This is a genomic window from Rhizobium sp. LCM 4573, from assembly GCF_001854865.1.
GTDB lineage: Bacteria > Pseudomonadota > Alphaproteobacteria > Rhizobiales > Rhizobiaceae > Neorhizobium.
In genome coordinates this window covers 163199-215625 of the sequence record NZ_MDDW01000005.1, presented here as the reverse complement: position 1 = coordinate 215625, position 52427 = coordinate 163199, and the positions used below count along the sequence as shown (strand labels likewise).

General features: G+C 59.9%; 71 protein-coding genes, 5 tRNA genes and 3 pseudogenes (2 of these 79 running past the window's edge). 52 read left to right on the top strand and 27 right to left on the bottom strand.

The window, feature by feature from the left end; all coding sequences use genetic code 11:
• Together LCM4573_RS12100 and recJ are read left to right on the top strand one after the other, a co-directional pair.
• On the top strand, positions 1-621 hold the end of the coding sequence (locus LCM4573_RS12100; RefSeq protein WP_071006526.1) for a homoserine dehydrogenase. The gene continues 702 nt to the left of window position 1, outside the view; 621 of the gene's 1323 nt are visible here — the last part of the coding sequence; its start codon lies off the left edge, out of view; its stop codon occupies positions 619-621.
• Positions 622-724: 103 nt separating this feature from the next.
• Complete coding sequence (gene recJ, locus LCM4573_RS12095; RefSeq protein ID WP_071006525.1) at positions 725-2548, top strand: single-stranded-DNA-specific exonuclease RecJ; 1824 nt, start codon at positions 725-727, stop codon at positions 2546-2548.
• Between the two features lie 38 nt (positions 2549-2586).
• Here recJ and LCM4573_RS12090 read toward each other — a convergent pair.
• The 6 genes and pseudogenes from LCM4573_RS12090 to LCM4573_RS12065 form a co-directional block, all read right to left on the bottom strand.
• Positions 2587-2661 (bottom strand) — tRNA-Glu (locus LCM4573_RS12090).
• A gap of 186 nt (positions 2662-2847) precedes the next feature.
• Positions 2848-3273 carry a PACE efflux transporter gene (locus LCM4573_RS12085; protein ID WP_071006524.1) on the bottom strand — a complete coding sequence of 142 codons (426 nt, stop codon included), beginning with the start codon at positions 3271-3273 and terminating at the stop codon, positions 2848-2850.
• A gap of 161 nt (positions 3274-3434) precedes the next feature.
• Positions 3435-3509, bottom strand: a tRNA-Glu gene (locus LCM4573_RS12080).
• Positions 3510-3567: 58 nt separating this feature from the next.
• Positions 3568-3642, bottom strand: a tRNA-Glu gene (locus tag LCM4573_RS12075).
• A 124-nt stretch (positions 3643-3766) separates the two neighbouring features.
• Entirely contained in the window at positions 3767-4312 is a 546-nt protein-coding gene (locus tag LCM4573_RS12070) for a hypothetical protein (RefSeq protein WP_131818959.1), read from the bottom strand.
• Positions 4313-4446: 134 nt separating this feature from the next.
• Positions 4447-4884 (bottom strand): annotated as a pseudogene (locus tag LCM4573_RS12065) (VOC family protein); the annotation flags it as partial.
• 193 nt (positions 4885-5077) lie between these two features.
• Here LCM4573_RS12065 and LCM4573_RS12060 point away from each other — a divergent pair.
• The 5 genes from LCM4573_RS12060 (at position 5078) to LCM4573_RS12040 (ending at position 6760) form a co-directional block, all read left to right on the top strand.
• Positions 5078-5656, top strand: coding sequence for a cold-shock protein (locus LCM4573_RS12060; RefSeq protein WP_071006522.1), 579 nt, complete (start codon positions 5078-5080; stop codon positions 5654-5656).
• Positions 5656-6126 (top strand): DUF192 domain-containing protein, encoded by a 471-nt coding sequence (locus LCM4573_RS12055; protein ID WP_071006521.1) that lies wholly within the window; start codon positions 5656-5658, stop codon positions 6124-6126. The genes LCM4573_RS12060 and LCM4573_RS12055 overlap by 1 nt, the downstream gene beginning before the upstream one ends.
• 81 nt (positions 6127-6207) lie before the next feature.
• Positions 6208-6284 (top strand) — tRNA-Pro (locus LCM4573_RS12050).
• Positions 6285-6334: 50 nt separating this feature from the next.
• Positions 6335-6640 (top strand): ETC complex I subunit, encoded by a 306-nt coding sequence (locus LCM4573_RS12045; protein WP_071006520.1) that lies wholly within the window; start codon positions 6335-6337, stop codon positions 6638-6640.
• Positions 6641-6683: 43 nt separating this feature from the next.
• Positions 6684-6760, top strand: a tRNA-Arg gene (locus tag LCM4573_RS12040).
• Between the two features lie 8 nt (positions 6761-6768).
• Here LCM4573_RS12040 and LCM4573_RS12035 read toward each other — a convergent pair.
• Positions 6769-7860, bottom strand: coding sequence for a tyrosine-type recombinase/integrase (locus tag LCM4573_RS12035; RefSeq protein WP_071006519.1), 1092 nt, complete (start codon positions 7858-7860; stop codon positions 6769-6771).
• Positions 7860-8045 (bottom strand): hypothetical protein, encoded by a 186-nt coding sequence (locus LCM4573_RS12030; protein WP_157895502.1) that lies wholly within the window; start codon positions 8043-8045, stop codon positions 7860-7862. The genes LCM4573_RS12035 and LCM4573_RS12030 overlap by 1 nt, the downstream gene beginning before the upstream one ends.
• 113 nt (positions 8046-8158) lie before the next feature.
• On the opposite strand from LCM4573_RS12030, the gene LCM4573_RS27235 reads away from it, so the two are divergent.
• Positions 8159-8395 (top strand): DUF6894 family protein, encoded by a 237-nt coding sequence (locus tag LCM4573_RS27235; protein WP_083347410.1) that lies wholly within the window; start codon positions 8159-8161, stop codon positions 8393-8395.
• 58 nt (positions 8396-8453) lie between these two features.
• Here the strand turns inward: LCM4573_RS27235 and LCM4573_RS12020 are convergent, their stop codons facing one another.
• Genes LCM4573_RS12020 through LCM4573_RS11955 form a run of 15 tightly spaced genes read right to left on the bottom strand, consistent with a single transcriptional unit; the run spans position 8454 to position 15923 of the window.
• The gene (locus tag LCM4573_RS12020) at positions 8454-9437 is read right to left on the bottom strand and encodes a phosphoadenosine phosphosulfate reductase family protein (protein ID WP_071006516.1); all 984 of its coding nucleotides are present in this window, start codon (positions 9435-9437) and stop codon (positions 8454-8456) included.
• Positions 9438-9486: 49 nt separating this feature from the next.
• Positions 9487-9900 carry a hypothetical protein gene (locus LCM4573_RS12015; protein WP_071006515.1) on the bottom strand — a complete coding sequence of 138 codons (414 nt, stop codon included), beginning with the start codon at positions 9898-9900 and terminating at the stop codon, positions 9487-9489.
• Complete coding sequence (locus LCM4573_RS28075; RefSeq protein ID WP_157895501.1) at positions 9897-10064, bottom strand: hypothetical protein; 168 nt, start codon at positions 10062-10064, stop codon at positions 9897-9899. Before LCM4573_RS28075 ends, LCM4573_RS12015 begins: the two co-directional genes overlap by 4 nt.
• Positions 10061-10708 carry a hypothetical protein gene (locus LCM4573_RS12010; protein ID WP_071006514.1) on the bottom strand — a complete coding sequence of 216 codons (648 nt, stop codon included), beginning with the start codon at positions 10706-10708 and terminating at the stop codon, positions 10061-10063. Before LCM4573_RS12010 ends, LCM4573_RS28075 begins: the two co-directional genes overlap by 4 nt.
• Complete coding sequence (locus tag LCM4573_RS12005) at positions 10705-10977, bottom strand: hypothetical protein (protein ID WP_071006513.1); 273 nt, start codon at positions 10975-10977, stop codon at positions 10705-10707. The genes LCM4573_RS12010 and LCM4573_RS12005 overlap by 4 nt, the downstream gene beginning before the upstream one ends.
• Positions 10974-11390, bottom strand: coding sequence for a hypothetical protein (locus LCM4573_RS12000; protein ID WP_071006512.1), 417 nt, complete (start codon positions 11388-11390; stop codon positions 10974-10976). The genes LCM4573_RS12005 and LCM4573_RS12000 overlap by 4 nt, the downstream gene beginning before the upstream one ends.
• The gene (locus LCM4573_RS11995) at positions 11387-11743 is read right to left on the bottom strand and encodes a hypothetical protein (RefSeq protein WP_071006511.1); all 357 of its coding nucleotides are present in this window, start codon (positions 11741-11743) and stop codon (positions 11387-11389) included. Before LCM4573_RS11995 ends, LCM4573_RS12000 begins: the two co-directional genes overlap by 4 nt.
• Complete coding sequence (locus tag LCM4573_RS11990; RefSeq protein ID WP_071006510.1) at positions 11740-12180, bottom strand: hypothetical protein; 441 nt, start codon at positions 12178-12180, stop codon at positions 11740-11742. The genes LCM4573_RS11995 and LCM4573_RS11990 overlap by 4 nt, the downstream gene beginning before the upstream one ends.
• A gap of 2 nt (positions 12181-12182) precedes the next feature.
• Positions 12183-12857, bottom strand: a complete 675-nt coding sequence (locus tag LCM4573_RS11985) for a lambda exonuclease family protein (protein ID WP_071006509.1) — start codon at positions 12855-12857, stop codon at positions 12183-12185.
• Positions 12854-13648 (bottom strand): ERF family protein, encoded by a 795-nt coding sequence (locus LCM4573_RS11980; RefSeq protein WP_071006508.1) that lies wholly within the window; start codon positions 13646-13648, stop codon positions 12854-12856. The genes LCM4573_RS11985 and LCM4573_RS11980 overlap by 4 nt, the downstream gene beginning before the upstream one ends.
• 2 nt (positions 13649-13650) lie before the next feature.
• Positions 13651-14712 carry a hypothetical protein gene (locus tag LCM4573_RS11975; protein WP_071006507.1) on the bottom strand — a complete coding sequence of 354 codons (1062 nt, stop codon included), beginning with the start codon at positions 14710-14712 and terminating at the stop codon, positions 13651-13653.
• Entirely contained in the window at positions 14712-14954 is a 243-nt protein-coding gene (locus LCM4573_RS11970; RefSeq protein ID WP_071006506.1) for a hypothetical protein, read from the bottom strand. Before LCM4573_RS11970 ends, LCM4573_RS11975 begins: the two co-directional genes overlap by 1 nt.
• Before the next feature lie 7 nt (positions 14955-14961).
• Positions 14962-15390 carry a hypothetical protein gene (locus tag LCM4573_RS11965; RefSeq protein ID WP_071006505.1) on the bottom strand — a complete coding sequence of 143 codons (429 nt, stop codon included), beginning with the start codon at positions 15388-15390 and terminating at the stop codon, positions 14962-14964.
• Positions 15387-15578, bottom strand: coding sequence for a hypothetical protein (locus tag LCM4573_RS11960; RefSeq protein WP_071006504.1), 192 nt, complete (start codon positions 15576-15578; stop codon positions 15387-15389). The genes LCM4573_RS11965 and LCM4573_RS11960 overlap by 4 nt, the downstream gene beginning before the upstream one ends.
• A 6-nt stretch (positions 15579-15584) precedes the next feature.
• The gene (locus tag LCM4573_RS11955; RefSeq protein ID WP_071006503.1) at positions 15585-15923 is read right to left on the bottom strand and encodes a hypothetical protein; all 339 of its coding nucleotides are present in this window, start codon (positions 15921-15923) and stop codon (positions 15585-15587) included.
• A 445-nt stretch (positions 15924-16368) separates the two neighbouring features.
• Here LCM4573_RS11955 and LCM4573_RS11945 point away from each other — a divergent pair, with 445 nt between their 5' ends.
• Positions 16369-16671 (top strand): hypothetical protein, encoded by a 303-nt coding sequence (locus LCM4573_RS11945; RefSeq protein WP_071006502.1) that lies wholly within the window; start codon positions 16369-16371, stop codon positions 16669-16671.
• Positions 16672-16673: 2 nt separating this feature from the next.
• Here the strand turns inward: LCM4573_RS11945 and LCM4573_RS11940 are convergent, their stop codons facing one another.
• The gene (locus LCM4573_RS11940) at positions 16674-18545 is read right to left on the bottom strand and encodes an ATP-binding protein (protein WP_071006501.1); all 1872 of its coding nucleotides are present in this window, start codon (positions 18543-18545) and stop codon (positions 16674-16676) included.
• Positions 18545-19240, bottom strand: a complete 696-nt coding sequence (locus LCM4573_RS11935) for a helix-turn-helix domain-containing protein (RefSeq protein WP_071006500.1) — start codon at positions 19238-19240, stop codon at positions 18545-18547. Before LCM4573_RS11935 ends, LCM4573_RS11940 begins: the two co-directional genes overlap by 1 nt.
• 138 nt (positions 19241-19378) lie before the next feature.
• Here LCM4573_RS11935 and LCM4573_RS11930 point away from each other — a divergent pair, with 138 nt between their 5' ends.
• The 9 genes and pseudogenes from LCM4573_RS11930 to LCM4573_RS11885 all read left to right on the top strand — a co-directional run bounded on the left by LCM4573_RS11930 (position 19379) and on the right by LCM4573_RS11885 (position 24077).
• Positions 19379-19570 carry a hypothetical protein gene (locus LCM4573_RS11930; RefSeq protein ID WP_131818958.1) on the top strand — a complete coding sequence of 64 codons (192 nt, stop codon included), beginning with the start codon at positions 19379-19381 and terminating at the stop codon, positions 19568-19570.
• Positions 19567-19812, top strand: a pseudogene (locus tag LCM4573_RS11925) (DUF2312 domain-containing protein); the annotation flags it as partial. The gene LCM4573_RS11930 and the pseudogene LCM4573_RS11925, both read left to right, overlap by 4 nt.
• 818 nt (positions 19813-20630) lie before the next feature.
• Positions 20631-20963: a hypothetical protein gene (locus tag LCM4573_RS11920; protein WP_071006498.1), complete on the top strand. Its 333-nt coding sequence runs from the start codon at positions 20631-20633 to the stop codon at positions 20961-20963.
• A gap of 103 nt (positions 20964-21066) precedes the next feature.
• Positions 21067-21261, top strand: a complete 195-nt coding sequence (locus LCM4573_RS11915) for a hypothetical protein (RefSeq protein WP_071006497.1) — start codon at positions 21067-21069, stop codon at positions 21259-21261.
• Between the two features lie 361 nt (positions 21262-21622).
• Positions 21623-22000, top strand: a complete 378-nt coding sequence (locus LCM4573_RS11910; protein WP_071006496.1) for a hypothetical protein — start codon at positions 21623-21625, stop codon at positions 21998-22000.
• Between the two features lie 15 nt (positions 22001-22015).
• A pseudogene (locus LCM4573_RS28920) lies at positions 22016-22492 on the top strand (DNA cytosine methyltransferase); the annotation flags it as partial.
• 67 nt (positions 22493-22559) lie between these two features.
• Complete coding sequence (locus LCM4573_RS28525) at positions 22560-23219, top strand: hypothetical protein (RefSeq protein WP_244505299.1); 660 nt, start codon at positions 22560-22562, stop codon at positions 23217-23219.
• A 13-nt stretch (positions 23220-23232) separates the two neighbouring features.
• Positions 23233-23442 carry a hypothetical protein gene (locus LCM4573_RS11890; protein ID WP_071006492.1) on the top strand — a complete coding sequence of 70 codons (210 nt, stop codon included), beginning with the start codon at positions 23233-23235 and terminating at the stop codon, positions 23440-23442.
• Positions 23439-24077, top strand: a complete 639-nt coding sequence (locus LCM4573_RS11885; RefSeq protein ID WP_071006491.1) for a methyltransferase — start codon at positions 23439-23441, stop codon at positions 24075-24077. The genes LCM4573_RS11890 and LCM4573_RS11885 overlap by 4 nt, the downstream gene beginning before the upstream one ends.
• Positions 24078-24151: 74 nt before the next feature.
• On the opposite strand, the gene LCM4573_RS11880 is transcribed toward LCM4573_RS11885, so the two are convergent.
• Positions 24152-24454, bottom strand: a complete 303-nt coding sequence (locus LCM4573_RS11880; RefSeq protein WP_071006490.1) for a DUF982 domain-containing protein — start codon at positions 24452-24454, stop codon at positions 24152-24154.
• Positions 24455-24594: 140 nt separating this feature from the next.
• Between LCM4573_RS11880 and LCM4573_RS11875 the strand changes: the two genes are divergently transcribed.
• Genes LCM4573_RS11875 through LCM4573_RS11840 form a run of 8 tightly spaced genes read left to right on the top strand, consistent with a single transcriptional unit; the run spans position 24595 to position 28129 of the window.
• A complete protein-coding gene (locus tag LCM4573_RS11875) occupies positions 24595-24858 on the top strand; it encodes a hypothetical protein (protein ID WP_071006489.1) in 264 nt (87 codons plus the stop codon).
• Positions 24855-25175, top strand: coding sequence for a VRR-NUC domain-containing protein (locus LCM4573_RS11870; RefSeq protein WP_071006488.1), 321 nt, complete (start codon positions 24855-24857; stop codon positions 25173-25175). The genes LCM4573_RS11875 and LCM4573_RS11870 overlap by 4 nt, the downstream gene beginning before the upstream one ends.
• Positions 25172-25642: a hypothetical protein gene (locus LCM4573_RS11865; RefSeq protein ID WP_071006487.1), complete on the top strand. Its 471-nt coding sequence runs from the start codon at positions 25172-25174 to the stop codon at positions 25640-25642. Before LCM4573_RS11870 ends, LCM4573_RS11865 begins: the two co-directional genes overlap by 4 nt.
• On the top strand, positions 25639-26397 hold the full coding sequence (locus LCM4573_RS11860) for a DUF1376 domain-containing protein (RefSeq protein ID WP_071006486.1): 759 nt from the start codon (positions 25639-25641) through the stop codon (positions 26395-26397). The genes LCM4573_RS11865 and LCM4573_RS11860 overlap by 4 nt, the downstream gene beginning before the upstream one ends.
• A complete protein-coding gene (locus LCM4573_RS11855) occupies positions 26394-26618 on the top strand; it encodes a LuxR C-terminal-related transcriptional regulator (protein WP_071006485.1) in 225 nt (74 codons plus the stop codon). The genes LCM4573_RS11860 and LCM4573_RS11855 overlap by 4 nt, the downstream gene beginning before the upstream one ends.
• Positions 26615-27082: a hypothetical protein gene (locus LCM4573_RS11850; RefSeq protein WP_071006484.1), complete on the top strand. Its 468-nt coding sequence runs from the start codon at positions 26615-26617 to the stop codon at positions 27080-27082. Before LCM4573_RS11855 ends, LCM4573_RS11850 begins: the two co-directional genes overlap by 4 nt.
• On the top strand, positions 27079-27429 hold the full coding sequence (locus tag LCM4573_RS11845) for a hypothetical protein (RefSeq protein WP_244505298.1): 351 nt from the start codon (positions 27079-27081) through the stop codon (positions 27427-27429). The genes LCM4573_RS11850 and LCM4573_RS11845 overlap by 4 nt, the downstream gene beginning before the upstream one ends.
• 34 nt (positions 27430-27463) lie before the next feature.
• On the top strand, positions 27464-28129 hold the full coding sequence (locus LCM4573_RS11840) for a transcription termination/antitermination NusG family protein (RefSeq protein ID WP_071006608.1): 666 nt from the start codon (positions 27464-27466) through the stop codon (positions 28127-28129).
• Positions 28130-28255: 126 nt separating this feature from the next.
• Here the strand turns inward: LCM4573_RS11840 and LCM4573_RS11835 are convergent, their stop codons facing one another.
• On the bottom strand, positions 28256-28627 hold the full coding sequence (locus tag LCM4573_RS11835; protein WP_131818957.1) for a hypothetical protein: 372 nt from the start codon (positions 28625-28627) through the stop codon (positions 28256-28258).
• 889 nt (positions 28628-29516) lie between these two features.
• Here LCM4573_RS11835 and LCM4573_RS11825 point away from each other — a divergent pair.
• The 26 genes from LCM4573_RS11825 to LCM4573_RS11680 all read left to right on the top strand — a co-directional run.
• Positions 29517-30143, top strand: coding sequence for a putative metallopeptidase (locus LCM4573_RS11825; protein ID WP_071006481.1), 627 nt, complete (start codon positions 29517-29519; stop codon positions 30141-30143).
• A gap of 494 nt (positions 30144-30637) precedes the next feature.
• The gene (locus tag LCM4573_RS11815; RefSeq protein ID WP_071006479.1) at positions 30638-31099 is read left to right on the top strand and encodes a DUF2280 domain-containing protein; all 462 of its coding nucleotides are present in this window, start codon (positions 30638-30640) and stop codon (positions 31097-31099) included.
• Positions 31063-32502 carry a PBSX family phage terminase large subunit gene (locus tag LCM4573_RS11810; RefSeq protein ID WP_083347406.1) on the top strand — a complete coding sequence of 480 codons (1440 nt, stop codon included), beginning with the start codon at positions 31063-31065 and terminating at the stop codon, positions 32500-32502. The genes LCM4573_RS11815 and LCM4573_RS11810 overlap by 37 nt, the downstream gene beginning before the upstream one ends.
• Entirely contained in the window at positions 32502-34355 is a 1854-nt protein-coding gene (locus LCM4573_RS11805; RefSeq protein ID WP_071006478.1) for an anti-CBASS protein Acb1 family protein, read from the top strand. The genes LCM4573_RS11810 and LCM4573_RS11805 overlap by 1 nt, the downstream gene beginning before the upstream one ends.
• A 2-nt stretch (positions 34356-34357) precedes the next feature.
• On the top strand, positions 34358-35485 hold the full coding sequence (locus LCM4573_RS11800) for a DUF2213 domain-containing protein (RefSeq protein ID WP_071006477.1): 1128 nt from the start codon (positions 34358-34360) through the stop codon (positions 35483-35485).
• Between the two features lie 13 nt (positions 35486-35498).
• Positions 35499-35984 carry a hypothetical protein gene (locus LCM4573_RS11795; RefSeq protein ID WP_071006476.1) on the top strand — a complete coding sequence of 162 codons (486 nt, stop codon included), beginning with the start codon at positions 35499-35501 and terminating at the stop codon, positions 35982-35984.
• A 24-nt stretch (positions 35985-36008) separates the two neighbouring features.
• Positions 36009-36980, top strand: coding sequence for a DUF2184 domain-containing protein (locus LCM4573_RS11790; RefSeq protein ID WP_071006475.1), 972 nt, complete (start codon positions 36009-36011; stop codon positions 36978-36980).
• Between the two features lie 15 nt (positions 36981-36995).
• The gene (locus LCM4573_RS11785; protein ID WP_071006474.1) at positions 36996-37340 is read left to right on the top strand and encodes a hypothetical protein; all 345 of its coding nucleotides are present in this window, start codon (positions 36996-36998) and stop codon (positions 37338-37340) included.
• Between the two features lie 52 nt (positions 37341-37392).
• A complete protein-coding gene (locus tag LCM4573_RS11780) occupies positions 37393-37887 on the top strand; it encodes a DnaT-like ssDNA-binding protein (protein WP_071006473.1) in 495 nt (164 codons plus the stop codon).
• A 1007-nt stretch (positions 37888-38894) separates the two neighbouring features.
• A complete protein-coding gene (locus LCM4573_RS11770; protein ID WP_071006471.1) occupies positions 38895-39257 on the top strand; it encodes a hypothetical protein in 363 nt (120 codons plus the stop codon).
• Positions 39254-40288, top strand: a complete 1035-nt coding sequence (locus LCM4573_RS11765) for a phage minor head protein (protein WP_071006470.1) — start codon at positions 39254-39256, stop codon at positions 40286-40288. Before LCM4573_RS11770 ends, LCM4573_RS11765 begins: the two co-directional genes overlap by 4 nt.
• Positions 40289-40493: 205 nt before the next feature.
• Positions 40494-40940: a hypothetical protein gene (locus tag LCM4573_RS11755; protein WP_071006468.1), complete on the top strand. Its 447-nt coding sequence runs from the start codon at positions 40494-40496 to the stop codon at positions 40938-40940.
• Between the two features lie 188 nt (positions 40941-41128).
• Positions 41129-41383, top strand: a complete 255-nt coding sequence (locus LCM4573_RS11750) for a hypothetical protein (RefSeq protein WP_071006467.1) — start codon at positions 41129-41131, stop codon at positions 41381-41383.
• Entirely contained in the window at positions 41383-41808 is a 426-nt protein-coding gene (locus LCM4573_RS11745; protein WP_071006466.1) for a phage tail terminator-like protein, read from the top strand. Before LCM4573_RS11750 ends, LCM4573_RS11745 begins: the two co-directional genes overlap by 1 nt.
• Position 41809: 1 nt before the next feature.
• On the top strand, positions 41810-42298 hold the full coding sequence (locus tag LCM4573_RS11740; protein ID WP_071006465.1) for a hypothetical protein: 489 nt from the start codon (positions 41810-41812) through the stop codon (positions 42296-42298).
• A gap of 8 nt (positions 42299-42306) precedes the next feature.
• Complete coding sequence (locus LCM4573_RS11735) at positions 42307-42693, top strand: hypothetical protein (RefSeq protein ID WP_071006464.1); 387 nt, start codon at positions 42307-42309, stop codon at positions 42691-42693.
• A 92-nt stretch (positions 42694-42785) separates the two neighbouring features.
• Positions 42786-43076, top strand: a complete 291-nt coding sequence (locus LCM4573_RS11730; protein ID WP_071006463.1) for a hypothetical protein — start codon at positions 42786-42788, stop codon at positions 43074-43076.
• 815 nt (positions 43077-43891) lie between these two features.
• Positions 43892-45985, top strand: a complete 2094-nt coding sequence (locus LCM4573_RS11720; RefSeq protein WP_071006461.1) for a phage tail length tape measure family protein — start codon at positions 43892-43894, stop codon at positions 45983-45985.
• On the top strand, positions 45978-46637 hold the full coding sequence (locus tag LCM4573_RS11715; protein ID WP_071006460.1) for a hypothetical protein: 660 nt from the start codon (positions 45978-45980) through the stop codon (positions 46635-46637). The genes LCM4573_RS11720 and LCM4573_RS11715 overlap by 8 nt, the downstream gene beginning before the upstream one ends.
• Positions 46627-47214 carry a DUF2163 domain-containing protein gene (locus LCM4573_RS11710; protein WP_071006459.1) on the top strand — a complete coding sequence of 196 codons (588 nt, stop codon included), beginning with the start codon at positions 46627-46629 and terminating at the stop codon, positions 47212-47214. The genes LCM4573_RS11715 and LCM4573_RS11710 overlap by 11 nt, the downstream gene beginning before the upstream one ends.
• A 4-nt stretch (positions 47215-47218) precedes the next feature.
• Positions 47219-47623: a DUF6950 family protein gene (locus LCM4573_RS11705; protein WP_071006458.1), complete on the top strand. Its 405-nt coding sequence runs from the start codon at positions 47219-47221 to the stop codon at positions 47621-47623.
• Positions 47624-47630: 7 nt separating this feature from the next.
• Positions 47631-50654 carry a DUF1983 domain-containing protein gene (locus LCM4573_RS11700; protein ID WP_071006457.1) on the top strand — a complete coding sequence of 1008 codons (3024 nt, stop codon included), beginning with the start codon at positions 47631-47633 and terminating at the stop codon, positions 50652-50654.
• A gap of 8 nt (positions 50655-50662) precedes the next feature.
• Positions 50663-50878, top strand: coding sequence for a hypothetical protein (locus tag LCM4573_RS11695; protein ID WP_071006456.1), 216 nt, complete (start codon positions 50663-50665; stop codon positions 50876-50878).
• Complete coding sequence (locus LCM4573_RS11690) at positions 50862-51812, top strand: hypothetical protein (protein WP_071006455.1); 951 nt, start codon at positions 50862-50864, stop codon at positions 51810-51812. Before LCM4573_RS11695 ends, LCM4573_RS11690 begins: the two co-directional genes overlap by 17 nt.
• Complete coding sequence (locus LCM4573_RS11685) at positions 51812-52135, top strand: hypothetical protein (RefSeq protein ID WP_071006454.1); 324 nt, start codon at positions 51812-51814, stop codon at positions 52133-52135. Before LCM4573_RS11690 ends, LCM4573_RS11685 begins: the two co-directional genes overlap by 1 nt.
• Positions 52122-52427 carry the 5' portion of a hypothetical protein gene (locus tag LCM4573_RS11680; protein WP_071006453.1) on the top strand. 24 nt of this gene lie beyond the right edge of the window, so the window shows 306 of its 330 coding nt (coding positions 1-306); the start codon lies at positions 52122-52124; its stop codon lies beyond the right edge, outside the window. The genes LCM4573_RS11685 and LCM4573_RS11680 overlap by 14 nt, the downstream gene beginning before the upstream one ends.

Genomic DNA, 52427 nt, shown 5'->3' with positions numbered 1-52427 from the left:
ATCGAGGATATCCATGCGGCCGCCGATCTCGGCTACCGCATCAAGCTTCTCGGGGTAGCCCAGAAGACCGAGGGCGGGATCGAGCAGCGCGTGCATCCGACCATGGTGCCGCATGACAGCGTCATCGCGCAGGTGGATGGCGTCACCAATGCGGTGGCGATCGAATCCGATATCCTCGGCGAACTTCTGATGGTGGGGCCGGGAGCAGGGGGCAGCGCCACCGCCTCCGCGGTGCTCGGCGACATCGCCGATATCGCCAAAAGCCGTCCGGGCGCCCAGCGCGTGCCCGTTCTCGGTACGCCGGCAGCGGCGCTCGCGCCCTACAAGCGTGCACGGATGCGCAGCCACGAGGGGGGCTATTTTATCCGGTTGACCGTGGCCGACCGCACCGGCGTCTTCGCCAGCATCGCGGCGCGCATGGCCGAGAACGGCATTTCGCTGGAATCGATCGTGCAGCGCGCGCGGCCGGATGCCGGGACCTCGGAGTTCAAGACGATCATCCTCGTGACCCACGCGACGACCGAGGATTCCGTGCGCAAGGCGGTGGCTGCCGTCAAGGCGGAAAGCTATCTGATCGGCGAGCCGCAGGTGATCCGCATCGAGCGGCCGAAGGCATTCTAGAGCTCTCTTTCGATCGGGTTATCAACACCTCTATCCACCGCCCGGTGACATGCCGGGCGTTCCGCTTTTACAGGCGATGCGCTACAAGCGGTTGATGACCAGAATGATTAGCGGACTCCAATCGGCGGCCGAGGCGATCGATCCCGTGCCGCGGGCATTCCTCAACGTCGAGCGCTCCATAAGCGATCAGCGATGGGTGTCGCGCCTCGACCAGGCGGCGCAGAACCGCGCGCTTGGGATCGCGCAGGTGCACGGCATTCCCGAACTCGTTGCCCGCGTTCTGGCAGGCCGCGGTGTGGGAATGGACGAGGCGCCGGCCTTTCTCGACCCCACCATACGCTCGCTGATGCCGGAACCTTTCACGCTGACCGATTGCGAGAAGGCGGCTGGAAGGCTGGCGGCGGCGGTGAAGGCCGGGGAACGGGTTGCGATCTTCGGGGACTATGATGTCGACGGCGCGGCTTCCTCGGCGATCCTCTACCGTTTCCTTCGCCATTTCGGCATTCAGGCCGAGATCTACATTCCCGACCGCATATTCGAGGGTTACGGCCCCAATCCGGCAGCGATCCGCCAGCTTATCGCCAATGGCGCGAGCCTGATCGTCACCGTCGATTGCGGCTCTACGAGCCATGATGCACTCGGTGCAGCCCGGGACGAAGGCTGTGACGTCGTGGTGATCGACCACCACCAGCTTGGCCAGGAGCTGCCGCCCTGCCTCGCGCTCGTCAATCCGAACCGGGAAGACGATCTTTCTGGGCAGGGGCATCTCTGTGCGGCGGGCGTCGTCTTCATGGTGCTGGTGGCGACCGCGCGGCTGCTCCGCGAGCGGGGCGACGAGCGGGCGCGTACGCTCGATCTGCTTGTCTGGCTCGATCTGGTGGCTCTGGCGACGGTTTGCGATGTCGTGCCGCTCAAGGGGCTCAACCGGGCCTATGTGGTGAAGGGGCTGATCGCAGCTCGGCATATGGGAAATGCAGGGCTTGCGGCGCTCTTCCGCAAGGCAGGACTCGGCGGGCCCGTGACGCCCTATCATTTCGGATTTCTGATCGGGCCGCGCATCAATGCAGGCGGGCGGATCGGCGACGCGGCGCTCGGGAGCCGGCTGCTGACCATGGACGATACGACCGAGGCGGAGGTGATCGCCGGGCGGCTGGACGAGCTGAACCGGGAGCGCCAGGCCATGGAAGCCGCGATGCTGGCGGAGGCGGAAGCCGAGGTGCTGGCGGAATACGGCAATGGCGAGGGCGCCTCGGTGCTGGTGACGGCACGCGAGAGCTGGCATCCAGGCATAGTCGGCCTGATCGCCGCGCGGCTCAAGGAGAAGTTCAAGCGGCCCGCCTTCGCGATCGCATTCGATCCCTCGGGCAAGGGCACAGGTTCCGGCCGTTCGATCAATGGGTTCGACATGGGCCGCATGGTTCGGGCGGCCGTGGAGGCGGGGCTTCTCGTGAAGGGCGGCGGCCACGCAATGGCAGCGGGCCTGACGGTGGAGCGGGGCAATCTCGGACGTCTGCGCGCCTTCTTCGAGGAAACGGCGGCGGAAAAGGTGCCGGTGCTGGTCGCCAACCATGTGTTGAAGATAGACGGCGCTCTTTCGGCCTCAGGCGCGACGCTCGACCTCTTCGACCAGATCGAGCAGGCGGGACCCTTCGGCTCGGGCCATGCCCAGCCGGTCTTCGCGATCCCGGCGCATAGGGTGAAGGACGTCCGCATGGTGGGCACCGCGCATGTGAAGGTCACGCTGGAATCGGCCGATGGGACGCGGCTTGATGGCATCGCCTTCCGGGCCGCGGACACACCGCTCGGCAACCTGCTCCTCAACTCGCGCGGCAATCAGATCCACGTGGCCGGCTGCCTCAGCGCGGACCAGTGGCAGGGCAATCGCCGCATGCAGCTGCGCATTCTCGACGCTTCACCTGCTTTGTGAGCAGAAAGCTGAAACCAACTGAAAAATCAGGGAAGAAGTGGCACGCCCTAGGGGAATCGAACCCCTCTTTCCAGAATGAAAATCTGGCGTCCTAACCGATAGACGAAGGGCGCGTGCGGTGAGCGCCCTTATAGAGAGGGCATGGGATTCCCGCAAGCGCAAAAATGCGTTTTTCCCTTCGGGCGTGCAAAAAAATATTGGTGGAAAGCGCTTGCCTTTTCAGGTCGAAAGAAAAGCGGAAACAGCCGGTTAGGCCGATCGCGCCGCCGTGCAGGTCGGGCAGCGTGATCGTGCGGCAACTATGATTCCTGCGCGAGCTGCAGCGGAAAGATCCGGTCGTAGGCCCAATTGAAGACGAAAGCATAGACGACATAGAAGAGGGCGAAGGACACGTCCATCACCAGCGCATGGAGCAGGCTTACGCCGAGATACCAGGCGATGAACGGCATCAGCACGATCAGCAGGCCGACTTCGAAGAGAAGCGCATGCAGGACGCGCGTGGCGAGGCTCTTCTCCAGGCTTTTGCCGAGTTTCAGCAGGGCGTGATCGAAGAGCAGGTTGTAAAGATAGTTCCAACCCGTGGCGAGCGTCGCGCTGACGACGCCGACGATGCCGATATCGTGCGCCGGCATGCTGAATGCCCAGGCGCCGAGCGGCACGACGGTCAGAAGACCGATGATTTCGAAGCTGAGAGCGTGGCGGATGCGATCGCCGGTCGTACGCATTTTTCCCATCCAGTGTACCGGGCCGTCCCGAATGATTTCCCAGATGGGGGAGGTCGTCCTCGCTTGAACCGCCATATAGTGGCTTGCGGCATGCCTCGCAAGGCGAGGCCGAAAGGCGCGGGGGCCATCTTACATGAAGGTGCTGCCGAGACCATGAGATCTGGTACGCCCAACGGGACTCGAACCCGTGTTGCCGCCGTGAGAGGGCGGCGTCCTGACCGCTAGACGATGGGCGCCTGCTGTCCGAAGATCAGCACCATACTACGAAAAAGGATGTATAGAAACGGGGAAGAGTGGCACGCCCTAGGGGAATCGAACCCCTCTTTCCAGAATGAAAATCTGGCGTCCTAACCGATAGACGAAGGGCGCGTGCGCTGCGGTGAGCGCTCTTATAGTGGGGTGATTTCTTTCCCGCAAGCGCCAAAACAGACTTTTTTGCAAAAAAATGACAGCTCCGAAAAACCGTGGATATCTTGAGAGTAGGCTTGTGAAATCAGCAGCTTAGGGGCTGGCCCTGGGTGTCCGTTCCGCATGCCGGCGCATCTGCGGCAGATGAATTCTGCGGTGCGGCGCTGAAGACGCTGCCGGTTGTCGCGCTGATGCGCTGGGTCGGCTGGCCAGCCGGTATGGAGGCTGTGTCGGTAGGCTCCGCATAGGCCGCGGGCGCCTGGCCGGAAAAGATGCTGACGCTGCCGGCACGGATTCCCGTCGGGTGCGTCACGAGTTCGGCAAGCGATGCGGGTTGGGTAGCGGCGGCGGGATTTTCAGGCACCGGCGATTCCGTCGCTACGTTTGCGGCTTGCTGACTCAGCGAGGCGGCGGAGCGGACATAAGGGTCGACATAGCCGTTCGCGGTGGTTTCGCCGCCTTTGGCGAGTATGCCGCGGGCGCCTTGCTGTTTCGTCGCTGCGGCTGCGGAAGAATCGGCGTCGCTTGCGACTTCCGCAGGCTTCTTTGCCGTCATGCAGCCGGAAAGCATGATTGCGGCCAGGCAGAAGGCGCCAATCCTCAGGAGATCGTTGCGAGGAAATGACGGCATTTTCGACAAGACCTGGCCCACCGAGGTTCTTTTCGCAGCGCTGATGCCGCGAATCATCGCTTCCAGCATTTCGCGATGAAGCGGGAAGGACAAGGCCGGTGCGGAAGGAAACTCCCGCGCCGGGCGGGATTYCACCAGCTTCCGGTGTTCTGCATGGAAGCCCAGGGTTCGGCGGATGCCAATGCTGCGCCCTTCTGCAGGATTTCGATCGAAATGCCGTCCGGTGAGCGGACGAAGGCCATGCGGCCATCGCGCGGCGGGCGATTGATGGTGATGCCGTTGTCCATCAGCTTCTGGCAGAAACCATAGATATCGTCGACCTCATAGGCGAGATGGCCGAAGTTGCGGCCGCCGGTGTAATCTTCCGTATCCCAGTTGTAGGTGAGTTCGACGCAGGGGGCACCGCCGGCGCGGGCGGCCTCCACATCTTCGTCGGCAGCCAGGAAGACGAGCGTAAAGCGGCCCTTCTCGTTCTCCGAGCGGCGCACTTCCTTGAGGCCGAAAATCGTCGTGTAGAAATGAAGCGAGGCATCGAGGTCTTTGACGCGGACCATGGTATGAAGATAGCGCATGCCGTTCCTCCTTAAGCATTAAGTAGCAGGGCGATATTGCGCAGCCGCCAGCCTGGAGCAAGCCACCATAGATAGAAGGAGGTGGATAAAGCCAAGACGGGTACTTGCGCTGGATGGTTAGCGAGATGTTAAACTATCCTTCGAGAATCAGCGTACCGTCACATCGTAACGCGTAGTCGAGGGGCCGACAGATATGGCAGACAGGATGTCATCGAAAGGCGTTGCCAATTTCGAGGAGCTCTCCGGCGAGCCGGTCGAACTGCTTGAAATCACCGGCGTAGTGAAGTGGTTCGATGTGGCCAAGGGATTCGGCTTCATCGTTCCCGACAACGGCATGCAGGATGTCCTGCTGCACGTGACCTGCCTGCGCCGTGACGGTTACCAAACCATTCTGGAAGGAACGCGGATCGTCGCTATGATCCAGAAGCGGGAGCGCGGCTACCAGGTTTTCCGCATCCTCTCCATGGATCAATCGACGGCCGTGCATCCCTCGCAGATGCCGCCGGTGCGCACCCATGTACAGGTCGTGCCCACCAGCGGGCTGGAGCGGGCGCTGGTCAAATGGTTCAACCGGACCAAGGGGTTCGGCTTCCTGACGCGCGGGGAGGGCACCGAGGATATCTTCGTGCACATGGAAACGCTTCGCCGTTTCGGTCTGACCGAGCTTAGGCCGGGGCAGGTGGTGCTGGTACGCTTCGGCAATGGCGACAAGGGATTGATGGCGGCGGAAATCCATCCGGACAATCCCAATCCCGCAGGTCGGTCGCACTGATGAACGGATCTTTCATAGTGACGAAAGGCGCCCTCGTGGCGCTTTTTATGTTCATGGCGGGGCTTGCCTTCGCGCAGGTAAGCTTTGACCGGGAGGAATTGACGATCGAAACCGCGAGCGGTCGTCACGTTTTTTCCGTGGAGCTTGCACTGACGCCGGACCAGCGGTCCCAGGGGCTGATGAATCGCGAGAAGATGCCGGTGGATGCGGGCATGCTGTTCGATTTCGGCGCGGCCCGGCCGGTAGCCATGTGGATGAAGAACACGATCCTGCCGCTCGACATGCTTTTCATCCGCAGCGATGGGCGAATCTCGCATATCCACGAGAATGCCGAACCGTTTTCGGAAAACATCATCGATTCGCACGGGGCGGTGAAATTCGTGCTGGAACTCAATGCCGGGCGTGTGAAAGCACTCGGAATCCGGGTTGGCGACCGTGTCACCAGCGGCCGCATCGGCAATCGACGCTGAACCTGTTGGCCACTGGCAGGCAACTCCATTTTGAAGTTGCGGCACGGAGCCGAACGTTGTATTCGGCACACAGCGTCGGAACGGAGTGTAGCGCAGTCTGGTAGCGCATCTGGTTTGGGACCAGAGGGTCGGGAGTTCGAATCTCTCCACTCCGACCACGCTTTAAGAGGATGCCGATTGGCCAATCCCTTGATGGAGCGTGTTAAGAATGTCTGCGAAGATTTATCGTCCCGCCAAGACCGCCATGCAGTCAGGCAAGGCCAAGACCCATCTATGGGTTCTGGAATTTGACCAGGAGCAGGCACGCCGCATCGATCCCATCCTTGGCTATACTTCTTCCGGTGACATGAAGCAGCAGGTGAAGCTGACATTCGAAACGCGCGAGCAGGCAGAAGCCTATGCCAAGCGCGAGGGCATCGAATATCGGGTCATCCTGCCGAAGGAGGCCGCCCGTCAGGTGGTATCCTATACCGACAATTTCCGCTTTAACCGCTTCCAGCCCTGGACGCACTAGCATCCCGCTGCCGGGCAGAATGCCGAACAGCGGCAGAAGGTTAGGCCCCTTAGCTCAACTGGATAGAGCAGCTGCCTTCTAAGCAGCAGGTCGTAGGTTCGAGTCCTACAGGGGTCGCCAGCACTTTTCTAAGTACCTGCTTTCCCTTCGTTATTTCCACTCAACCCCTCACCGTCATTGGGGTGAGGGGATAGGCTGTTCGCCTTTAGTTTCTCTGCCGCCGCCTGGGCAAGCTTCCGCTTGTCGGCGTTTCTCGTGTAGAGTGCAGCCATCGCATCCGAGTTCCAGCCAAATAGGGCCTTCAGCTCGGCATTGCTTCCCCCGGCTTCGGCAAGCCTTTGCGCAACCTGTTTTCTGATGCCGTGCGCTCGTCCGCTCACTCCCGCATCTGCGCACGCTTTCCCGAACCAATTCCCGAACGACGCTTCACTCTTGAATGGCCGCCCGTGTTTGGGCGTCACGAGATAGGCGAGATGGCCCGTCTGAACCTTTTCCAAAGACGATGCCAAGATCGGGTCGAGTGGGATGAATAGCTCTTCTCCGTTCTTTTGGGCGCGGATCTCGATTACCCCGTTTTTGATATGCTGCGGGCCGAGCCTATAAGCATCGCTTCGCCTGAGACCGGTGAATAGCATGATCTCCAGCGCCAGACGTTCTTGCGTCCCGGCGCCGTGCTTTTTGTAGAATGCGATGACATCTTCTGCTGTCCATGGCTTGAAGCCGCTGGACTTCACCTTCGGGCGCTTGACCTCGCGAACTGGATTGATCTTCGCATAGCCTGCATCGACAGCCCACTCGAAGAGATATCCCATTACCTTCATGAAATTGATGGCGGCGTGGGGAGTTTCTGCCCGCCTGTCACGGCCGGCGGCGATTGTAGTTCGATTGATCTGGGAGACGAGGAGTTTTCCGCCGGTCTCACATACCTTTTTCAGGATGTTGCGGCGGTTAGCCTGGGTCGACGCTTTCAGGCCCTTGAAGGCGGCGCTTTGCTGGTACTTGTCCACCAACCATTGGAGGGTGTGTTTGCCAGCGGGCTGCTTTTCGATCGATTGCCCTGACATGAGAGCCTTCCAGGCCTCGACAAACTCCTTCGAACCATATTCATCCGGCAGGCGCGTCCGCGGTCCATCACCCACGCGGAAATACCAGACAACCGAACCGTGTCTGGTAATTTGGCGCTGAACATACTGGTAGCGGCGGCGTGGCATGTCCTCCATCAGAGATAGCCACCCGCACTTTCTTCAATCTGCCTTTCGGTGATTTCCCCGTTATCCCCGTTGATCACAACGGAACCATTCGGCTCGATGCGAATGGTCTTGACCTCGACGCCCGCCTTCTTTACGGCGCGGATCGCGCGGGACACTGAATCTTCGGTAAAGGCTACGGCGCGGCGTCCCATCAATCCCCGCTTTCCCCGTTTTCCACAGGCTGGTTGTCCACAGGCCGAGAGGAGCTTTCGCCATGGAACGAAGAGTGACCGCATAGGTTCGGGCCTGAAAAAACAGTGGTTTCCGCATGCCAAAGTTCTATTTCCACGTCCGACGCGACGGCGAGTTGGATGAAGACTGGATTGGCGCCGAACTCCCCTCGGTAGAGATTGCCTACGAGGAAGCCGTCGATGCCGCGCGGGAGATCCTGGCGGAGAAGGTCCGATTGGGTGRGGCGATCGACGGAGAATGCTTCGTCATCAGCAACGAGCAGGGGACGGTGGTGGGCGAACTGCCTTTCAGGTCCGTTTTGCGGTTCGATTGAGGCCAGGAAGATCATCGGCCTTCCTCCCTCGTTGCGGGCGATGGGGTTCGGTCATTGGTCATTCGCAGGCTCCCCATTGATTGCAGACGGTGTTGAAGTCGCGAGCGAGCAGGGAATATTGCCGACCGCCGCGATCAGTTTTTGCCCACTCGACCATGCGGCGGATGCCGAACTGTTCGAGCGAAAATCTCTCTATCGCCAAGCCGGTGCGTTCCAATTCAAGCCACTCAGCCTGCATCACGGGATCATTGACGAGATTGAAAAAAGTCGAATAGCCGCGCTTGCAGGCGTCGCTTACGATCGCTTCCCACTCTTCCAGCCGGTCGATCTGTTCGGGGAAATGTTGATCGACAAGCGCGAGCTCGGCTTTGGCGCAGTTGATGCAAGGGAAGCAGCCGACCCGCCGCAAGCCCCAGCCGTAAAGAGGGTTCGGATCAACGCCGTGCCGCCGCGCGATCGCGAACACCTCCTCGACGCTCTCAATGCGCAGGAGCGGCCGATAAACGTAGAGTTGGCCCGGCAGGTCTTCATGACCACCGACACGTTGAAATGGCGGCAGGTACTTTCGGACCTCACTTTCAGCGGCGCGGACACCTTGCCAGGAAATGACCGTCGCGCCTGTCGCCAGCAGCGGCCTCGTGACCTTTTGGTCAATCGGATTTACCTTCAGTTCTTCCGTGCAGAACTGCGCCTTGCGGCTGGGAAAGCGGCCTTTCCACAGGCATAGGTCAAGGAAAGGATTGCCAGTCGGGTGGAGCACCGCTAGCGCACGGGCCACGAGATCGGCGGGAACTCCATGCTTCTCCCAATTTTTTTCAATAAAGGCCCGCTTTCCGGCAATCTGCTGAGAGAAGTCCGCTTTCACCCATTCGACCTTGGGGCCGCCGGTCTTTAGATGGAGACTGTTGACAGCCTCATAGGTGGCTGGGTGTTCGTTGCCGGTATCGGCCGCGACGGCGCGGAAAGGCAAGCCGCGCTCGATCGCCCGGCAGTAGGTCGCCGTACTGTCCTTTCCGCCAGAAACAGAAACGACATGCATCATTCGGCTTCACCCCGCACACGTTGCGTGGGAGCGGAGGTATCATTCAGGCTCATGGCTTTGCCTCGAAGAGTGAACGCGGGGAAAGCTGAGGCTTTGCCTGCCGGCGTTCTGATTTTTCGGATTTGGGGAAACCCCTACCGGGGATGGGTTGCTTGGGACGCTTCAGCCCCTGCGACTTGTCGAACTGACGATTGGACTTCGCGATCTGCCGTTGATCTTTCTTCGTCTTGCCGTTCTCGCCGCGGTGGCAGCACTCTGTACCAAGGAGCTGACCCTCCGCGATGGTGATCTTCCGTTGCTTATCTGCTTCCGGCCGGAGACCTTCCGGAATGATATGGTCGATCTCGTATCGCTTGGCGCCCAGCACCTGGCCGCATCCCTCGCAATGGATGAAGCGGCCGCCGCGCTTTGCCCGAGTGACGATCTCGCGGCGCTGGGTTGGGGTGAACTCACGGCGGCTCATGCTCGCCTCCCGAACAGGCGCCGGAACCAAGAGACCTTCGCGCGCTTCTGAGCTTCGATCTCCTTCCGGAGGCGTTCCGTCGTCTCTTCTCGGCGGGCAAGATCGGCGAGGGTGGAAGGGCGGGCGTTGGGATAGCGCTTGAGGTGATCGTTGATGGTGGTCATGCCGCTTCCCTCATCTGGTCTATGTTGCAGAGATGGACGGTGTAAGCGTAGGCAACAACCCAAGGGTTCTTGGCCGCTGCTCCGGCGCCGTTGATGTGATCCCAGAGGGCGAAGTAGCTTTCGCGCGGGTCGCCGTGCCAGGTCGAGGCAATGCCGGGGATTCCGTAAGTCGGAGCGACCCACTCAAGCCCTTCGGCGATGGCGTCTTCCCGGCTGATGTCCTTTAGCCGTTCGATCTTCACACCGGTGACGATCAGCGTCATGCGAGAGAACTCGCGTGGCATATGGATCGAAGGCCAGAACTTGGCGTGCGGATATTCCGGGTTCTCGTCGGCTTGGTAAATTGCGTGGCCGAAAGGGCATCTACGCGCTTCCGAGATCGAGAACACATGATCCCCCGTATGCGACCAAGTCTCACGGACCCAAAGGCGATCGCCTTCTACAATGCGCACTTTGGCATACGCATGAATGATGCCACCCAAGGCATATTGCCAATTCGTCGGCTCTTGCGGGAATGGCCTATACCAGCCGCCGTTCTTCATCACCTTTGGCTGAGGCTTCAGCTCCCGGCGGGTGTTGGTCTTCAGGCCCTGACGATTGGCGCGGATCATTGAACCGCTGAAAAGGATGGGGCGGTCGGTCATGCGTCACCTGCCTTTGCCTTTGCGATCATGCGCTCAAGCGGTGAGAGGTGGTTTTCGATGGCCTTCGCCTTGAGCGGCGGCAGCCCGAACTTTTCGAGGTAGGCGCGGGAGTGCTTCGCCCAGACCTTCTTGCCCCAGCTCGTCGCGCCGAACTCCCATGGGCGAGCCGCGCGGAGTGCCTTCTTGCGGGCGGCAAGGTCGGCATCGGCCGGCAGGTTGCGGTGAACTTCGCCGATGACGTGGGAGGCGGTTTTCTGCCAGTCGATCATACCGACACCCCCAATGCTGCCCGTAGGGCCTGGGCATCGCGGCGAAGGTAATGAAGCTCTTCGTCCTTCTTGCTCCATGCGAACGTGCCGCCGGGCACACTCGGGTCGCCGTAGAAATCAGAACCGAACTCACTTTCCGGCTTTGCTTCGACGGCCTTGATTTTTTGGTCGATGATCCGCAGCGCTGTTTCCATGGCGGTCCGCAGCTTGGCGATGTGCTTATCCGGCGCGGTATCCTCCGGCACGTCGTCCTGATGGATCGCCTTCATGTGCCACGGTTCTACCGAAGCTTCCGCCTCGGCATCCGCCTTCGTGTACCGGCCGGCGTCGAACTTGAAGCTCGTGTAGCCCTGCTTGTTCGGGCGGTAGAAATACGAGCCCTTTTTGATGAGGTGGTCGAGAGCTTCGCTCATGCCGACCTCCGATCACGGTAGTCCCGCCACCTGATGTACTCCATGAAGGTCATGGACCCATCGTAGGCCAGGAAGTCGAGGTATCGCTGTTTGCTGCGCGAGAGCTTCGGAGGGGCAGGGCTTTCCGATACGACGGCGCGCTTGCCTTGTTCCGTCGCCCAAAAGCAGTCATCTCCGCCACTCAGCGGATGATCGCGACGAACAGCCATGAAGCCCAGGTCGACAAGAGCCATGCAATCCGCGTGATCCTTGCTGCCTTCGCCGGTGACGAAGTGGTTTCGGTAAAAAGTGCCGCGTCCATGCTGGTCGAGGCCGAGGGTGTGCTGAAGGATGTGGATCTGCTTCGGGGTCACGCCGATCTCCTCCGATCCTGCCGCTCAGGCATCACATCCTCCGGCRTCACGCCGAACTCGGAGGCGATGAAGCGGATTGCGTTGTTGAGGAAGCCTTCGAAGGTCGGCTCGTCCATGCTCTCGAAAGAGACGGACGACGGAACCTTGACCACGTAGCCGCTGATGATGACGTCATCGGTGTAGCCGGTCCGGAGCTTCACCATCTGATGCAGGGCCTTAGGGTGCGGCGCACATTCTGTCGCTTTCACGACTTCCCGCAGGAACTTGAAATAGAAGCGGAGGCGRCTGGGCACTCGACCGGTCCGAAGGTCAGCCTGGATGCGCTGGCCGACCGGGAACTCTCGGATCATTCCGCGATCCATTTCCATTTCGCCGATGAGGCGGTCACCATCGCGGACGAGATAAAACGGTGGGTGCTCGGGAGACTTCTTGATCATGGTCAGCCCGCCATCAACGGATGCTGCCGAAGTGCATCGAGTTCAGCCTGATTGCTGTTGGCGGGCGGCGCGCCATAGCGGCGAACCTGATCGACGATCTCGGCAAGCTCCTCGTTGAACTGCTTCACTGCGGTGGCGATGGTGGCGATGTAAGCCTCGTCCCGGTAAGCGCGCTTCACGAACAGCGGGAGTTTCGGCCAGTAGACGACGATATCGATCCATTCGCGCTCTGCTACCCAAAGCGCGCCCTGGCACTGAGCTTTATGCTCCGGCGGGAAGTCATCGCGCATAAGGCATTCAATGAGAAGGTGCGGGAGTTTCGACTTAGCCTCGAACATGCCGTTGGTGCCGATGAGGCCGTCCGGGCTGGCTCCCTTGTCGCCGTTGCGGACAAATCCGACACGCTGGATGTCAGCATCGGCGATAAACGAGTACATCTCGCGGGCCTCGACCTCCATGGCGTGCCCGCGCTCCATGTGAGAATTGGTATAGCCTTCCACGGCCTCACCGGTAATGACCTCGCCGGCCAGCTTGTACAGGTAGGTCTTGCGGGTCTTGCTTTCTCCACCACCACGGCCGGAGGCCATGACGGTATGAAATTCGGACGCTGTCGGGATGCCGGCACGAGCTGCGAACCACTCGGCTGTATTCTGATCGCAATCAAAAATCTGGATCATGCCCGAGCCCTCCGCTGTCCAATCATGGACATGGCGCGTTCGAATTCCCTTGCCGGGAGATCGGGAAGCGCCTCAATCTTGAAGAACCGGCAGAATTTTTCGATATCGGCGTCGGCGTCCTCAATTGCCTTCCGAAGCTGTGCCAACTGGTCCTCAGTGAGGCCGACATCATCCTCTGGAGCAGGTGCGTTGCCGTCCTTGTCATCCATGAAGGCGAGGTCGAGTGCACTCGCTTTCAGGTAGCGGCGGGCATAAGTCTGAGTGCTTCCCTTGGCTTGGATCGCAGTCTTGTTGACACGGCCGCCGGATCCGGTGGCGTCCAGAGGGAAATCGTCCTCGTAGATCTTCTCATGCCCGCCGGAGTGGCCGATAACCAGCCTCATGCGGATGTGGCCGGGAACGTCGCACGGGACAGGCGCCGATGTGGTGGAAAAGCCATGTTTGGTCAGGATCGGCGTGACGACGCGCTCAATATCCGCGAGGTCGGCGTATTTGGATTTCRTATGCTCGTTGTCGTTTGTCCGAAAAATCGGGCCTATTTCCGATTGGACGGCAGAGAAGGCGGCAAGCCACTCGCGGCGGGCCATGTCTTCCCGATCCTCACGCTCGATACGACGAAGTCGCTCCTGCTCATCGGCACGGACCTTGACGATGGCCTCGAACTTCGCGACGTCCATGCTCTTGTTGCTGGCAAGGCGTTCGATGATACCGAGAAGGCCATCGCCCTGGTTCGCGGGCTCATCGTATCGAGCGGCCTGCGTACCTTCCGCCATTTTAGCGAGCTGGTTCATGATCAGAACTCCATCTTTACGTGAGGGATTTCACCGGCAATGATCGCCAGAACGATTTTCTTGGCGGTGGCTTCGCCCGCGCCCTGGGCCATGAGGGCGGCTTTGACCTCACCCATCAGGCGACCGCGGTGCTCCCGGTCGCGCTCGCGAGCCTCGCGCTCCGCGATTTCGCGGTGGATGGCCTCCTGGCGCTCGCGTTCCTTCCGTTCCGCTTCTTCGCGCACGGCGCGGGCCTCAGCCTCGGCCCTGGCGATTGCTTCCCGAGCCTCGCGTTCCGCCTGCTCTCGGGCGAGTTGGGCGGCACGCTCTTCCCGTGCCTTCTGTTCGGCCGCTTCGCGCTCCTGCCGTTCCTTTTCCAGCCGCTGACGCTCGGCGGCTTCCTTGGCGAGCCGTTCCTTTTCGAGACGTTCCGCTTCGGCCCGGTCGCGCTCTTCCTTTTCGGCGCGAAGCTTTTCCAGTTCGATGCGGTCGGCTTCGGCTCGCTTATGGGCCTCGAATGCCGCTGTCAGCTTGTCGGTAGCGATCCGATGGGCGGTGCGTGCCTGGTCCTCGAACTCTGCCAATTCGGAGGTGACGACGAGTTTCTGTTCGAGTTCGCGAAGGAGGACCGGGAAAGCCTGCGGCTCGCCGCCGATGAAGCCGTTACCGCAGTCCTCGATAGCCTTGAGGAACGACTCGCAATATTCGATCCGGGCTTCTTCTTGGGCTTCCCATTGGTCAAGGGACCGACGCGCAAGGGCGGCTCGCTCGTCCAAATCGGACTTTACTGTCCGGCGCTTAGCATCGACGGCGTTGATCTGTTTGCGCGCGTCCTCGTTCAGCTTCTTGCCGGCATCGTCGATCGCCGTCTTGTAACGGGTGATCTTGTAGGCTTCGGAAGCGATCTTCTTCCGGCTGGTGACCGTCGAAAGGTCAGGAACGAAATCCTTGATCTTCTCGTCCAGGTGGGCAAGGAAGCGATCATAGAGGTTGTCGTCGAGAAGGACGGAGGAGGGGTTCTGCTCAACGATGGCGACGATGTCGACCGTGTCTTTCTCCGGCATATGCAACACTGCTGCTGACATTAAACTCTCCCTGCGATTTCGTGCCGCCGGTCCATGTCCCGCAGCTCGTTGATGGTGAGGCCGATACCGACGACAGCCAGGAAAAGGGCTATGACGATCAGGTAGTCGGCAATGGTGGGGGTGAAGACGCCGCGCATGTCGCGGGTCTTTGTGAAGCGGCCAAGATCGATCGCGACAGACCGGCATTCGCCGGGAGCGCAAGAACAGCCGTCAAAGGCTCGGATGGTGCAGTGGGTTTGCATGTCCACCTCAATCCGTGTACGCGATATAGGTGAACTTGCCGCCGCCGAACCGTTCGAAACGACCGCCAAAGGTGCCTTTCACGCGGGCCTCAACCTCTGCGCGGGTGGTTTCCGGTGGGTAGACCCCCTCAACCTTCTGCGAGCTATTGCTGTGCATGCTGATCGTGTAGTCGATCTTGGAGGGGTCTAAGACGCGCCGGACCTTCTCAACGAATGGGATTGGCGCGAAATAAACAGTTCCTTCCGCCTCAACCACGAGATCATCTGCCGCATCCCATCCACACGCCTCGCAGTACTCGCGAGGCGTTGTGCAAAAGCTGCACGGTGGGTTGATGTGGCATGAGCACCCGCTATCAGACGAATGCTGCTGGATGATCCCGTCGCACCCTTTGCGACCGCATACCTGCCCAGCCTCGAAACAGACGATCTCGCTCATTCTGCGGCTTCCATCTGCTTGAGGGGATAGACGGCGAAGCCCAGCTCGCGGGCGAGGTCGGTGAACTGATGCTCGACCGTCTCGCGATGAATGTTGCTGTGCTTCGTGTCGTACTGAGCAGCGACGAGAGCCTCGAGCAGTTCGGAGGCTGCCAGCTTCGCCAGCGGGAAATGGATGCGTTCGTTCATGGCGGCTTACTCCGCTGCGATCTTGAAATGGTGGGGGATAGGGAACGGGAAGCGGGCGAACACGCCCTTCCATTCCAGCGCCTTGCGTTCTTCGGCGGTGCGGCCGACAAGCTGGCTATTGAAGACGTCAGGCATCAGAGGCTCGACGAGCGGGCCGGTCGCGCCGAGGGCATCGGCCTTCACCTGCAGCTCGTAGACGTCCCTGATCTGGCGCAGATAGTTCCGGCCGGTGATCATCTCGCCCTTGCGGTGCTTGCGGCGGGCGCGCTCGATGGCTTCCGACAAATCCTGCACGGCGAAGCGAAGCGCGTCGGTCGTGCGGTTCATTTGCTCGAAGTGCTGCATTGTCGGTCCTCATCTTGCCGCCGTCCCGTCGGAGTTTCTCTTGCGAGGTGTTCGGGGCGGCTGATGGGGAGAATGTACGCAAATCATACATCGCCGTCAAGTATGAATGTATGAAAAACTTACATATGGCGCTGAATGAAGAATCTTAACGTTCAAGCCGAATCACTCTCGACTCTTCGTCCCGGTTCTGTTTTCGTAAGAACGAAAGGAGAACAAATGATGGGGCTGGAATTAGCGAGATCACAGTCGCCTGTGCGGCTGCACATTCGTTGCGAGAACTGCTTGCGTGAAAGTTCAAGGGTCCTGGAGCCGCGGCCGGGTGCTGAGCTATCGGATGATCCGTGTGCATTGGCGGAGGAGGGCTACCTCGACAACCTGCCGTTCTTTTGCGGCCACTGTGAAAGCGTCATCGGCCGCCTTTTCGCGATCAGCGGAGGAAAGCGTTATGGATAGGGAAGTGCTGGAATTCATCATCGTGCCGCCGTTCGATCGCCGGCATGAAATCACCAATTCCAAGGAGAGGATGGAGCATTATCTCGGCAATCGGTTTCCCGGCTACAGCTTCAAGCTGCTCCCTTTTGCACCAGTCGGTGACGAAGACGATTTCCGCGTCCTGCCGGTGATGAACTTCATCGACGGGGAGGGGGTAAGTCGGATGTGCGAGGAGCCGAGGCGTTGGTTCATTCAGGAGATCGCAGACGCTTGTATGGAATTCCACCAAGCACCTTTGAAGAGATTTGTGGCGTAAGCTCAGCGCGCCTGCTGCGATGGTCGCTTATTTGCTACATACTTCTGATTTGGATGATTTTTCATCTCCGGGTAGAGAAAACTCAGTCGCTCATCCTTGATCATCGGGTAAAGATAAGATTGCGCGACGTAGATGTTAGATCGTTCCAATAGCTTTGCCAGTTCGGAGGCTGAAAGTGGCCTCCAGCTGCAGAGCGCTTCGATCAGCGCGAACATTTTTTCAGGGGGAGCGCGTCGTCCCAGGGCTATCGCTTGGATCTGAACTCTGAGTTTAGCGGGGACGTCCTTTATCGAGATTTCGGAGTTATCTTGGGAGTTCGGGGCTTTGTCTTGGGAGTTAACTCCTAAGGTAAGCTCCGGGTCTTCCTGCGCTTCTATTAGGCGCGGGCCCGCCTCGTAATATGTTTTTGAGCTGCTGCCCTTGAGGACTAGCAACTCTAAATCGCGCATCTTTTTTAAACTTCTGCTGGCAGAAAGGGTATCGACACGGCTGAAAGATCTGAACGTCTGATTATCGATCGCGCCAACTTCTCGAACGAAGATCAGTGCCCGCTTTTGGTCCTCAGATAAATCGAGATCCGAGAACTGCTTCAACCACTCCCAGTCGGACCGGTTCAGGAAATGATGGAAGAGGAAGATGGCCGTAAACGTATCATTTACGCGGTCGGAATCCAGGGATGGGGCCGATAGGCCGGTGCCCTCCAGTTGCTCTCTCATTACACGTATGCCGCTGCCTTTATTCTCCGCGAACCTGGTGTCGTGTAATATAGCTGCGATATGCGGATTCCTGCTTATGGAGCCTGGATCGTCGAACTTCTCCTCAGCTTTCAAAGAGTAGCCAGGATTTTTAATCACCAGTCGGTTCGAGTATCTGATTATCTGGATTGGCTGATGTATCTGGTAGTTCCGGTGCATTAGTGCATTCACAACCGCCTCGCGAAGAACGCGGACGGGCAATATGGGAAGATCCGTTCTCTGCCCAGACCGGTTGTCTTCTAGTCGAAAAGTTTTCGGTAGATCGTCTGTAATTGCAGCGATGATCCTTGAGATAATAAGGATCATCGGTCCGCGCATGTCGATTGATTCAAAGCGGTTTTCTGGATCCGAGATCCAAACTCGCCCAGGCACGCGAATATAGTCGATGCGGTGAACAGGAAATAGCCTTCGAATCGCGTGGGTTTTTCCGAATATCAAAACTCCGGCTGCAGTAACTCTGAGCTTCCCGTCGAGGCGGCGAAGCGCACCGACTGCGTGCAGCAACTCCTCATCCGTCCAGTTCAGTTCCTCMGCTTCCGCGTTGCTCTCTGCCCGTGCCTTCCGATACGCAGATATGGCCGCAGGATCGATGTCATCCATTGAAGCGTCATCGATGACATGTGTGTCGAAAGCTTTGTTCTGCTTCCCATGGTAGAAGACTAAAAGGTCTTCTTCTGTGCACCGTACGTCCGCGCTCCCAATACGCCTGAAGGCTCCTCGCGGCAGCATTTGCCCTTTGATATAAATCGGCTTTTGGTGGCCCGGAACCTCCGGGACATTAACTCTAACGACGTTCAGTCCATCCACTGCTTCGGTCTTAATCTCCACTCTGAGCGGAACGTTGAAGAGCGTGTTGCAGTTGGTGGCGATCTCAAGCGCTATTTTGTCTGGATCTTTGACTCCACTAGCCGCGTAGAATGAGAATAGAGATACTTCCTTCTTGACGCCAAGTAGGATCGTTCCGCCACCCAGGTCCGGCTCATTCGAGAACGCACAGATGGTCTCGTAGATCGATTTCCCCACCGTGTTGCCAGAAATCTCTTTCGCCTCGATCTCTGAGGTTTCATCGATCTCGTTCAACGTTTTGACGATTTCGGCGGCTGATCGAAGGCTTATCATCAGAACCCCGGCATAGCGTTCATCACCATTCGTACAACGGCGATCACCTCGACTGACACTCCATCGTCAGTATCGAACTGTCGATGCACAATGATCGGCTTGTGCTTCGGGTTGCTCGAACGCGGATGGAATTCCGTCCGATCCTCGTAAATTTCGATCTGCTTGATCGACCATTCACGCATCAGGCCGGCATCGCGCGAGCGCTGGACGACCACGACCATGCCGTCGCGGAGAACCACGCGGTGTGCAATATCCCCGTAGGCGGTTGCCACTACCGTATCGCCTGGCAAGATCGGGCGAGGGCGCAGCTCATTCATGCTGTCTCCCTCTACCTCAAAGGTGAGCTGTCGAGCGTTGGGAAAATTCTCATCGCGCGGGACGGTGATCTCTTCCGGCTCCGACTGGTCGAACTCGTCGACTTCGCGGAATAGACCCGCCGCCACGATCCCGGCCTTTCGTGCCGGCACCCATTGAGATAACGAGGGCTTGAATTCGCCCACCGGCGGGTCAACGCCCAGATAGGCCGCGATTTTCGGTATCTCGTTGACCTTGAGCTTCCGCTTTCCTTTCAGAAGCTGCGTGATCTGCGGATGCGCGATCCCGAGGTGGGCGGCAAGGCCTACCTGAGTTTTGCCCGGCTGTTTCAGGGCTTCCCGGATCCAATCCAGATACATGTCGGTCGGTGCGTCAGTCATTGTACAATTTTCGCACAAGCCCGAAAAACATGCATTTAGGAAAATCGTACATTCACTATTGCCTAAACTGTATGAATAACGTACATTGCTGGTATGAGATGCGAACCGGCAAACACGATTATCAAGAAGTTCAAGGGCTTGAAGCCTCTCGCTGAGGTGACCAACGTCCAGCCGCACACCGTCATGCGCTGGCGCATGCCGAAAGAGAAAGGCGGGACCGGCGGTGTCGTGCCTCACTGGCATATCCCGGCCATTCTTGAAGCTGCTCGCGAACGCGGTCTCGACATCCGTCCATCTGATTTTGCACCGGTGCTGGAGACTGCAGCATGACGAACGCACACGGCGTAGCCCGCGACCAACTCCGCGCCTTCATTGAGCGCATCGAGCGCCTCGAAGAAGAAAAGAAGACCATCGCCGACGACATCAAGGACGTCTACGGCGAGGCCAAAGCCATGGGCTTCAACACCAAAATCCTCAAGCAGGTGGTTTCCCTTCGGAAGAAGGACGACCAGGAGCGCATAGAGGAAGAAATGGTGCTCGCCACCTACCTCCATGCGCTCGGGATGGTGCAGGGCGATCTCTTCGAAGAGCCGCACGACCCCGAAACCGGCGAAGTCCTCGACGCCAAGCTCGCACATACGGTCGTCACCGGCATGCAGACAGAAACCGGTCGCGCCGCGCTGATCGCCGCCGTCGATATCATGATCGCCCAGGAAGAGGCGGAAGAACACCAAGCTTCGGACGATGCCCCCATCGTACCCCCTTCGCCAGCAGAGAGCGAAGCCAAGGAAATCTCTGCGTCCAGTTATAGCCGGCCCGCAACCTTGGCGGTTTCCGGTGGCGAACCGAGCATACCAAGCTCCGATGCCGGCGGCGAAAAAATGGAAGGGCGCCCTGCCGCTCATCCAGGCCGGCCCGACGAACAGTCGGCTCATACAGACGCCAAATCGGGGCAAGCCACCAACACCAATTCGCCGGAAACGGCAAACGAGATGGACCGCGAGGAGATGCCTGGCGGCCGAGCCGTCCATTCCCTGCCAGCGGAAAACGCCCGTAAGGCAGTCCCGGAAACGGAAGACGGTAGCGTGACCCATGCTGGAGCCGGTGAAAGCCCGGCGACCGAATCCGCTCCGGCCTCTCAAGGCGAAGCCGAAGCCCCCAGCGCCGTGCGCGTAAGTCTCGATGAAGGAAGCAGCGCCGACGCCAACACAGGAGGCGACCATGTAACCGCTCAGACCTCCACCGCTGCAACAGCCGGTGCACTCGTCAGGTCTGCACCGGCCAAATCTCCACTCCGTCCTCATTGCCTGAACCCAGGCGAGCAGTGCGGCGGATACGGCACGAAGCATTGCCGGTCCTGCATGGCCGCAATGGAGGAGAGGGAGGTCGCATGAGCTACGAATTCTTCTCCCGAAAGACGGTAGTCGGGCGCAAGGGCCATTCCTGCGAGCACTGCCGGAAGTCGATCCCGCAAGGGGAAAGCCATTTCTACTGCGCCGGAAAGTTCGACGGCTACTTCGTCGACTACCGCGAGCACGTCGAGTGCGAGGAGGCTTGGCTGGCGCTGAACGAGGAACTGCGCGACCGCGCGCACGAATGCGGCGACGGCTACGCGTTCCTTGCCGACGACGATTACGACACTGGCGAGCGTGAATGGCTTCATGAGCGGTTTCCTGTCGTGGCGAGGCGCGTGTGGCCGAACCTCTTCGGAGGCGCGGCATGACGCCAATCCTCTCCCCATCATCCATCGACGCGGTTGCGCAGCGGGCCATCGAGCATCGCGCCGCCCATGATCGTAAGCAAATTCCACGCCCAAGGAGGTTCGCATGACACAGTTTCTTTCTGGTGCCTTCGCTGGCGTGTTGGTCGGCGGCTTCGTCGGGTTCGTTTCTGTGGCTCTGGTCGCTGCATCGAAAGTTATCCCGAGTGCCCGCCGCCAGGACGACGAAGAGCAGGTGGAAGCCCTCATAGCCAGCCGTATCCAAAACGAGATCGTGCAGGGCGCGCGTCTCCTGAATTGACGTGGGCGGGGAACCTCCATCCACCACGTCAGGGCTGCCGGTCCTTCTCCTCCTCCCGAGGACCGGAAGCCAACACTTTCACCTTCGGAAAGCCACCACGCAGTCTCAACACGACGGCAGCGACGGCATCACCGACAGGCACGAACGGGGCTGGCGGCGACGGCGGATCGCCACCAGCAGCAGAGCCAGACGAAGCGGCGGAATTGGCTCTGCGGAATGGAATAACGGTTGGCCCAGGCGGACCGGAGACGGCGGGCAAGAGCCCGGCAAGGCGCTTCCCGCCGTCTGTTTCATCATCTCTCCGGTGCATCTGAAAGCTCCTCTGAACAAGGGCGAAGATCGCACAGGAGGCTTCGGAATAATGCGGAAAAACAGTCGGAAAAATCCGAAAATGAGCACAGTAGAGTTTTGCCAGGAAGCACTAAGGACGCGCATCGCGCCGCCTTCGCTCGGCAGCGTAAAGCGTCGCATCACTGTGGCCGCTCGGGAAATGGGCTGGTCAGTCTCACGAACAAAAGACGTCTGGTACGCCGATCCACGTGTGTCGATCGACGGGGAAGAACTGCGCGAAATCGAACTAAAGGCAGGCATCGACTATGGCCGAGAGGAAGCACGAGACCTTGATGCAGCGATCGATCGAGCCACTGCGCTCCTGGTGGAAATGCAAGCGCATAGCCCTCGGACGCTGGCTCATGCGCTCATCGAAGCAGCTCGCATACTGGCTGGCTCCAGAGCTTAGGGACGAGGATTGAATGTGGCTCTACGTCCCGAACACCTCAACATCCTCTCCATCTGCACCGGAGGAGCCGGGCTTGATCTCGGCGTCGAGCTGGCAATTCAGAGCGCTCGAACAGTCTGTATGGTGGAGAGGGAAGCCTTCGCAGTCGCGACATTGGTGGCAGCGATGGAACAAGGCCTCCTTCATCCGGCTCCTGTGTGGAGCGATGCCCGAACCTTCGACGGCCGCGCATGGCGTGGCGCAGTTGACGGCCTCATTGGTGGCATCCCGTGCCAGCCTCATAGTCTCGCCGGYCGGAAGCAAGGTAGCCACGACGCCCGCGACCTCTGGTCCACGGCTCGCCGCATCATCGTCCAATCCAGAGCTTGGTTCGTCGTCATCGAGAACGTCGGTGGGATGCTCGCCGCGGGAGCTGACGAAATCGCTGGCGCGCAGCGCGTATTCCGAGACCTTCACAAGCTTGGTTTCGAGGTTGAGGGAGGATTGTTCACGGCGGCAGAAGTCGGCGCGAGCCACCAGCGCGAACGCATCATCATCCTCGCAGTGGCCGACGGCTGTAGTGACCGACAGCTTCGGAGCGCGGAACCGCACGTCAGGCCGATCGAATCCGGACAGCAAGCATCACGATGGTGTCACTCTGAACGACGCGATCCTGATGTGGGAGGCGTCGGCCAGGCCGACGCCTTCGGCGAGGGACTGGAAAGGAGCGACAGACGAACGCTTCGGCAGCAACAGCCGGCCGTTGAACGAGGTCGCGAAGCTTTGGTCCACGCCGACGCAAGTGCATCGGAAGAGCGAGAAGGCCATGCGTCCGTTTGCGGAAGGGGGGCAGAGCAGCCCACCGGCGATCGAGCAACAAGCGGAAGCTTTGATGTGGTCCACGCCATCGGTTGCGGACGTGCAGGGTGGCAGGAAGTCCCGCAGCGGCGATCGAGACAACGAGTTGTTGATGAATGGTCAGGCGGATCAACTTTGTTCCCACCTGGACCTAACGACCTCGACGGTTGGCGAAGCGCACTCGCGGCCGCGCCGGAGCTTGAACCCGCTTTTCGTCGAGTGGCTGATGGGCTGGCCTCCAGGTTGGACATTGGCCGCGTGGACCGACTTCGCATGCTCGGAAACGGAGTTGTCCCACTTCAAGCAGCGTATGCGCTCCGCACTCTTGCAACTCGGCTTGCCTCGCGAGGCTCCGCCGGCGCAGCTCGCCTTGTTCGGATGATGGAGGCAGCCGAATGACCGACCCTTCCGAAATGATCGCATGGCTCGAAAGCCGCATTGCCAGTGCCAAGACCTGGCTTGAAGACCATGGCCACGGCTCTAAACGCCCGCGTCCTGAAACCGAGATCGCCACCAAGGAATACGACATCGCCCGGTTCGAGGAGATCAAGGGCGCGTACCTGAAGGCGCTTGAGCGGAGAAATCGGGGAGGGGAGGCAGCATGAGCCAGAACACCTCCTCTGCCGTGATGCAGCAGCGCAGCGAGCCAAAGAGATCGCTCGACGACTTTCCTACTCCTCCATGGGCTACGCGTGCACTCTGCGAAGCATTGAAGGAGCACGGTCACGATCTTTCCGCAAAGACCGTCCGCGAGCCGGCGGCTAACCGAGGTTACATGGTCCGCCCACTTCGCGAATACTTCGCCGAGGTGAAGGCTAGCGACATCGCCGACTACGGTTATGGCTGGGCGATCGAAGATTTCTTGTTTCCCTACCAGATAGAGCAGGTGGATTGGACGATCACAAACCCGCCGTTCACGTTGGCCGATCGTTTCGTAGAGCGTGCTCTGGAGACGAGCCGAGTAGGTTGCGCGATTATTGTGCGCTCGGCCTTTCTGGAAGGTATTGGCCGCTACGAGCAGCTTTTCCGCGATAACCCGCCGGCGCTCGTTCTACAGTTCTGCGAACGCGTTGCCATGGTCAAAGGGCGCGTGGACCCAGAGGCGTCCAGCGCGACCGCATACTCCTGGGTCGTCTGGGTCAAAGGTCAGACGGACACGCGACAGCGCTGGATAGCTCCCTGCCGGAAGAGGCTCGAACGTCCTGAGGACTATGCCGCTTATCGCGAGGTGGCAGCATGAGCGGTATTTTCGGGAACTCAAGCGCTCGCAAACAGAGAGGCCGCGGTTGCAGCCTCTCCAACTCGCTCGATCGCTTAGAAGATAACGTGGCCACCGCCGGACTGGCGGTTGATCATCCACGGCCGGACTGCCGGAGCCTTCATGAGGATACCCTTCTTGGCTCCGAAGGCGCGGATCGCGTCACGAGCTACCCGGAGCGGCTTCAGGCCGTCTTGGGCCATGTAGCAGGTTCGAAGCGCGGCCTCATGGTCGAGGTCTTTATCCGGCTCCGGCCAATCCTCCAGAAAGTCGATGGCATCTTCGACGCAGTTTATCTCTCGAACCAGATCTCGTCGTTCTTTCAAGTAGACGGGTCTGTCGAACATCTTCGCGATCATTTCTACCTCACTGAAAACGTTGGTGATCAACAAGGAAAGCGCTGTGGCTCAGCGCCGATATTCGATTTGTGGTCTCTCGTTTTTTCGTTCAAGAGGGCCGGTGCGCGTCTCGCTACTCCTTTCAACGGGAGGGCTATCGCGTGACATTCTCCGAAGCCTACGCCCTCTTTGGCCCCGACACGATCGCCATCAGCGAAGCCCTCGGCATTCCTGAGCACGAGGCAGACCGGCTCATCAATGCTGAGATGGAGCGCATCCATGAGGAAAAGGGAAAATCCTCCCGCAGCGACTACCAGAGGGAATACCGGAAGGCGAACAAGGAACGTCTGATAGAGCTTCGGAACCGGCACAACGCCCGTATCCGCGCCGAGCTGCGCGAGATCCGAGCCAGGAGGCCGGCATGAAGGAATCCCAAATCCACAAAGCCGTCGTCGCACACTGGAAGGCTCTCGGTCTGCCGGGAACGCTGGTGGCCACGATCCCGAACATGGGGAGCATGGGGCAGTATGGCCTCACCAAGGGCCTGCCGGACCTGATCATCATCGGTCCGGGCATTCACGGCTATCTCGAACTCAAGACCGAGGTAGGCAAGCTCACCCAGCCGCAGCGCGAGTTTCAGGCGCTCTGCACCGACCGCGGCATACCCTTCTTCGTTACGCATGGCCGGGACGAACCTATCCGGCTGCTTGAAGACCTCGGCATCGTCAGGAGGGCAGCATGAGCGAGCAGCCGTTCTTGATAGGTGATGGTTGGATGGAGGTGAAGGACGGTAATGACACTGCTCGTTCCATCTTCGATCGCCACTACAGCCGGTACATCTATGCTGACGGTCGCAAGCCGAAAATCTTCGTCGGCCCAGGCGAAAAGTTGGTTTTGTTGACGGCCGATGCGCGAGCGCTCTGTGTCTGGCGGAAGTTCAAGAGCGCTGACGGGCAGGAAGGCGTCAACTGTGCCGTCTTCCGCAACGAGAGCAAGGAACTCGCCAGCGATCTCCTTCGAGCAGCTATGGCGGCAGCCTGGCAGCGGTGGCCGGGCGAGCGCCTGTTCACCTACATCGACACCTATTCCGTCCCACCGACTATTGTTCGTGGCAATCCAGTCTGGGGCTATTGCTTCCGCAAGGCGGGGTGGAAGTTCTGCGGCGTCTCCAAGGCAAGGAAACTGATCATCATGGAGGCGTTCCAATGAGCGAACGCCCCTTCATGCAGCTCTACGTCTCCGATTTCATCGGTGACACCCTGCATCTGAGCACCGAGCAGATCGGCGCTTACATGCTGCTGCTGATGGCAATGTGGAATGCCGGCGGGAAACTGCCTGCCGACGAGGCCAAGCTTGCCCGTGTCGCCCGTATGTCGGTGAAGAAATGGAAGGCGATCGCAGACGATCTCATGCCGTTCTTCGAGGTGGACGGTGAGGCCATCTGGCATAACCGCCTTACGAAAGAGCTTCAAAAAAGCGAGAGTAAATCTCAATCGAGAAGCGCCGCAGGGGCGGAGGGTGGAAGAGCTAAGGCATTGAAAGATAAAGAAGCGCGCCTAGCAAATGCTATGCGTTCGCCACAGCATCTTCCAGAAACCATAACCAGACTTCCTTCGGAAGACGCGCGCGCGCCCGAACCTTCTTCCGGGTTTGAACAGTTTTGGGAAATCTACCCCAACAAGGTCGGAGAGCCTGCGGCCCGATCGGCCTTTTCCAAAGCCCTAAAGCGCGCCGGCCTCGAGGAAATCCTCGCCGGTGCCCGAGCCTATGCGGCCAAGACCGACGATCGCCAGTGGTGCAACCCGGTGAAGTGGCTGTCTGAGGACCGCTGGAAAGACCGGCCTGCCAAACCTCCCGAGAAGCCGCCTCCGAAGCCGAACGGCTTAGCTCACCTGCAGAAACCCCAATCCCGAGAAGAATACATCGCCGCCGAACTGGCGCGTTCCGAAAGGAGCTTCACATGATTGCTTTACCGCCCGAGACCGAGATCATCGGATTGACGAGACGCCAGCTCCAGGTGATCGACGGCCTATCGACCGGCAAGCCGGCAAAGGCAGTGGCCGGCGAACTCAAGCTCACAATCAACCAGGTCACCAACGACGTCCAGCGGGCTATCCATGCGCTCGACGCTGGAAACACAGTTGGCCTCGTTGCCAAGGCGCTGCGGAAGGGTTGGATCGAATGACCCGGCTCGCTCGCATAGACCTGTACTCGGTGGCCCCGCTTCTCCCAGGTGACAAGGTTGCCGGCCGCGTAGCGGCGAGGGGAGAGCATTTCGAGTGGTCACCGCCGAACAAGGACAAGATCCACACGAATGACCCAATCGCGGTCAGGCGGCCGACGGTGCAGGAGCTGGGCCAGTCCACGTTCCTAGACCTGAAGGGAACCAAATTCGGCCGCTTCACCGTCCTGGGCATCGCTGCTGACATCGTAACCACGAACGGCGCCAATTGGGTCGTCCGTTGCGTCTGCGGTGCCTACGAGACGCGGAAGGCGAAAACGATCAAGGCCTGGCTGTCGGGCGATTGGAAGGGCGATCACGAGCCCATGTGCGATTGCTGCGGCTATACCCGGAGGCTCCAGATGGGCCGGTACGATCCAAAGAAGGCCGCGGCGGTTGCCGAGGCGATTATGGAGGCAGCGAGATGAGCGACATGGAAGAATTCAGCAAGGCGCTACGCCGGCTTCCTCAGCCGGTCTCGTGCTTCGCGGATGGCGCCTGCTGCCCCTGGTGTGGCGGCCTGAACAAGACCGTCAGCTTCGCCATGAACAACTGCGAGGAATGCGGCAAGGCTTACGCCTTCGGCTATCCGGATTGGCATGAAGGCAAGGACCCGGTGAGCTRGGTGCCGTTCCCACACATGGAGTTCGAGGCCCTCGGCGGTCGCGCGGATCTGATTCCAGAGTTCAAGCCGAATGAGCGGCTCCAGCAGATTTACTTCCAGAAGACCGAAGAGCATCTCGGCGTTTATGCCGACATGAGCAAAGCGAACTGACACCGAGCGGCGGCTCGAATACGAGGGTATGAAAATGGCGGAAACGAATTGGTATGCTGTCCGGACTGTGCCCGGCTCTCAGCGGATGGCGCGTATCCTGGAGCCGGCGAACGACGAGACGGAAGAGCAGAAGGCCACACGCGAGCGCCGCAAGGGCGAGAGCATCGTCGAGCGCAATCTCCGGAATGAGGGGATTGACGTTTACATGCCGTCCTTCTGGGCCATCACCCAGCACCAGCGCACGAACAAGATGCGCGAGAAACGCTTTCCGCTCCTCGTCGGGTATGCCTTCGTGAACATCCACCAGCGCGATTTCGAGAAGGTGAGGGGTGTCGAAGGGGTCATGTGCTTCATGCGCCCGTCGCCGGACCGCGGCCCGATCGCCTTTAAGGATACCGACATCGGCGGCTTGATGCTGGCAGACTTCGAAAAGCAGAAGATATGGGAGCAGGAGCGCGAGGAGCGGCTCGCCAAAGCTCAGTCGTACCGGCGCAACGCGCTGAACAAAAAGCTCGGCCTGATATTCCCAAAAGGAAAGCGGAAGAAGATGCCGCTTCGAATTCTGGCAGAGACGGCAATCGACGGTTTGTCACCTGCCAGCCGTCAACATGTTTTGTCGATCCTCAATGAATTGAAGGAGATGGACAAGGAGATGGAGGCTTGTCGCCTGAGCGCAAATCACCTATATTCCGCAGCGTGATTTGGCGTACGGTCGGACCTTCCTATGAGGAAAGGGAATACTCGACGGCCAAGCTGGGAGATCATCCGCCTCCCGCCCATCAGCAGAAATGTGCCCTTAATCCAGTTCATGCTCAGCCCCGTCGGGTCACGCCGGAGGGGCAGTCACGCTGCTCTTCGTGTCTACATCTCCGCCGCTGTCCGTCATCCAGGCTGAAGTGGCATAGACCAGCGCGCAGACGATTGCGGCGAACGCGAACAAGATAACAAAGGCTCGTCGGTCTGAGTGTTTCATCGGGCAATAATAGGTGAATGCCCCGAAAAGGAACATGTGGGCGAAGGTCGCATTAGTTTGCCAAGTACGCGGAGCCAACCAGAGCACCACCGTATCGGCTCCGTTCTCGTGGTGCATCGTCCCAAGCCCGTCGCCTAGTGCGGCGGGTTTCTCGTTTTGAAGAGTTAATGCGGTTAAAAGCGCCGGTGCGCTCACCTGTCTCATAAGCAGGATCAGGCGGTTCAACTCCGCGGCCGCAACCAAATACAAGGGGAAGCCGACGCGCCCCGACCTTATGAAGCGCTGGATACGCAACCAGTGCCGTCGGCCAAGCCGGGAGGGTAGCCCGGCACCAGTTCACCAGCGCCGGCACACACCCCGGCTTACCTCCATACCGTCTCCGGCAATCCGGGTGCGAGGGACAACGATAGCCGGCAGGCATTGACGCCTCTACGACGATGCGAGGGTCACAAGCCTGATAGCGAGGCGCGAACGGGTCAACATACCGGTCTACGGCGCGGAGTGGGGAAGCCCCAGCCTCGAAGTTTCGACCCGCCACGGTTTGGTGGCGGGATTTTCAGAGAAGTTTTAGCGGCTAAGACCTCAGCTTGACGTAAGCAACTCAACTACTGCGTCAAGCGGTTCGCGTACCAAGTATGACGACAGCGCTCCATCGGAACCTGATGAAGCGAACTGTATCATGGTGTGGCTTCCATTTGCCCGGACCGCGACGACATAGGCCGGATTGATGTATACTGGCGGATCATTGTTCGCTGAGTATGTCAGTTTGACTAACTTCATATTGTCCCCCCAAGGTTACAATGCCCGGTCAGATTTAGGGCTGCATGATTCTAACGTGCCTTTTGCCGCCTTCGTCTTGAGTAGCTGCACGTTGGCGACACTGTCATATGCTTGAAGCGCGGGCCATCGCTATAGGGTCTGACGTACCTGCCGCATTCGGCGCACACGAAAATGGATTTCGGACGGTACAGCGCATCATGGATGCTGCAGTCCTCCAGTTCGCCCATAAGGTTCCGGCGCTTAGCCACCACCATCTTTGGCATTCTCATCCCCAAAATTTATCCGTGCCCACGCAAATCAACGCACGGGATGAGAAGAAAGGCAAGAACCGGTAATGGCCGACATGCCGAAACGCCCTTTTCCGCCAGAAGACATGATCGAGGACACGTCCATCAGGTTCGAGCCCGCGCTCGACCTGGTAGAGTGGGCACGGTCAACTTTCATAGATGATGACGCCGACCTCCTGAACGAGGATCACGCGCATCTCCGCTTTGCTTCGATCGGCGCCTTGTGGACGAATGTCCCCAATGGGAGACATGGCCGCCGGATCGTCGGTCAGTGTGAGATGGGATTGCCGCCGGCCGGCAAATGGTCGCGCGCGAGGACTGAGCTTCAGTTACAGCAGTGGTTCGGCGACGTGCCGGATTTCCTGCTGACCTTCGATGCCCACTACGCCTCGACCTGTTCGGATGCAGAGTTCTGCGCGCTGGTCGAGCACGAGCTATACCATGCAGGGCAGGAGCGCGATGCTTTCGGCGTCCCGAAGTTCCGCAAGATGTCCGGGCTCCCGGCATTCACCATCCGCGGACACGATGTGGAAGAGTTCGTCGGCGTCGTCCGTCGCTATGGTGCAGACGCTGCAAATGTCCGCGCCCTGGTAGACGCGGCCAACCGGCCGCCGGAGATATCGCGGGCCAGCATAGGCCATGTGTGCGGGACGTGTCAGCTAAAGGTCGCCTAAAGACCCCATTTGGACCGAACCACGTCCGCTATCGAGTTCGAAGGCGCGAAGGGCGCGGACAGGCTTGGCGCATAATCTACTAGGGTCGGGTACCTTGTCGCCAAGGGAGCACTTCGCGGCTCCGTGGAGTTGATGAGAATACCCTTGCAGTGCCAGCCGGCGGCAATGAAGTGCGAGATGTAGTAGTCCGCATCGTGCATCATTCCCTTCACGCCCACGTGTCTAAGCGCGATCAAGAGGTGGGATGYATTCGTGCCGTTCACCTTGCTGACGATCGTTGCTGGTGTCTTMTGAGGAGGCTCCTGCGGTGCGCTGGTCTCGACATAGACCTTGCTGGCGCTCCCATGGACCTGCACGTCCCAAACGCGGCCCGAAGCGTATGCCCCTGTTAGCGCCCGGATAGTTGAAGACTTGCGCGAATCCGCCGCGCCTACGACAGCCCAAAATTCCATTCCGTACCCCCTAGATGAATTTGACCGGAATTTGACGCACCAATGGCTAAAGCAAAGCTAACGGATGAGGTGAAGACCTACATCGTGCAAGCGCTCGCGTGCTTCGATAGCCCGTCTATTGTCGCTGCTGCGGTCAAGAAGGAATTCGGTGTCGAGGTTAGCCGCCAACTCGTTGAAAGCCATGACCCCAACAAGAAGGCGGCGTCGGGCTTGGCGCCAAAGTGGAGAGTGCTCTTCGAGGAAACTCGCAAGACCTTCCTCGAAGACACTGCTTCCATTGCCATAAGTCACCGGGCGGTGAGATTGCGCGCTCTCCAGCGCATGGCCGAGAAGGCAGAGACCCAGGGCAACATGGTGCTGGCATCTTCGCTGCTGAAGCAGGCGGCTGAGGAAGTCGGCAACGCTTACACCAACAAGCGGGAACTCACCGGCCCAGGCGGCGGACCGATCCAGACAGAGAACCGGACATGGCGCGAGGTACTGCGGCAAGAGACGAAGGGCTGATTGCCGCCGCAACCCTAACAAACCCGGCGCTTTTCGACTTCTGGGAGAAGGTCTTCTTCGGAGAAAATGATATCGCTGTGCTGCACGGCGGCCGGTCGAGTTCGAAGACGAGGGACACCGCTTGCCAGTTGGTCCGGCTCGTGGACCACGTCCGGGTCAAGATGCGTGTGCTATGCATCCGTCGATTTCAGAACCGCATTCAGGAATCGGTCTACACCGAACTGAAATGGGYGATTGGGCACCTCGGCCTCAAGGCATCGTTCGACGTCCAGAAGACGACAATCATCCACATCGCCACCGGTGCGGAGTTCATATTCTACGGGATCGAGCGCAACCTTGAGGAAATCAAGGGAACGTCCGATATCGACATCCTCTGGGTGGAAGAGGCGGAGAAGCTCACAGAGGAGCAGTGGTCGGTCATCGCGCCGACCATCCGCAAGGAAGACAGTCTCGCTATCCTGCTCTTCAACCCGAAGATGACCACCGATTACGTGTGGAAGAACTTCGTCATCAACACGCCGCCGCACTGCGTCGTGCACCAGATCAACTATACGGAAAACCCGTTCCTTTCGGAGAAGGCAAAGCGCGACATCGCCGCGATGAAAGAGCGCGACCCCGAGATGTTCGAACACATCTATGGGGGCGTACCGCTGGGCGACAGCGAGCTTTCGATCTTCAAGCGCCGGTGGCTCGACGCCTGTGTCGATGCCCATAAGGTGCTCAAGTTCGAACTGACCGRCCGGAACATCATCGGCTTCGACCCTGCAGACGATGGCGAGGACAAGAGCGCCACGGCCGACAAGATCGATGGCGTCTTCACCGACGCTGAGGATTGGGCGTCAGGGAAAGACGAACTGGTCCAGAATGCCAAACGGGTTTGGGCCAAGGCAAAGAACGCCGGCGCGACGGTATCCTACGACACGATCGGGGTAGGTGCCTTTGTCGGCGGCTACATCGACGAGCAGAACCAGGAGAACGGCGCGGAGGTCGAGCACTTCGCCTTCCACGCTGGCGGCGCGGTCATGGATGCCGACAAGCCGAGCGACCCTCATAACAGCAATAGCCCGCTCAACAAGGATGAGTACCTGAACCTGAAGGCGCAGGCCTGGGCGAACACTGCCCGCCGGGCGATGCTCACCTTCAACGCAGTGACGCGGGGTCAACCAATCAGGCCGGAGGACGTCCTGTCGTTCTCGTCATCCATGGGCAAAGAAAAGCTCGACGCTCTCTTCACTGAGCTTTGCGTACCCTGGTGGGTCGAGACCGAAGGCAAGAAGCGCGTCGTGCCAAAGCTGAAGCTCAAGAAGGACTTGGGCGTGAAATCTCACAACCTGGCTGATGCTGTGATCGCGGCTGACAACGTGAATATCGGTTTCAACTACGGAATGCTGGATGTCGTTTGATGCTGCTGTTTGACCGATTACAGAACCTCGTCAGCGGCCTGGGCACGGCGAAGGATAAGAAGGTTGCGACCGTCTTCGCCTTCGCGCCGGTTGATCCGCAACAGCTCAACGCGATGCACCGGTCCGACTGGRTGGCTCGCAAGGTCGTGGACATCATCCCCGATGATATGACCCGCGAGTGGCGCGAGTGGAAAGCAGACGAGGCGGTCGTCGAGGCGATCGAGAAGATCGAGCGCGCGCCGCAGATCAACATTCAGGCCAAAGTCAATGAAGCTATGCAGCTTGCTCGCCTTCGCGGCGGTTCGGTCCTCGTCCTTGGTGTTGATGTCGGAAGCCCTGATCAGGAGCTTGTCTTTGAGCGGGTCGGAAAGGATGCGCTGAAGTATGTGCATGTGCTCGGCCGGGATCAGGTGAGCTATACCGACATCAACCGGGATGTGACGTCGCCCTACTATGGCGAGCCCGCCATGTGGCGGGTCAACGGTTCGAACGGGCAGCAGGTCGATATTCACCCATCCAGAGTGATCCGCTTTGTCGGTGCGCCGATCCTCGACAAGAACCTGGCTGAAACCGAGGTGTGGGGCGATAGTGTCCTGCAGATCGTCTACGACGCCTTGCAGAACGCGGCATCCTCGCAGGAGCATACGGCCTCGCTCATCCCGGAAGCGAAGACGGATGTGATCTACATCCCTGGCCTGTCGAAGTATCTTCAGAACGAGACCACGACGAAGAAGCTCACCGATCGCTTCACATATGCCAACACCCTCAAGAGCATGTTCAATATGCTCCTGCTGGAAGGGGACGGTACGGACGGCGAAAAGTGGGAGCAGAAGACCATCAACTTCGGGCAGTTCCCGGAGCTTCTGAGGCAATACCTTCAGGTGGCTGCCGGCGCGGCGGATATCCCGCTTGTCCGCTTCCTGCAGGATGCTCCTTCCGGTCTCGGATCGAATGGCGAGGTCACGCTCAAGAACTACTATGACAAGATCAGCGCCGACCAGCGGAACATGCTTTCTCCGGCGCTCTGGCGGTTCGATGAGATCTGCATCCGCTCGGCCACCGGCAAGCGAGACCCGGCCGTCTATTACGAGTGGGCGCCGCTCTATACCCAGACGGAAAAGGAGCGGGCTGAGGTCTTCAAAATAAACGCCGAGGCAGCCCGCGCGATTGTCGGCACGGCTGCCGGTCAGGAGCTTATCACCCGTGAGGCGGTATCGAAGGCACTGATCTCCCGGATTGAGGAAGACGGCAATCTTCCGGGCCTCGCTGCCGCCGTGGAAGAGTACGGGCTGATCGAGGAACAAGAGCCTTCCGAAGAGGAGATCGCCGCCGCAGCAGCCTCACAGGAGGCGAACGCTGGCCGTCGCCAGCAGCCCACCGCCGACGCTGCGCCGCGGTCGCTTTACGTGTCCCGGAAGGTGCTCAACGCAGCCGAGATCATCGAATGGGCAAAGGGGCAGGGGTTCTCGACCACGCTGCCGGCCGACGACCTGCATGTGACGGTGATCTATTCCCGCACACCGGTCGATTGGATGAAGGCCGGTCAAGACTACTGGAACGAGGATGGCACGCTGCTCATCCCGCCCGGTGGTCCCCGTGTGGTGTCCCGCTTTGACGGCGGCGCGGTCGTGCTCGAGTTCTCGTCTGCCTCACTGTCGTGGCGTCACCAGGAGCTGAAGCGCATCGGCGCCGAGACCAGCTATCCCGAGTACGCCCCGCACATCACGATCACCTATGAACCGGGCGAGGTCGATATCGACATGGTTGAGCCGTACCGGGGCAAGATCGAGCTTGGGCCGGAGGTGTTCGAGGAAGTCAACGACAACTGGAAATCGGGCGTCAGCGAGGAATAGCCATGCAGCTTTTCGACACTGTGACCCTGGACGGCCTCCGCCGTACCCAGGATGGATACCTTGTTGCCGACGCCCGCGTGGCCCGTACAGGCATCCAGCTTTACACCGGCCCCGAGGTTGACCCCGAGAACAAGCACGGCCTGCGCGACAAGGCAGTGGTGCGCGTCTACCGACCGGAAGATGAGGTCTTCGCAAAGGATGCGATGCACTCCTACGCCTACCGGCCGGTGACTGACGATCACCCCTCCGAGATGGTTACCGCCGACAACTGGAAACAGCACTCAGTCGGCCAGACCGGCGGGGAGGTAGTGCGCGACGGTGAATTCGTCCGCGTGCCTCTCGTCCTCATGGACAAGAATGCAATCGCCAAGGTCGAGGGCGGCAAGCGCGAGCTCTCGATGGGCTACTCGACCGAGCTCAAGTTTCAGGACGGCGTCACGCCTTCGGGCGAGCAGTACGACGCGATCCAGACATCCCTTCGCATGAACCACCTGGCGGTCGTCTCCGCTGCCAGGGGCGGTTCGCATTTGAAAATCGGAGACAAGTCCCAACCGAAGGAGAAGGACATGACCCTGAAGACGGTAACCGTCGATGGAATCCCGGTCGAGGTGACCGACCAGGGCGCCACGGTCATCGCCACGCTGCAGACGCGGCTTGCCGATGCCAACAAGAAGTTCACCGACGCCGAGACCGCGCATCAGACGGCAATCGCCGCAAAGGATGCGGACCTCGCCAAGAAGGATGCCGAGATCGACAGCCTCAAGGGCAAGATCCTGTCGGATGCTGATCTCGACAAGCGCGTTCAGGCCCGAGCCGACCTGATTGCCGTGGCGAAGTCCATCGCCAAGGACGTGAAGACGGAAGGCCTGACCGATGCCGGCATTCGCAAGGCCGTCGTTGCCGCCAAGCTTGGCGATGCAGCCGTGGCCGACAAGGCCGACGCCTACATCGATGYTCGCTTCGACATCCTCGTCGAGGACGCAAAGAAGGCCGGCAATCCCGATCCTTTCGCCAATGTGGTGAAGGATGGCCTCACCCCCGCCAACGACGCCGACAAGGCCGCCACCGACGCTTACGCGCAGATGGTCGCCGACATGCAGGCGGGCAAGACTTCCGCAACGGTCAACTGAGGAGGACGCTACGATGGCGACTTACCAGACCACCTATACGAACGCTCCTCCGAAGGGCCTACACGGTCAGATCGCTTCCGAGGAGAAGTGCAACAAGATCAGCCGCACGGTTGAAACCGCCGGCGGCATCGCCTTCGGCACGCCCGTTCAGCGCGGCGCTGGTGACCATGGCGTCGTCGTCATGGCTGCCGGCGAGTTCCTGGGCATCTCCGTGCTCAATCCGGCTGTACCGCCGAGCACGACCCTGCCGGATGGCTATCCGCAGTATTTCACCGGCGCCTTCATGACCATGGGCACGATGTACGTCACGGCCGGCGGCGCGGTCACCGATGGCGCCGATGTGTTCTACAACACCACCAACCGGCGATATGTCGCCGCTGCTGGTGCCAACATCATCGGCCCTCTGCCGGATACCTTCTTCGAAACCTCCGGCGGCGATGGCGACATTGTCGAAATCTCCGTCCGTCTCCGTCCGGTGACGCCGGCACCCGCCGCCTAACCGATCGCGAAAGGATCAAGCACCATGAACCAGATCATCCGTCAGCCTTTCGCCGACGCGCAGGCCGCGATGCCCTTCGTGATCGCGCAGGGGCGCAACATCGAGACCCGCATCTACCAGCGGCGTTATCCGACCTTCAACTACGGCGCCCATGTGCCCGTCGTGACGGAAGGCAACGCCTGGGCGATCGGAACCACCTTCTTCACCGTCGATACCGCKGGCGAGGCAAAGTTCCTCTCCGGTTCCGGTACCGATATGCCGTTCAACCAGCTCACGAAGGACATGGCGAGCCATGACTTCGCGATGATCGGCTCGGGCTGGGAGTGGAACATCGAGGAGATCAATCAGGCGGCGCTCTACGGCATCGACCTGAATGGCACCAAGGCCATGTCGGCATCCGATAAGGTCGAGAGGCTGCTCAACTCGATTGCCATGGCCGGCTCCACCGAGAAGAATTGGACCGGCTTCGTCAACGACCCCGGCATCTCGCGGGTTGATGCGGCGGCAAGCTCTGGTGGCTCCACCTTCTGGGCCGACAAGAGCAATGACGAGATCCTCGCCGATATCAACGGCGCGATCTCCAGCGTCCGCGAGAACACCTCCGAGGTGGAGTGGGTGGACAGCCTTCGCCTGCCTCCGGAAGCGTTCCGTATCATCGCCACGCGCCGGCTCGGCCAGGGCGACGGGCTCCTGACCCTCCTGGAGTATATCCGCCGCAACAACGTCTATACGGCGGAAACCGGGCAGGCGCTTGACATCCAGCCGCTGCGCGAACTCGCGACGGCATCCCAGGACGGAGGTGGCCGCATGGTCGTCTATCGTCGGGACACGGAAGTTCTCCGCTTCCACCTGCCGATGCCGCGCCGGGTGCTGCAGCCGCGCCAGAAGTCCATCATGGGCTTCGAAACCGGCATCATCGCCCGTACCGGCGGCACCGAATGGCGTCTGCCCGGTGCTGCCGCCTACGTGGACGAAATCACCGCGCCGCCGGCCTGACAGGAGGACTGATCCATGAAGGTCACCAACAACAGCAAGGCCGTGCAGGGCGTCCGCTCGAAAGGGCGGGCGGTCTTCATCCAGCCGGGAAAATCCCGCGACGTCGAGCTTGAAGGGAAGGAGCTGGAGCAAGCCAAGCGCCTGCCGTTCCTCAAGATCGAGGGGGCTTCCTCGAAGGCGGCCAGCAGCCAGGAATCCGAAAGCCCCAAGACGGCGCTCGAAGTCCTGGAAATGGCGAAGGACCAGAACGTGCAGTTTATGTCCTTTAAGTCGGCTGCCAAGAAGCTGCTCGGCGAAAAGACCCCGGCCACCAAGGACGAGATCGTCGCGGCCCTCGAAGATCTGGCAACTCAGCCCTGATATAGAAACCCGGCAGTTCGCTGCCGGGCCGACTTCATCCCAGGAGAACGACATGGCCGGATACGGTACCAACGAAGGCTTTACGGCTTACGCGGCAGCCGCCGGCTATGTCATTCCCGAGGGAACGACCGATGCCCAGATCGCGGCGGCACGCCAGCGCGGCGCTCTGGTGATCGATCGGTATGAGCCGCGTTTCAGCGGCCAGCGCACCGGAGGATTCCAGCAGGAAAGGGCATGGCCTCGCACTGGTGCTACCACACAGTGGGGAGAGGCGATCCCGGCCGACCAAGTGCCGGAGGCGATCGTCACCGCCTCCTACGAGGCGGCATGGCTGGAACTGACCAACCCCGGCAGCCTGTCACCGGTGGTGACAGGTTCCTCGACGGTGAAACGCGAGAAGGTTGGCCAGCTTGAGGTCGAGTATTCAACTTCCACTTCAACGGACATAGACGATGTCGTCGCGCTCGCCACTCCGGTGGCGACGGCGATCGAGGGCATGCTGTGGCCGTTCCTCGTGCCGTGCCTGCCGGGCGTGCTGGTGGTGTAAGGTTGAAGGAAGCAGTGCAACAGTCTGCGCGAGAGTTTCTACTGTAGATAGTTTGATTTATGGACGACTACTGGTTTTAGGCGTTACGTTTCGGCCTGGCAAAGAGGGGGCCGGAAATGAGAGTAAAAATCCATTCAATCCTTGGGATAATACTGCTAACGAGTTGCAGCACGCTTCAAGACTTGCCCGACCATAAGCCGGACAGCATCAATCTAATCGCTGATATGATCGAGTGCGAAATCGTCAAGGCATTCGCCGWGTACACTCAACCCGAACGTCTGAACTTCGCCGGTTGGACAGCAGGATACACCATCACGCAGAATACAACTTCCTATGTGAGTGGCAGTGCAAATCCACTTAGATGGATATCCCCGGCCGGTGTGGATAGCCTTGTTTACAGGGCCGACGCAGACGCTGACAAGGAGGGGTGGCGCAACGCTAAGGCTGACTACGTCTTTGTCGTCGGGAATGACACCGAAGCCTGCGAACGTGTTGGGTCGCAGAGAATGTTGGTGGTTACTCCGAGTGACTTCCGCCTGCGAGAATGGGTCGATCAGGTCTCCTCGTCGACTGGGAAGCAGCTCACCGGCTTTTCGTATTCAGTTAGAGTAACGATTACGTTCGGCGGCGGAATAGGCGCCGACTTCGAAGATGGAAGATGGACTGTGGGCGGTGGTATAGCTGGAAAAAGAACCACCATTCGCACCGTAGATTTCCAGTTCACGCCTCCTGCGCCACCCGCTGGACCGCAACTGGTGTTCGTAGTCAACCAGCCTTCGGCACCGTCGGCGCGCCCACCCAGTTCAGGGCAGAAGTCTAGAGCCAGGAGACCGGCGCCAAGCAATCGTGTGCCGGCAACACAACAGATTGTGCCGGACGCATCGATCCTGAGGAACAGGGCACTTCAACTACCTCAATTGCTGGATCGCGCGTCACCAGAGTTCAGACAGTAAGTGTCAAATTAGATAAGGGCGGCTCATCAATGGGCCGCTCGATCGCGGGGTCCAATGTCCAATCGCCTCTATGCCCGGCTACAGGCGACTGCCCATCGGCTTATTAGCTCATACGGGCAATCCGGCACGGTAACCCGCTTCAGCGCTCCTGACCCTGTAGAGGGCGGTGAGCCGCAGCCTTTCGACTACCCGGCCAAGCTCGTGCCCATGACTTACCTGGCGAACGAGATCGACGGGACGGTGATCCTCGCCGGCGACGTCCAGATTTACATCAGCAGTGTCGGCCTCGCGATCGTGCCCAGCCCCGGCGACACCGTCACCGCCAACGGCAAGACGTTCCGCATCATAAACGGTGATCCGAACCGATATGACGGGGTCACGGATGTGGTCCACATCGTGCAGGGTCGCCTCGCATGACCTTCGATGAACTGCTCGACACGTACGAGCCGCGGGTTGCCGCAGCTTTCCGCGAGAGCATAGAGGCGATCAAGTCGAGTATCGTGCTTGCCCGCGTGATAGAGCGTCTGGAGCGCGGCGACATCCTCGGCGCCGTCGAAGCCATGGAGCTTGATCGGGAGGCGTTCTCCACCTTGGAGATTGCACTGCAGGAGGCGTTCAATGCCGGCGGCATCAATATGGTCGAGGAGCTTCCGACTAAGGGGCCGGACGGTGCCCGCGTCGTCTGGCGCTTCGGTGTTCGCAACCCGGAGGCGGAACGCATCCTTCGGGAACTTTCCTCCTCGATGGTTACGCACATCACTGAGGATCAGCGGCAGGGAGTGCGCCAGGCGCTTGAATATGGGCTTGCTCGTGGCCTGAACCCTCGCGCCACCGCCCTCGACGTCATCGGACGGCAGAACCGTGTCACCGGACGGCGAGAAGGTGGTGTCATTGGGCTAACTGCCCATCAGATTGAGTTCATCGAGCGGGCGAGGGTGAACCTTGCATCCGGCGATGCAAAGCTCATGAGGCAGTATCTGGAACTGAAGACGCGGGACCGGCGCTTTGACCGGACAGTCTTGGCCGCCATACGAGACGAGCGGCCCGTCACTCCGGAGATGCTGCAGAAGATGATTTCGCGGCTGAACGACCGAAACCTGATGTTCCGCGGCGAAATGCTGGCTCGAACCGAAACCATGATGGCGCTCAGCTCGGCGCGGGACAATGCCATTCGCCAGCAGATCGCCGCCGGAAAGATCGAGGCGCAGGACGTCACCAAGATCTGGCGCACGGCTGGTGACAATCGGGTGCGCCATACCCATCGGGCGCTGAACGGCAAAAGCGTGGGAGTGGATGAGACATTCCAAAGCCCATCCGGTGCGTTGCTGCGCTATCCCGGTGACCCGCAGGCGCCAGTGAGCGAGATATCCGGCTGCCGGTGCCGGCTGCAATACAAGATCGATTATGCCGGTGCTCTCGTGCGTCGGTATCGAGCGGAGACCGCCTGATGGAGAGCCCTTGGTTTTACCATACAGCAGGTGAGTGGAATTTCCGGGCACGCCAACGCGCTGTCGGTGGGTGGTATGGAGAAGCGAAACGCGAGTCTTTCGTGGACTCGCGAGGCGGATTTTGGGAGCCGGGCCCTCTCTGGTTCCAATTTGCGGAAACGAAGGATGATGTTTTGCGGAAGCTGAAGGCGGAAGTGTTCAACTGATGGCCAAGCTCTCGTTCAGCGCCTCTGTTGCCGCCTGGGCTGACAAAGTACCGGGTGCGATCGAGGTCATCTTCAAGGAGGCGGCGCAAGAAGTCGTCGAGGAAATGCAGACGCCGACCGGGCAGGGCGGCCGAATGAGGGTGGACACCGGCTTCCTACGAGCATCGCTGCTGGCTTCGACCACGGCGATGCCCACGATCCAGGCGAACGCAAATCCGGTGGAGGGTGGGAGCTACTCTCCCAACTTCGCCCAGATCGAAGCAGTCATAGCCGGAGCTGATATCGGGGATACCCTCTATTTCGGCTACACGGCCGCCTATGCGGCACATCGCGAGTACGGGGCCAATGGTCAGCCAGCAGACGCATTCGTCCGCATGGCGGCCCAGAACTGGCCGATCATTGTTGATCGGAAGGCTGTGGAGACAAGAGCCCGTCTGGGTCTTTGAGCTCTTCGGACCGTTTCAGCAACGACATCTGCAGTCCAGTCAGCACGAGCCTCGCCGCGTTTAACGAATTCTTCCCGAGGGCGGTTTCGCCCTCCACGCCCGTCAAAGGCTTCAGTGCCTTGTGCAGGCGCTCGTAGATCTCGCTGTCCGATAGGGGCGGCTTTCTAGACATTCCCATGGAGTATCATATGCGGGTTTCCTCGGACAAGGCCGACCCCGGCTATGCGGATTGGTGCAAGCTGAATGGCGATCGCAAGATTGTCACCGTCTACCTCGACGGGGAGAAGGTGCGGGATGCCGTGATGGCTGATGAGGAGGCAGGAGAAGTTCGCCGCTGCGTCCGCACCGAGGCCGACAACCTGGCCTTCGACAAAAAGACCGGCGACATCCTGAGGGAAACCCTCAGGGGCAAAGTGAAAGTCGTCGTCGAGGACCGTTTCTAATGCCGACGGGCACGGACGCAATCATCTTCAGTGCGCTGGCAACGCATTTGCGCACCATACCGAACATCCTGCCGATCGCTGGACCGAACGTCACGTTCCCGGCCTCAGGCCAGACGAAGCCGGGCAAGTTCATCGAACTCACCTTCCTGCCCAACCAAACCCGTCAGATCACGATGGGTGACGATCCGCAGCAGAAGCGGGGCATCATGCAGGCGTCGGTGATGTGGCCGCTCGGTATCGGGCTGACCGAAGCCCTCGAGGTCGCCGGGCAGATCATCGACCGCTTCAAGAACCAAACCCTATTCGCCTCTGGCGTGAAGATCACGATCAGCAGCGAGCCCTGGGCAGCAAGCCCACTCAAAGACGTGGACCGGATGAGGGTTCCCGTCTCCATCCCGTACTTTGCATTCACCCCGGAGAACTAACATGGCTGGTATCAAGACCACACTTCAAGGGGCGTTGGTGTCGATCAGCACCGCTCCCGTCACGCTTCCGCTCAACGCCGCGGGTTTCGGTGCGCTTACCTTCACGCCCGTCGGCTCGGTCGGCAACCTGGGCGACTATGGCGCCGCGCCGAACATCGTCTCCTACAACACCTTGGACACGGAAGTGACCTCGAAGGCCAAGGGAGTTGAGGATGCCGGCGAGCTGTCGATCGAGGTTGCTCGCATCTTCGATGACCCCGGTCAGATCGCCATGCGGGCGGCCGCGGGAACCAAGTTCAACTATGCGGTCAAGATAGAATATGCGGACGCACCCGGCCCGGAATGGTCGAATACGATCATGTATGCGGCTGGGCCGGTATCCGGTCCTCAGCTTCTCGGCGGAAGCACCGACGATTTCATCCGGGAAAGCTACACCGTGGCCTTCACCGATCAGCGCCCGCTCTTCATTGCCCCTGTCGAAACGCCCTGAGGTGATCCGTGGACCTTCTTACCCTCCAGCCGAATACCATCACGCTTGACCTCAAGCATCCGGCGACCGGCGAAAACCTGGGCGTCACTGTCGAACTTCGCAGTCTCGAAAGCGATGAGGTGAAGGCCGTCGAGCGCCAGTTGAAGAACAAGGCGCTCAAGGGCGGCCGGAACACGGTCACCGCCGAGAAGATCGATGACAACACCATCGCTCTCCTTTCGGCGGCCATCGTGTCATGGACCTTCTCCGGCGATGCCAATCTGGGCGGCGACAAGAAACCGGCCTGCACCGAAGCGAACAAGCGCAAGCTGCTCGCGGTGCCGGCGCTCGCCAAGCAGATCGACGTTGCTCTCGGAGACGAAGCGGCTTTTTTCGCACTCTCGGAGACCGCTTAACTCAGGCGGTCTCCATCACGGTCGAGTTCAACACCCCTGGATATGAACTCGACCGGGGCCGAGATGGAAAGGACATCGTCTCCAAGCGAGAGATGTACGAGCGCTTTGGCCGCGATGAACTGATCCAGGAGCCGGAGATACCGGAAGAGGGTGAAAGCCTGTGGGCGGCGTTCTGGCTGCTCAACCGGCGCCGCCCGCAGGGAATGAACGGACCCCAGCCGCTCACCTATGCCGAGATCGCCTCTTGGTCCCGTCTTACCGGAGAAATCCTCCTCCGAGAGGAAATCACCATCATCACCGATATGGACGACGCATACCTCGATGCTCTTTCCAAGGAGCGCGAGGCGCAGCGAGTGGCGAATGAAAAGCCGGGGAAGGGCTAGTCCAACCAAGCCCAACGGCGACCATTGTATATGTCACCAATTGTCCGCCGTGAGACGTTGAAGCGATCGGCTATGTCTTCTTGGGTTGCTTTGCCCCGCAGTTCACGGATAGCGCGGACGTCTGCGGCGGTAAGCTTAGCTCGTCCGTTATGCTCGCCACGGTTCGATGTGCCGTGTTCGATGCGGTCTTCGTGGTTGCCCTTGTGAGTGTCCCATCGCAAATGCTGCGGATGGATGCACCACTCATGGGCCATACCGCAGCTGTGGGCAGTCTCGTGGTCGGGCGATGGGGCAGGGCCATGCGCGATTTCGCACATGATACGGGTAGCCTTCGCCTTCCGGCCTTCGATGTAGGTATCGCCAGGTGCTACCGGGTGCTTATGAAAGGGCCACGTTAGGCATCCATCGCCGTCGTATTCCGCGTGATCCCTGATCCACTTTAGCAACTTGGCTTCACGCCTATTGCTGCCGAGCGGGTCTCCGGTGCGGCGCTGGCGCATGTAATGGCTTTGGCAAAGGCCGTGGCCGCGAGCTTTCTTGCCGCAACCGGGAACGGTGCAAGTGACGGGTGGCGGGGCCTTAATCGTCTCTCCGCCAATCAGAGGGTCACCATAACGACGGTGGCGAGTGTAATGGGCAACGCAGAAGCCGTTGCCATAGTGCTTCTTGCAACAGCTGGGAATCGAGCATAGACGAGAATTAGCCACGTTGACCTCCGACAAGGTTGGCTGGTTAGAGGCCGTTGCGGTGTTACCAGCACCCGACGGCCTTGCTCGTTTATATGCTCCAATCCCTTTAGAAACAAGGTATTGAGCATGGACGTCGCCTCACTGGGGATCGAAATTCGCAGCAAAGGTGCTGACCGGGCGACATCCGAACTGACCAGGCTCACCAATGCGGCGAAGGCAGCGGATGTGGCGGCTGATGGCCTGTCGGCATCCACGAAGAATGCTGGAGCCGTGGCAGCATCCGCTGCGGGAGGATTTCAGAAGGCGGCAACTGCGGCAAAGGCGCAAGCCGTCGCCATGAATGACAATGCTCGTCGTATGGGTGGCAGCATGTCGGGGCTGGCGGCGCAAGCGCAAGATGTTGCAGTGACGGCCGCCATGGGCATGAACCCGCTGCTGATCGCGCTCCAGCAGGGTACACAGATCGCCGGCCAGATGGAAATGGCGATGCAGGGCGGAGCTAAGGCTTCATCGGTCTTCGCGGCGGCTTTCGCCTCTCTGCTATCTCCGGTAACGCTGGTATCGATCGCCCTCACTGCTGTGGCCGCTGCTGGCTTGCAGTTGGTCGATTGGTCTGGTCTTGCCGCGGCAGCCTTGAATGGGCTTGCCGACGTTCTCCAGACGATTGCGCCTTACGCTGCCGCCGCGGCTGCTGGCCTGGCGCTTCTCTATGCTCCCGCCATCATCGGCGGCACTGTGCAGCTTATCGCGCTCCTTGGCCGTCTATCGGTCGCCGCACTCGGTCTCGCGGCATCCTTCGCCGCAGCTAACCCGGCGATTGCCTTCGTAGCCGGGATCACGGCCGCCGTTGCTGCCGCCAGCATATTCCGGGACGAGCTGACGAAGATCTTCGGAGTAGACATCGTCGGCGCGGCAAAGACCGGCGTGAACCTTGTCATTGGCTCGTTCGTCGCTGCCTTCGAAGACATCAAGTTCGTGTGGAACCAGTTCCCGAACATCGTTGGCGCCGCTGCCGTCGGGGCGGCAAATGCGGCCATCTCCGCCATGGAGAAGATGATCAACGCTGCTTCGGGCCTGCTCAATCAGCTCATCCAGAGCGTAAATGGTGCATTGGCCAATCTTCCGGGCGGCTTTCAGATTGGCGAAATTGGCTCTGTTGATTTTGGACAGTTCGAAAACTCGTATGCCTCCGACCTTTCCGAAGGTGTTGCGGCGCGCAACAAGGCGGTCGCGGATGCGCTGAACCATGACTACCTCGGGGATATCGGTGCGGCGATCAGCAATGGTGCATCTGCCGCCTCCGCTAAGCTCAAGGAACTTGCTAAGAGCCTGACGGAAGTCGATGAAAAATCGAAGAAGAAGGGCGGCAAAACCGAAGCAGAGAAGTATTCGGATATCGTCGATGGCGCAAACCGTCGTATTGCCTCGCTGAAGGCAGAGGAAGCCGCCCTCGGCATGACCGAGGAAGCCGCTCTCAAGCTCAAGTACGAAACCGATCTGCTGAACCAGACACAGCAGAGGGGCATCAACCTGACGGCTGCTCAGCGCGCGGAGCTGTCAGGTCTCGCGGGTCAGATGGCGGCCACCGAGCTCGCGACGAAGAAGGCCAAAGAGGCGCTTGATTTCGCCAAGGAAACGACTGCAGGCTTCGTCAACGACCTTCGGAACGGGCTCAAGAACGGTGAGGGCTTCTGGTCCAGTTTCGGTAAAGCTGCGCTGAATGTCCTCGATCGCATCACGGACAAGCTGCTGAACGAGGTAATGGATGCCCTCTTCAAGGTGAACTCCGCATCATCCGGTATTGGTGGCGGCGGTGGCGGAGGGTTTCTCAGCTCAATTTTTGGCGGTCTGTTTGGCGGTGGGCGTGGCACTAGCTACTTCCCGCCGGCGCCTTCGGTTGGCCTATACGCCTCGGGCACCGCATCCGCTCGTGCCGGCATGGCAATCGTGGGTGAGGAAGGCCCGGAACTCGTTCGGTTCAAGGGCGGCGAGCAGGTCGTTCCGAACCATCAGCTTCGTGCCGCAAACAGCAATCTTTCGCCGGCGGCGACCAGCGCGCCCGCGCGTCAGGAGGTAGTGCTTCGCGTCATCGGAGAGGAAGGGCCGATGTTCCGGCCGACCATCCGGGCAGAAAGCCAGGATATTGCCGTGACGGTGGTTCAGGAGAGCAACAAGGCCCGCGAAAACCGGTATCAGAACGGAGGTGTCGATTATGGCTGATCCGATCTCGATGCCGCTCGTGGGCTGGAAGGAGAGGGTGTTTGATCCCGTCCGTCCCCGCGATACCGAACGCATGGAAGGGCGCCGAACGGAAGCCCAAAGCTTCGGCACTCCCTACTGGACAATGCGGCTTCGCACCGTCTGGCTGGACAAGAAGGCTTACGGACTGATGGACGCCTTCATGATGGAGGCCGGAGACGATGGCGAGACCTTCCTTGGGTATGACGTGTTCCGGCCCCGGCCGATCCTGATGGACACCGGGGCTCCACTCTCGGGCACGATGGCGGCGGGAGGGGTGTTCAATGGTGACGCCGTCCTTCAGTCGATCCTCGACACTCGCACAATCGTCGTCTCCGGGCTGCCGGCAGGCTTCCAGCTTTCGCCCGGTGACTATGTGGAAATCCGCAAGTCTTCTCTTGTTCGGTCCCTTCACAGGATCCGGCAGGCGGCGACGGCGAATAGTTCCGGCGTGGTAACCCTCTCGATCAAGTACGGGCTCGATACCGGAGTGTTCACGCTGCCCTGCACGGCACACTTCGAAAAGCCGTCCTGCACCATGCAGATTGACCCAGGCAGCTACGATGGCCCGGCGTCCTGGGACAATCGTGAAATCAGCTTCACCGCGACAGAGGTGTTCATCAATGGCTCTTGATCCCGGTGTTCTTGAACTGGTCGATGAGGGGCAATTCGCCCGGCTGGACCTGATCCGCTTCGATCTGCCTGGAAAATCGGTCGGCTACCATCGAGGCGGCCGGCCGTACACCTACAACGGCCTCACCTACCTGCCGAACCGCTTCCTGCAGATGGGAAGCATGACCGGTGCGGTCGGGGTGGCCGTTACGACCCGCACGATTGTCTTCTCGAACATCCCCACGGCCAATCCGGATGATGCGATCGCGAAGATCGAGGAGTTCAACTATCAGAACTCGCCGGTCATCATTGCCCATCTTGCTGGTGATCCGGAGACTGATCAGGTGGTCGGTATCCTTGCCTCGTCCATCTATGAGATTGACCAGGTCCGATACAACGAAGGCGCGGTATCCGGCTCCGAGCGTTCGCTTACGCTCTCGATCGATCTGCAGCCGCCTGGGCGATCGGCGCGAGGCTCCACCGGCGTCAAGCGCTCCATAGCTGAACAGCAGTTCGACAATCTCGCGACCGATACGGGTCTCGAATATGTCGCCACGAATGCCACCATCCCCGAGGAATGGGGCCAGAGGTCAGGCTGATCCAATGAACCGTTTCCGAATTGTCGAAGCTGCGCTCACCGCGGAGCTGGCGAAGCCGTATGTCTATGGGGAAGGGGATTGCTTCTTCCTGGGCTGCGCGGTGGTCGATGCTCTTGAGGGGACGTCACTCGTTTCGAAGTACCGCGGCGCCTACAAGACGCTCGGCGGCGCCAATCGTGCGCTGCGCAAGCGTGGCCATAAGAGCCTCGTGAGCTTCTGGGCGGCAGAGCTCGGCAGAGAGCCCATTGCAGCCGCCGAGGCTCAACTAGGGGACTTGGTGATCCTTCGCCTTTCTGATGGTGCCGAGCACGTCGGCGTTTGCCTCGGGCTGCGCTTCGTCACGAAAGCTGACAAGGGCCGGCAGGACTACGGCCTTTCCGACGTCATCGCTGCATTCCGCATCGGGTAATCGCTGAATGGCTATTTTTTCCGCGATCGGTAGCGCAATTGCCGGGGCGCTGTTCACTTCGGCCGCGTCCATCGCACTGGCGACCAAGGTCATTGCAGGCGTCTTGGCTTTCGGTGCGCAGCTCGGCCTTAGCTATCTAAACCGCCCGAAGAAGCGGAAGTACGCTGCCGTCCAGGGTGAGACCCAATACGGCGGTGATGTGCCTGTTGGCACGCTCTTCGGCGCTGGAAAGGCCAAGGGACAGCGAAGCTACTATGCCAAGTTCGGCAGCGGCAACAAGTTCAATTCGGAAGTGTTCCTTCTCGCCAACGGCTGGTGCGACGGGCTGGAGCCGTATGTCTATTTCTACGGCAAGAAGCACAACCTCGTCGCGCGGCCGATCATCGGTAACGAGGTCGCGCATTATGGCGTGGAAGGCTTTGTCAGCGACGGTGCGCACTTCTTCTCGATCCGCTTCTATGACGGGCGGCCGGGGCAGGGCGTGGATCAGAAGTTGGTCAATGACACGGCTGCTCTTGGTCAGACGTGGAAGGCGACGAGCGTCAATGCAGGCATCTGCTATGTCGTCGTGGAGCGGCGCTACAGCAGCAGCCTTTTCAAGAACGGCAAGCCCGACATTGAATTTGTGCTCCGCGGTCTTCGCGAATACGACCCCCGCAAGGATTCGACCGTTGCTGGTGGCTCCGGTCCGCAGCGGCTTAACGATCCTGCGACCTGGGCACACACGAAGAACCCGGCAGTCCACCGGCTGAACTATCAGCTTGGCCTTCGCGCGCTTGTCTCGGGCCGGACGCTGATAGGGGAAGGAAAGAGCCTCGGCCAACTCGATCTCGGCACGTACTTCGCCTCAATGAACGTCTGCGACAGCCTGCGCAGCGACGGCAAGCGGCGATATGAATGCTCGCTCTGGGTCAATGGAGACGATGACCATACCGAGATACTGAAGGAATTCGATGATGCCATGGCGGGCTACGGCATCAATCGCCGTGGGCTCTCTGGCGTCATTTCCGGCGCTCCGCAGATCCCGGTACTTGAGGTCACGCCAGCGGACATTCCTATGGAGCGGGCTAAGGAGGTTCAGTATCGGAAGTCTGCCTTCGAGCGGTTTAATCACCTTTCCGGCCAGTTCACCTCGATCGAGGCAATGTGGAACCCGGAGAGCCTGAAGCCGGTCTATGTAAACGCGGATATCGCCGCCGACGGTCGCAACAGACAGGCCACCAACGACTTCCTTCAGGTCACCGATCCGGATATCGCGCAGTACCTGCTTAACATTCGCTACCGCCAGAACCGGAAGGGCGGCACTGCCACGCTTCCGGTTAGCCGGCGCGTCGGTATGCGGGTGCAGGAGGGGGAGTGGATCACCTGGCGCGGCCGCACGTGGATGATTTCCGAGTGGGCTGCCGATGAGCGTTTCAGGATCACGCTGAAGCTCTCCGAGACGGGCGCCGATATCTACGACGATCACAATATCGATCCCGGCCCAATCGTCATCCCGCCGACGCCTCCGGTCAATCCGTCGCTGCTCTCGACTATCCAGAACTTCAATGTCGAAGCTGGCTTGGTGGAAGGAGCCGAAGGCTATCAGGTGCCGGCACTGGAGTTCACTTGGACCCCGCCGGACGATCCGAGCATCATAGCAGTCCGGTTCTTCTACCAGATCGAGGGAACCACAGAGCTTTTCGAGGACCAGTCCACGGACCCGGAGAGCGGCATCCATCGAACGATGAAGGACGTGGTCTCGGGCGTGCGCTATGTCGCCCGCGCGACCATCACGACGGTTCCGGACCGGCTCAAGACCTATACGCCATGGGTGACGACGGATGATCCCACCGGGTTCTTTACGTCGCCCTATGCTGGCGTGATTGGCTTCGAGCAGCTCGGGCAAGACCTGAAGGAATACCAGGATTGGATAGGCTCGGGTCTCCGCGACATCGAGGAGACGCTTGCGGAGCTTGATGCGAGGGTTGCTGACCAGGAGTTCGGAAACAGCTATGAGCGGCAACAGCTCCGCGAACAGCTCAAGGTCACCTATGACACGGTGACGGCCGAGTATGAGCGCAGGGTTGAAGTCCTTGCGGAAGCCGACCACGCCCTGGCGCTGCGTATCGAAAGCCTCAGTGCCGAGATATTCGACCCAGAAACCGGCCTGCCTGCGGTTGCTACCGCAGTCTCGGCTTTGAAGGTCGAGGTCGAGGAAGTGGATGGCCTTGTAACGGCCATTGCGGATTCGGTGCTCGAGCTGGACAGCACGGTCGATCGTTTCTCCGCCGAAGGCAAATTCCGGGTCACGACCGAGGCAACGCCGTCCGGTGCCCTCGCGCGTATCGGGATGAGCGTTGCTGCATCGGGGAGCGGCCAAACATCCTCCGCTTCGATATTCCTGGACGCCATCGCCGGCGGCTTGAGCCGGGTAGCCATCAACGCTGACCAGTTCGTCGTCATCGCTGGCAACGACGTCAGGCGTCCCTTCGTGGTGCAGGGCGGCTCGATCTTCGCCAATGAGTTGTTCGTTAACTGGGCGAAAATCACCGACGTGCAGATCGGCTGGGCCGATATCCAGGACGCGGTGGTCAACAATCTGCAGGTGACGAACGCCAATATCGTGAACCTGACGATCGGCACCGAGAAGCTGCAGATCAGCGCGATCACCTTCGGGGGCGTCATTAATGGCTCCTATGGCGGCCAAGCTACTAACGGCTGGTACGTCATGGGGGAGTTGGGTGCAGACAATCCGAACCCGGCACCTGTGATGATCGATGTCGCTGGTTCGATGAACGGACAGACCCCCGGTCAAGGCTCGGTGCAGATCGAGTGGCGATTGATCAACATCACCACGAACGACGTCATCCATCAGGAAACTTTGCAGATCGGCACCAACGGCAGCGCCAGCCGGAACATCGAAAGGTTCCGGATCGGCATCAACAACGCGCAGGGATGGAACGTTTACGAGGCGCAGGTACGGGTCACAGGTGCCCCGATCGCTGTCGCCGCAAGCGCCAACTGCCGTTTCGTACTCTGGAAACGCTGAGGAAATCCATGAACATCAGTCTTGAGGTTCAGCTTCAGGAAGAAGCTGCGCTTGCCGCCATGCTGCGCAATCGAAGCCTCGTGCTGGCCCAGAAGCTGGCCGAGGTCACCAGCGAGCGCGACCAGTTCAAAAAGGAACTGGAAACGATGAGGAAGGCACTGGCCAGCAAGTCGAGCAAAGGCCGAGCCAAGCCGCAGGAGGTGAACGATGGCGCTGCTGAGTGATTACACCTCCGGCACGATCTCGGTTGCCGCAAATGGCACAGCGGTAACCGGCGTTGGCACAGGCTGGGTTGCTGCAGGCTTCCGCGAGGGTGACCTGCTGTTTGCAGACGGCTACACCGGAGTCGTCAAGTCCGTCGAGAGCAACACTGCTCTCACGCTCGACCAGCCTTGGAGGGGAGGTGCGCTTTCGGGCGCCGCCTACCGCCTGCGCTATCAGAGCGACGGATCGCGCTTCTCTGCCCAGGCGCGCGCCCTGATCGAGATGCTCGGCGGCTCCGGCAATCTGGAGGCCCTTGGTGGACTTGAGAGCGCGCCTAACACGCTGCCGTACTTCACCGGTTCTGGGCAGATGGGGTTGACGGCATTTGACCAGGAGGCGCGTGACTTTCTGGCTGCCGCGACGGAAGAAGAGCGATTGCAGGCGCTGGGGTTCAGCGCGTTTATGGCGGGGCTGCGCGATGATGCAGACGCGGCTGCGCATCGTCAAGGAATTGGCGTTAACGATGCCGGTGGATTCGTACCCAGCGCCCAAATGCGAAACGACCTCACTGCCGACAAGGCATTTCGGCGGGGGAACATTCTCGGTACGGTCTCGCAAACGGGTGGCACGCCTACCGGAGCACTTATTGAGCGCGGCAGCAATGCGAATGGGGAATACGTCCGCTATGCCGACGGAACGCAGATTTGTATCTCCCCGCTATTACAACCAACAACAAACGTCGCGGTTGGTTCGCTGTTCCGATCAAACCCGATTGCGCAGGCGTTTCCCGCAAACTTCGTAGCAACTCCTCACGGGTTTGGTCATGCCGCCGCTGACTCGGCATGGGTCAATGCACAAGTGGTAAGCGCCACGGGTGGTTGGAACATGGTCGCATGGGCATCATTCAACGGAGGCGTCTTCTCTCGTATTGGCGCAATTGGAAGGTGGTTCTGATGCACATCTCACTGTCTCCGCGTCGTGATGACGCGACACTCTCCGTTGTGAAATCCGGAGATATCCTCACCATCAACGGCGACCACTTCGATTTTACCGACCTTCCCGACGGCGCGACAATCCCGGCCAGGGAGATTCCATGTGACTGGATTTGCGGCCCGGTTGAGCGCGTAAACGGCAAAGTCCACCTATCTCTCTGCCTCCCGCATGGGCCAAACCCATCTCCGGCGGTCGCGTTTCCTGCGCCAATCATCGATCCGCCTGACGGCGATTTGATATTCCCCTCCGATCCAGTTGAGGAGGCCGACGATGTGGAAGCCTGATCTCTCCAAGATTGTCACGGCCGAGCAGAAGGCCATCGAAAGTCGCGCGACCCTGCTTTCAGCCTACAAGGCGGCCTTCGACGATCATCTCGATGCTGTCGCCCGAGAGCGGCAATACGATAGCCGCCTGACCATCGTCAGCTATCTCGGCAGCACCAACCCGCAATGGAACGCCGAGGCGGAAGCCTTCATTTCGTGGCGCGACGCCGCGCTGGCCTACATGTTTACGCAACTCGCCGCTGTCGAAGCGGGCGAGATCGATCCTCCGAGCATCGAAGTCTTCGTTGCAGGG

Bases quoted from the DNA above. Each gene is read 5' to 3' on its own strand.
- LCM4573_RS12055 (WP_071006521.1), top strand. From the start codon at position 5,656: ATGAACGGATCTTTCATAGTGACGAAAGGCGCCCTCGTGGCGCTTTTT.
- LCM4573_RS11815 (WP_071006479.1), top strand. From the start codon at position 30,638: ATGGCTAAAGCAAAGCTAACGGATGAGGTGAAGACCTACATCGTGCAA.
- LCM4573_RS12085 (WP_071006524.1), bottom strand. From the start codon at position 3,273: ATGCGTACGACCGGCGATCGCATCCGCCACGCTCTCAGCTTCGAAATC.
- LCM4573_RS11870 (WP_071006488.1), top strand. From the start codon at position 24,855: ATGAAGGAATCCCAAATCCACAAAGCCGTCGTCGCACACTGGAAGGCT.
- LCM4573_RS11825 (WP_071006481.1), top strand. From the start codon at position 29,517: ATGGCCGACATGCCGAAACGCCCTTTTCCGCCAGAAGACATGATCGAG.
- LCM4573_RS11970 (WP_071006506.1), bottom strand. From the start codon at position 14,954: ATGCAAACCCACTGCACCATCCGAGCCTTTGACGGCTGTTCTTGCGCT.
- LCM4573_RS12035 (WP_071006519.1), bottom strand. From the start codon at position 7,860: ATGGAGGACATGCCACGCCGCCGCTACCAGTATGTTCAGCGCCAAATT.
- LCM4573_RS28075 (WP_157895501.1), bottom strand. From the start codon at position 10,064: ATGACCACCATCAACGATCACCTCAAGCGCTATCCCAACGCCCGCCCT.
- LCM4573_RS11975 (WP_071006507.1), bottom strand. From the start codon at position 14,712: ATGTCAGCAGCAGTGTTGCATATGCCGGAGAAAGACACGGTCGACATC.
- LCM4573_RS11765 (WP_071006470.1), top strand. From the start codon at position 39,254: ATGACCTTCGATGAACTGCTCGACACGTACGAGCCGCGGGTTGCCGCA.
- LCM4573_RS11715 (WP_071006460.1), top strand. From the start codon at position 45,978: ATGGCTGATCCGATCTCGATGCCGCTCGTGGGCTGGAAGGAGAGGGTG.
- LCM4573_RS11730 (WP_071006463.1), top strand. From the start codon at position 42,786: ATGTACGAGCGCTTTGGCCGCGATGAACTGATCCAGGAGCCGGAGATA.
- LCM4573_RS11965 (WP_071006505.1), bottom strand. From the start codon at position 15,390: ATGAGCGAGATCGTCTGTTTCGAGGCTGGGCAGGTATGCGGTCGCAAA.
- LCM4573_RS11780 (WP_071006473.1), top strand. From the start codon at position 37,393: ATGGCCGGATACGGTACCAACGAAGGCTTTACGGCTTACGCGGCAGCC.
- LCM4573_RS12015 (WP_071006515.1), bottom strand. From the start codon at position 9,900: ATGAGCCGCCGTGAGTTCACCCCAACCCAGCGCCGCGAGATCGTCACT.
- LCM4573_RS11750 (WP_071006467.1), top strand. From the start codon at position 41,129: ATGCGGGTTTCCTCGGACAAGGCCGACCCCGGCTATGCGGATTGGTGC.
- LCM4573_RS11785 (WP_071006474.1), top strand. From the start codon at position 36,996: ATGAAGGTCACCAACAACAGCAAGGCCGTGCAGGGCGTCCGCTCGAAA.
- LCM4573_RS11865 (WP_071006487.1), top strand. From the start codon at position 25,172: ATGAGCGAGCAGCCGTTCTTGATAGGTGATGGTTGGATGGAGGTGAAG.
- LCM4573_RS11890 (WP_071006492.1), top strand. From the start codon at position 23,233: ATGACCGACCCTTCCGAAATGATCGCATGGCTCGAAAGCCGCATTGCC.
- LCM4573_RS11850 (WP_071006484.1), top strand. From the start codon at position 26,615: ATGACCCGGCTCGCTCGCATAGACCTGTACTCGGTGGCCCCGCTTCTC.
- LCM4573_RS11955 (WP_071006503.1), bottom strand. From the start codon at position 15,923: ATGCAGCACTTCGAGCAAATGAACCGCACGACCGACGCGCTTCGCTTC.
- LCM4573_RS11880 (WP_071006490.1), bottom strand. From the start codon at position 24,454: ATGATCGCGAAGATGTTCGACAGACCCGTCTACTTGAAAGAACGACGA.
- LCM4573_RS12005 (WP_071006513.1), bottom strand. From the start codon at position 10,977: ATGATCGACTGGCAGAAAACCGCCTCCCACGTCATCGGCGAAGTTCAC.
- LCM4573_RS11740 (WP_071006465.1), top strand. From the start codon at position 41,810: ATGGCTGGTATCAAGACCACACTTCAAGGGGCGTTGGTGTCGATCAGC.
- LCM4573_RS11910 (WP_071006496.1), top strand. From the start codon at position 21,623: ATGCGGAAAAACAGTCGGAAAAATCCGAAAATGAGCACAGTAGAGTTT.
- LCM4573_RS11915 (WP_071006497.1), top strand. From the start codon at position 21,067: ATGACACAGTTTCTTTCTGGTGCCTTCGCTGGCGTGTTGGTCGGCGGC.
- LCM4573_RS11935 (WP_071006500.1), bottom strand. From the start codon at position 19,240: ATGACTGACGCACCGACCGACATGTATCTGGATTGGATCCGGGAAGCC.
- LCM4573_RS11840 (WP_071006608.1), top strand. From the start codon at position 27,464: ATGGCGGAAACGAATTGGTATGCTGTCCGGACTGTGCCCGGCTCTCAG.
- recJ (WP_071006525.1), top strand. From the start codon at position 725: ATGATTAGCGGACTCCAATCGGCGGCCGAGGCGATCGATCCCGTGCCG.
- LCM4573_RS11795 (WP_071006476.1), top strand. From the start codon at position 35,499: ATGGCGACTTACCAGACCACCTATACGAACGCTCCTCCGAAGGGCCTA.
- LCM4573_RS11690 (WP_071006455.1), top strand. From the start codon at position 50,862: ATGGCGCTGCTGAGTGATTACACCTCCGGCACGATCTCGGTTGCCGCA.
- LCM4573_RS11745 (WP_071006466.1), top strand. From the start codon at position 41,383: ATGCCGACGGGCACGGACGCAATCATCTTCAGTGCGCTGGCAACGCAT.
- LCM4573_RS12045 (WP_071006520.1), top strand. From the start codon at position 6,335: ATGTCTGCGAAGATTTATCGTCCCGCCAAGACCGCCATGCAGTCAGGC.
- LCM4573_RS12010 (WP_071006514.1), bottom strand. From the start codon at position 10,708: ATGACCGACCGCCCCATCCTTTTCAGCGGTTCAATGATCCGCGCCAAT.
- LCM4573_RS12020 (WP_071006516.1), bottom strand. From the start codon at position 9,437: ATGATGCATGTCGTTTCTGTTTCTGGCGGAAAGGACAGTACGGCGACC.
- LCM4573_RS12000 (WP_071006512.1), bottom strand. From the start codon at position 11,390: ATGAGCGAAGCTCTCGACCACCTCATCAAAAAGGGCTCGTATTTCTAC.
- LCM4573_RS11755 (WP_071006468.1), top strand. From the start codon at position 40,494: ATGGCCAAGCTCTCGTTCAGCGCCTCTGTTGCCGCCTGGGCTGACAAA.
- LCM4573_RS11695 (WP_071006456.1), top strand. From the start codon at position 50,663: ATGAACATCAGTCTTGAGGTTCAGCTTCAGGAAGAAGCTGCGCTTGCC.
- LCM4573_RS11705 (WP_071006458.1), top strand. From the start codon at position 47,219: ATGAACCGTTTCCGAATTGTCGAAGCTGCGCTCACCGCGGAGCTGGCG.
- LCM4573_RS11920 (WP_071006498.1), top strand. From the start codon at position 20,631: ATGAGCTACGAATTCTTCTCCCGAAAGACGGTAGTCGGGCGCAAGGGC.
- LCM4573_RS11945 (WP_071006502.1), top strand. From the start codon at position 16,369: ATGGATAGGGAAGTGCTGGAATTCATCATCGTGCCGCCGTTCGATCGC.
- LCM4573_RS11720 (WP_071006461.1), top strand. From the start codon at position 43,892: ATGGACGTCGCCTCACTGGGGATCGAAATTCGCAGCAAAGGTGCTGAC.
- LCM4573_RS11860 (WP_071006486.1), top strand. From the start codon at position 25,639: ATGAGCGAACGCCCCTTCATGCAGCTCTACGTCTCCGATTTCATCGGT.
- LCM4573_RS11855 (WP_071006485.1), top strand. From the start codon at position 26,394: ATGATTGCTTTACCGCCCGAGACCGAGATCATCGGATTGACGAGACGC.
- LCM4573_RS11700 (WP_071006457.1), top strand. From the start codon at position 47,631: ATGGCTATTTTTTCCGCGATCGGTAGCGCAATTGCCGGGGCGCTGTTC.
- LCM4573_RS11885 (WP_071006491.1), top strand. From the start codon at position 23,439: ATGAGCCAGAACACCTCCTCTGCCGTGATGCAGCAGCGCAGCGAGCCA.
- LCM4573_RS12070 (WP_131818959.1), bottom strand. From the start codon at position 4,312: ATGCCGTCATTTCCTCGCAACGATCTCCTGAGGATTGGCGCCTTCTGC.
- LCM4573_RS11685 (WP_071006454.1), top strand. From the start codon at position 51,812: ATGCACATCTCACTGTCTCCGCGTCGTGATGACGCGACACTCTCCGTT.
- LCM4573_RS11985 (WP_071006509.1), bottom strand. From the start codon at position 12,857: ATGATCCAGATTTTTGATTGCGATCAGAATACAGCCGAGTGGTTCGCA.
- LCM4573_RS11960 (WP_071006504.1), bottom strand. From the start codon at position 15,578: ATGAACGAACGCATCCATTTCCCGCTGGCGAAGCTGGCAGCCTCCGAA.
- LCM4573_RS11770 (WP_071006471.1), top strand. From the start codon at position 38,895: ATGTCCAATCGCCTCTATGCCCGGCTACAGGCGACTGCCCATCGGCTT.
- LCM4573_RS12060 (WP_071006522.1), top strand. From the start codon at position 5,078: ATGGCAGACAGGATGTCATCGAAAGGCGTTGCCAATTTCGAGGAGCTC.
- LCM4573_RS11710 (WP_071006459.1), top strand. From the start codon at position 46,627: ATGGCTCTTGATCCCGGTGTTCTTGAACTGGTCGATGAGGGGCAATTC.